The organism is Mycobacterium sp. 852014-52144_SCH5372336, assembly GCF_001665615.1.
GTDB classification, from domain to species: domain Bacteria; phylum Actinomycetota; class Actinomycetes; order Mycobacteriales; family Mycobacteriaceae; genus Mycobacterium; species Mycobacterium neumannii_A.
In genome coordinates this window covers 1-55010 of the sequence record NZ_LZSW01000065.1, presented here as the reverse complement: position 1 = coordinate 55010, position 55010 = coordinate 1, and the positions used below count along the sequence as shown (strand labels likewise).

Sequence of the window (55010 nt, the reverse complement as noted above, 5' to 3'; positions counted from 1 at the left end):
GTGTTCGCGCGACAACAGCTTCGCGGTGTCGTCGGGCGGCACCCGCACCATCAGGCCGCCCTGACCGCTGGCCGCCAACGCCATGTTGCCGCCGATCAGGAAGGCCAACCCACCGAACATGGCCTTCTCCTCGACTCCTTGTTCGCCGCTGAGCAGTTCGCGAATGCGGTGAGCCAGGTCCTCGTCGTACGCCATACGACGACCGTATCGCTCAGGGTCGTGACCTGCGATCGATCACGACCCTGAGCGCGGTCCTGCGGTCAGGCGGCCGCGGTGGCGGCGACCTCTGCGGGCTGCAGAGCCTGCGCGACGATGTCGGCGACGTCGGTCATCGGCTTGACCTCCAGCGCGTCGAGCACGTCGGCCGGGACGTCATCGAGATCGGGCTCGTTGCGTTGCGGGATGAAAACCGTTGACAGTCCGGCGCGTTGCGCGGCCAGCAACTTCTGCTTGACACCCCCGATGGGCAGCACCCGACCGTTCAACGTGACCTCGCCGGTCATCCCGACGTCCGCACGAACCTGCCGGCCGGTGGCCATCGACACCAGCGCGGTCACCATCGTCACACCCGCCGACGGACCGTCCTTCGGCACGGCGCCCGCGGGCACGTGCACGTGGATCCGGCGGTCCAGCGCCTTGGGGTCGACGCCCAGCTGCTCGGCGTGCGAGCGCACGTAGGACAGCGCGATCTGCGCGGACTCCTTCATGACCTCGCCCAGTTGCCCGGTCAGTTGCAGCCCGGGCTCACCGTCGGTCGCCCCGGCCTCGATGTAGAGCACATCGCCGCCGAGGCCGGTGACCGCCAACCCGGTGGCCACGCCCGGTACCGCCGTGCGCTCGGCCGATTCCGGCAGGAAGCGCGGACCACCCAGGAACTCAACGAGATCCGACTCGTCGACGGTGATGGTCGTGATCCCGTCGGAAGCCAGCTTCGTCGTCACCTTGCGCAGCGCTTTGGCCAACAGCCGCTCGAACTGACGCACACCCGGCTCGCGGGTGTAGTCGGCGGCGATCTTGCGCAGCGCCGCCTCGGTCACGATCACCTCGTCCTCGGTCAGCGCCGCCCGTTCGCGCTGCCGGGGCAGCAGGAAGTCGCGGGCGATGGCGACCTTGTCGTCCTCGGTGTAGCCGTCGATCTGGACCAGTTCCATGCGGTCCAGCAACGCCGAGGGAATGTTCTCGATGACGTTGGCCGTGGCCAGGAACACCACGTCCGACAGGTCCAGATCGAGGTCCAGGTAGTGGTCGCGGAACGTGTGGTTCTGCGCGGGGTCCAAGACCTCCAGCAGCGCTGCCGCGGGGTCCCCACGGAAGTCGGAGCCGACCTTGTCGATCTCGTCGAGCAGCACGACGGGGTTCATCGAACCCGCTTCACCGACGGCACGCACGATGCGGCCGGGCAGCGCGCCGACGTAGGTACGCCGGTGGCCACGGATCTCGGCCTCGTCGCGCACGCCGCCGAGGGCGACGCGAACGAACTTGCGGCCCAACGCGCGAGCCACGCTCTCACCCAGCGAGGTCTTGCCGACACCGGGTGGACCGGCCAGCACCATCACCGCACCCGAACCGCGACCGCCGACGACCTGCAGTCCGCGCTGGGCGCGGCGCGCCCGCACGGCCAGGTACTCGACGATGCGGTCCTTGACGTCCTCGAGGCCGTGGTGGTCGGCGTCCAAAATCTCCCGCGCTGCCTTGAGGTCGGTCGAGTCCTCGGTGTGGACGTTCCACGGCAGGTCGAGCACGGTGTCCAACCAGGTGCGGATCCACCCGCTTTCCGGGCTCTGATCGCTCGCGCGCTCGAGCTTGCCGACCTCACGCAGGGCGGCCTCGCGCACCTTCTCCGGCAGGTCCGCGGCCTCGATGCGGCCGCGATAGTCGTCGGAGCCGTCGGGTTCGTCCTCGCCGAGTTCCTTGCGGATGGCGTTGAGCTGCTGACGCAGCAGGAACTCCTTCTGCGTCTTCTCCATGCCCTCACGCACGTCTTCGGCGATCTTCTCGGTGACCTCGACCTCGGCCAGCTGCGCACCCGTCCACTCGATCAGCGCGCGCAACCGCTCGGCCACATCCGGCGTCTCGAGCAGCTGGCGCTTCTGGACCTGGGTCAGGTACGACGCGTAGCCCGCGGTGTCGGCCAGCGCCGACGGGTCGGAGAGCTGGTTGACGAAATCGATGATCTGCCAGGCCTCGCGCCGCTGCAGCATCGCCAGCAGCAGCTTCTTGTACTCGGCCGCGAGCTCATAGGCCGCCTCGGGCACCGGGTCTTGTTCCTCGACCACGGTCACCTCGACCCACAGCGCCGCGCCAGGTCCGGTGGCGCCGGCCCCGATGTGCGCACGGCTCTCACCCCGCACCACCGCGGCGGGTCCGCCGACCATGCGCCCGATCTGCACGATCGAGGCCAGCACCCCGTAGGAGGGGTAACGGTCCTCGAGGCGGGGAGCGATCAGCAGTTCTCCGGATTCGCTCGCGCGGGCAGCATCGACCGCGGCCCGCGCGGCCTCGTCGAGCTCGATCGGCACGACCATCCCGGGCAGCACGATCGACTCGCTCGAGAACAAGACCGGAACTGTCTTGGCTTCAGCCATCAATCCTCCAAAGTTTGAGTCTGTTGCGCTCAACCTTTAGATGGCCTGATTTGTTCCCTCACCCGTCGCGCGGTGTACGCACACCGCGAAACACCCCCGAGACGGCAGGAAGCCTGCCGTTCGGGGGAAACGGCAGGCTCCCTGTTGTGGGTGGATCTACGCGGTGCGGTTATGCACTGGCCTGTGCACCCAGCACCCGCTGGATGTCAGGCTTCATCATCTCCAGCTGTTGACCCCAGTAGCCCCAGCTGTGAGTCCCCTGTGGCGGGAAGTTGAACACACCGTTGGTGCCACCCGCGGCGACGTAGTTGTCCTTGAAGGTGACGTTGGTCCGCAAGGTGAACCCTTCGAGGAACTGTGCCGCCATCAGGTTCTGGCCGGCCGTGCCGCCATCGAGATCCGACGGCGTACCTGTGCCGCAGTAGATCCAGATGCGGGTGTTGTTGGCCACCAGCTGGTTGATGTTGACCATCGGGTCGTTGCGCTTCCACGCCGGATCCGACGACGGACCCCACATGCTCTCGGCGTTGTACCCGCCCGCGTCTTGCATCGCGAGACCGATCAGCATCGGCCACCAGCCCTCGGACGGATTGAGGAAGCCCGACAGCGAGGCGGCGTAGATGAACTTCTGCGGGTGGTAGATCGCGTACGTCAGCGCGGTGCTGCCGGCCATCGAAATACCCACCACGGCATTGCCGTTCTGGGACACGCCCCTGTTGGCTTCCAGCCACGCCGGGAGTTCCTGCGTCAGGAACGTCTCCCACTTGTAGGTGTAGTCCTGGCCGTTACCCCGCGACGGCTGGTACCAGTCGGTGTAGAAACTGGACTGCCCGCCGACCGGCATGACGACCGAGAGCCCGGACTGGTAGTACCACTCGAAGGCGGGGGTGTTGATGTCCCAGCCGTTGAAATCGTCCTGGGCACGCAGACCGTCGAGCAGATACACCGCGTGCGGTCCACCGCCCTGGAACTGGACCCGGATATTGCGGTTCATCGCGGGGGAGAACACGTCCAGATACTCGACGGGCAACCCGGGCCGCGAGAACGCACCGGCAGTGGCCGAACCCCCGGCGAAGCCGATCAGTCCGGGCAGCGCCGCCACGGCGAACGCCACCACCGCCATTCGGCGAAACAGTTTTGTACCGGTACCCCGGCACCTCTCCAAAATCTTCATAACGGCAACCAACCCACCTTTCATCGCTTCCACAAGCAATTGCCGTTTGCTGTGCGTGGGTAATGAAACACGTACTCGCACCGCGACTGTCGCCCCGACATGCGGTTGCCACATCGCGGTTGGCTAACGATTACGACTCAGCGAGGACTCACCTGCACCGAAAATCCGCTGTGACCTGTGTGATCAGAGTGACTGAGGAGAAATAGGCGGCGGACTCGCCGCGCCGGGCCGCAGCCGGTGCAGCTGGGTGACGTGCCCCGGGCCGAGCTCGCTCAGCGACGTCACTCCGAGTAGCTGCATTGTCCGTCTGACCTGCTGCGAAAGGATTTCGACGGCCCGGTCGACACCGGCTTCGCCACCGGCCATGAGCCCGTAGAGGTAGGCGCGGCCCACCAGCACGAAGCGCGCACCGAGCGCGACCGCCGCGACGACGTCGGCGCCGGACATCACCCCGGTGTCCAGCAAAATCTCGGTGGCGTCGCCGAGTTCGGCGGCGACACTCGGCAGCACATGGAAGGGCACCGGCGCCCGGTCGAGTTGGCGGCCACCGTGATTGGACAGCACGATGCCGTCCACCCCGAGTCCGACGACGGTCCTGGCGTCATCGAGTGTCTGAATTCCCTTGACCACCAGCTTGTTCGGCCATCGCTCCTTGATCCACACCAGATCGTCGAAGTTCACCTTGGGGTCGAACATGGTGTCGAGATACTCGGCGACGGTGCCCGGCCATCGGTCCAGCGACGCGAACGACAACGGTTCGGTGGTGAGCAGGTCGAACCACCACCGCGGATGGGGAACGGCGTCGAGCACCGTGCGCAACGTCAGCGCCGGCGGGATCGACATGCCGTTGCGGGTGTCGCGGTGGCGGGCCCCTGCGACCGGGACGTCGACGGTCACGAGCAGCGTGTCGTAGCCGGCGGCGGCGGCCCGTTCGACGAGCGCCATCGACCGGTCCCGGTCCTTCCACATGTACAGCTGAAACCAGTTGCGGCCGTGTGGATTAGCCTGCTTGACATCTTCGATCGAGGCGGTGCCCAGCGTCGAGAGCGCGAACGGGATGCCGGCCCGCGCGGCGGCACGGGCGCCCGCGGTCTCGCCCTCGGTGTGCATCAGCCGGGTGAAGCCGGTGGGTGCGATGCCGAAGGGTTGAGCGACGTGCCCGCCGAGCACGGTCGCGCTGGTGTCGACGCTCGACACGTCGCGAAGGATGGTGGGATGAAACTCGATGTCACGGAAAGCTTGTCGTGCACGAGCCAGTGACAGCTCCTCCTCGGCGGCGCCGTCGGTGTAGTCGAAGGCCGCCTTAGGGGTCCGTCGCTTGGCGATTCGGCGCAGGTCCTCGATCGTCAGCGCCGCGGCCAGCCTGCGCTTCGTCGCATTCAATTGCGGCTTCTTGAACTGCAGCAGCGGCGCCAGGTCCTGCGGGCGTGGGATGCGGCGGCGCGTCACGATGGCGCCCCTGCCGGCCTGCCGCTGATAGTTGTCATTGAATCGCACAGGTTAGCTTGTCAGACTGGCCGACGACATGACTAAAGACAGATCGATGTCCGGCGACCCCTTCGACCTGCAGCGCTTCCTCGACGCCCAGGAACGCGTGTACGACGCGGTTCTCGACGAACTGCGCGCCGGCCGTAAGCGCAGCCACTGGATCTGGTTCGTGTTCCCGCAATTGCGCGGGCTCGGCAGGAGCCCGACCGCGCAGCGGTACGGGATCGGCTCCCTCGCCGAGGCCCGGGCCTACCTGGCCCACGGTGTGCTGGGACCGCGCCTGCGGGAGTGCGCGGATCTGGTCGCCCGCAGTGAACAACCATCGGCCGACGGCTTGTTCGGGTGGCCGGACAACCTCAAGGTGCGCTCGTCGATGACCTTGTTCAGTCGCGCCGCCGACAACCCCGATGACCAGGCGCTCTTCGGCCGCGTACTGGCGAAGTACTACGACGGCGAACCCGACCCGCTGACCGTCGAACTGCTCAGTGCGGAGCGATGATCAGCCAGCCGTGGGGTCCGACCTCGTAGGTGGTGACGACCTCGGTCGGCGGTGCACCGGAGCCGGCGAGAACTTCACCCCGATCAAATCCGAGGTGGGGCAACGAGATCGCCAGCGGTTCCTCGGCGATGTTGAGCGCGACGATCAACGCCTCGGATCCGGCGCGGCTCTGGTAGACGTACTGGCGGTTGGTCAACAGCAACGGCGATGTACGCGCGGTGTGCAGCCACGCGTGGCGTCGGCGCAGCCCGATCAGAAACTTGTGTAAGCGGAACACGTCTGCGCCGTGTTCGTCGACATCGAGCGGGGGAGTCGCGAACTCGGGTCGCACCGCGTCGTCGCCGCCGAAACGTTCCTCTTTGATTCCCCGGTAGCCGAACTCGTCTCCAGCGTAGACGCTCGGTGTGCCACCGGTCGTCATCTGCAGAACCAAGGCGTGTTCGAGGTGGCGGATGTCGTCGAGTCGGCTGGCGATCCTGGTGACGTCGTGATTGCCGACGAAGGTCGTCGGCACGAACGTATCCAGAAACTCGTTGTGGCGCACCAGCGCCCAGTCCAGCTCATGGAAGTTACCGTCGTTGAGCGCGCTCCACGCGGCCTTCCACAGTTCGTACTGGGTCACCGAGTCGAAGCCCGACGAGCGCACTCGTTGCGCATAGTCGCCGTGGATGATCTCGGCAAGGAAGTACGCGTCGGGGAACTGTTCGCGAACACGCGGGAGCACCTCCGCCCAGAACCGGTCGTCGACCGCGTAGGCGGCGTCGAGACGCCACCCGTCGGCGCCGCGCCGCAGCCAGCGCGTCATCACGTCGACGACGTAGTCGGCCACCGCCGGGTTTCCGTGGTCCAGCGCCACGAGGTCGCCGTGTCCCTCGAACACGTCGACGCGGTCACCTCGAGTGCGCAACCACTCGGTGTGGGCGAAATCGGTTCCGACATGGTTGAATACGCCGTCGAGCAGGATACGGAGCCCACGGCGGTGTGCCTCTTCAACCACCGTGTCGAAGTCGTCGTCGCCGCCGAGTCGCGGGTCGACGTGGAAATGGTCGGTGGTGTCGTAGCCGTGGGTGCGTGAGGAGAAGATCGGCCCCAGCGCGAGTCCGGAGGCGCCGAGTTCGATCGCGTGGTCGAGCCAACCGAGGATGCGCAGTAGCCGATGCTCGTCTGGCCCCGGCGGCGGGTCGGCGGGATGCGCGCCGACAAAGCCGAGCGGGTAGACATGCCACCAGATGACGTGCTCGACCCAGCCCGGTTCGGAGACGGCCGCGGAGTGCGAGTAATCCGTCATGGCTTGAACTTCGCTTCGTAGAGGGTCTTCATCGCGTCGCTGAACTGCTCGGCGGGCCCGTCCACCTCGACATCCGGTGCGATCGTGGAGATCGGCAGCGACACCACCGGCGGCGGCGGCGCCCCCCATTCGGCCAGCCATCTTGTCAACTGCTCCGACGACGCGGCGTACACGATGCGGCCGAGCCCGACCCAGGCGTGGGCCGCCCCGCACATCGGGCAGTGCTCGCCGGAGGTGTAGACGATTGCGGCGGCCCGCTCCTGCGGTGTCAGGTTGGCCGCCGCCCAGCGCGCGATCGCGAACTCCGGATGGCGCGTGCGGTCCCCGTCCTTGACGCGGTTGCGGTCCTCGAACAGCGTGCGTCCCGCGTCGTCGACGAGTAGGGAGCCAAACGGCTCATCGCCGGCTTCCAGCGCTTCGCGCGCCAGCTCTACGCAGCGGCCGAGGCGGGCGAGATCGTCATCGCTGATGGCCACGTGTCGGAGTCTACGGATCAGTCGCAGCAGTCCGGGGGCACGTCCAGCCGACAGGCGCAGGACGCGCGGACAGCGACGTCGGTGCGCGCCGCTGCGAGGGTGAGCTGTTGACCGATGATCGCCGCCTCGGCGTCTCGGCCCAGCCGCTGCAGGCATTCGTGATAGCCGTGCAGGCTCCACACGTTGTTCGGATGCTGGCACGGCCGAGGCAGCGTGGGATCGAGTCCGAGGTCGGCGGCATAGACCGCGGCGGCCTCCTCGACGCGACCCTGTTCGAGCAGCAGGGCACCGTAGGCGTGACGGGTCGGCTGCATCCAGCCCCAGGGTTCGTCATACGGCAGCGTGTCGTCGAGTTCGATCGCCCGCCGCAGATGCGCGAAGGCGGTTTCGTAATCTGCGGCGCGGTAGGCGATCTCACCGTCAAGCATCTCGGCGGCGATCGCCAGGATGTCGATCACGGTGTTGTTGAACAGGTATCGGCTCTCGGGTATGCGGTCGTAGGCTTCGGCGAACGCCTCGCGTTCGGCGCGGGCTTGCTCCAACTTGCCCGTGGCGGCATGCGCGACGCCGCGCCCGTAGTGGATCGTCGCGACGGTGCTGCAGTACAGCTGCGCGTCCTCGGGCAGGGGTTGGGCTATCAGGTCGTCCCAGCGGCCGAACCTCACCATCACGTGGGTGCGCAACGGCACGAACGCTTCGAGCCAGTCGGCCATCGGCGGAGACTCGATCGCCAGCAGCTGGGGGCTGAGCTGGGCGGCCAGCTCATCCGCGGCGTCGAACGCGGCGCGTGAATTGCCTTCGAACATCGCCGAATACACCACGAAGTGCAGGTTGTGCGCCCGGTACAGGGAGTAGAAGTTCAGTGGCCCCTCGTGTTCGACGAACCTTCGGTCCACGTGGATGGCCGCCTGATTGGCCACCACCGAGTCCCGGTAATTGCCGCACAGCACGTCGATGTGGCTGGGCATGTGCTGCAGGTGGCCGGCGTCGGGCACCAGATCGCGCAGCAGGTCCGCGGCGGGCAGCGCATCCTGCGGGGCCGCCGACATCTCCATCGTGTGCACGTAGAGGTGCAGGATGCCGGGGTGCTTACGGCCGGTCGCGGTGGCCAACGCGTCGTCGAGGATCCGTTTGGCCGCCACCACACGCGACCCGGGCGCGGGGTCACCGGTTCTGGTGTCCCACAACGCCCATGCCGTCACGTTAACCAGTGCGTCGGCGGCCAGTGCCTGCACATCGACGTCGTCAGGGTAGGCCTGCGCCAGCGCCGCCATCGTGTCGGCATACTGTGCGCCACCGGTTTCGAGCGCCTGGGTGTCGTCGGGGTCGTCGGTGGGGAAGCGGGTCTGCAGCGCGGCGATCAGGCCACGCTCGACGGGTGCTGCGCGATGGTCGGCGGCCAGTCGCAACTCCATCCTCGCGCGTGCCAGCGACGCCGCCGCATCGACGGGATCGAAGGCGTCCCAACCTTTGTTGTAGTTCGGCCCGATCGCGTACGCGATGCCCCAGCGGGCGATCCCCAACCCCGGGTCCAGTTCGAGTGCCCGCTCGAAGCAGCGGATCGCTTCCTCATGGTTGAACGCGTAATTCCACACCATTCCGCGGTCGAACCACACCTGCGCCTGCGGCGACGGGGTGTCAATCGGCCGGTGATACGACCCGAGGTCGTAGTAGGTCTCGTCGCCGAGCGAGATGCTCATGAACGGCACGATAATTCACCCGCGCAGCTGCCGAGCATGTTCTGCGGCTCCAGCGCAGGGAGACGCGTGATTCGACAACCCGCGCTGCAACGTGTTCTAGTTCTTGGGTGCTGGAGTTCACCGACATCGGCGACGTGTCCGCAGCGGAGATCGACCGGCTGCGTGGTGTCTACGGCCCGCTCGCCGAATCCGTTCGACAGTTGATCGACGCGACGATCCGCACCGAAATGGACGCCGACACGGTCGCGGCGGTCCGCGAGAAGATCGACGGCGCGACAGCTGCTCTGCGATCACGGCAGATCGACGGGCCCTTCGGCGTGCGCTTCACCACCGGCGGCGACCGGCTGCCGTGGGGGAACCCGGTGATCGGACTGCGCAACCCGATCGCACCACCGTTGACCATCGAGCGCGCTGAGGACGGAACCGTGTACGCCGACTTCGAACTCGGCGCCGCCTACGAGGGCCCACCGGGACATGTGCACGGCGGGATCTCGGCGCTGATCCTCGACCACATCCTCGGCGAGGTCGCCGCCAATTCGATCAACCCCCGGTTCACCGGGACCATCACGCTGCGGTATCTGCGCCCGACGCGCCTCGGGCGGTTGCACGCCGAGGCGACGACCACGAGGTCCGAAGGCATCAAGTCCTATGCGACGGGCTATCTCGCCGACGACGAGGGTGTGACGGTGGAAGCTGAGGGTGTGTTCATCGAGCCGAAGTGGGCTCGCGCATAGCGGCGATCCCCGACAAGGCACGGGTGATCGCGCCGATCTCGGCGACCAGCACGCGGGCGGCCCCGTTGTCACCGGGTAGCCCCTCGGCCTTCTCGCGGACCTGCTGATGGGCCGCCGTCACGGCCGCGATGTCCACCGTCCACGGTGTCCCCGGATTCGGCGGGGCCCCTCGCAGCGCATCGACGAAATCGTCGACAGCGGCGACGAACTCAGGAGTCAACGTGGGCGGTGGCCGGTTCGGCAGGTTGGCCTCCAGCGCGGTGCACGAAATGGTGACGGCGTTCAGCGCCGTGCGGTACGACCGCAGCCACCGGCGCAGCTCGCGGGACTCCATCCGGGTCGCACCCGATGCGGCTTCGAAACCGGCGCGGGCGCGGTACGCGTGTTGCCACGCCGATGACACCGCGTCGGCCGGACGATCGAGGGGATGGACATAAGCCCTGACCACCGTTGCGGCGTAATCGATCTCGGTTTTGAGAAGCTCCCCGGCGCGGTGATGCAGCCGGGTCAGCGCGTGGTCGGGCAACGCGACGTGCGCCACGACCGCGAGCCCGCCGCCGACGACGATCGAGAACAACCGGTCCTCGAGCGTCGCACCAGAGGTGATGGCGTCGATTTCGAGGAAGAACACGACAGAAGCAGCCACGGCAGCGCTGGTCGCGATGTATCCCGTCCTGGTCGCGGCATACGTCGCGGCGAGGCCCAGCGTGGCAAGTGCGGCGGCGACCAGACCGGTGGGATGGGCCACCATCACGATCACCGACGCGACGACGACTCCCGTCGCGATGCCCGCAAGCCGGCCGATGCAGCGCGTATAGGTGTGAGCGGTCTCCGGGCGCAGCACCATGAGCACGGTCAGCGCGATCCAGTAGCCGTGCGCCACGGGAGCGAGTCGGTCCGCGCATGCGGCGAGCGCGACCGCCGAGGACAGCCGGACGGCGTGACGGAACAGCGGTGACGTCAAGCTCATGTGGGAACGGACGGAGGTCAGCGCCCCGCGCGCGGGGCTGATCAGGTCGGGCCGATACAGATCGGGAAACCGCAACTCCGCCGCTTCATGCAGTTGCTGGGAAAGCCGCTTTACCTCAGGGCTTTCCGGCTCGTCCAGTGCGGCCGCCGCGGCGTCCAGCCGGACCAGACCGTGCTCGGCGTTACGCCGCGCGACGTGGGTGTGGTCGGCGATCGCGTCGAGGACCTCGGCCGCTGCCGCCAGCACCCGGGAGACGTCGTCGCGGACGCCGACCGGGGTGCCGCGCAGCATGCGCAGCGTCGCCATGATCCGTTCGGGCAACCGGTGCCCACCTCGGTACGCCTCGGGTCGTCGGCCCGCCTGGGTGTCGATGAACGCATCGCGCAACGACGGCTTCAGCGTCGCACCGGCGGGCGTCTCCGCATCGTGGGCGAGCTGACGCGCATCCGTGGCCAACGCGCCGTATGCGTCGGCGAGCGCCTCGCGTTGAGTGCGCCATCGCTGCGGCGGCCAGAGCGCAATCAACCCCGCCTGCAGGGCACCGGCGACGATCGTCAGGACGGTCGGGACGAGGACCGACGACACCGACGGCGACAGCGGCGGCGCGATCACGAACAGCGCTCCGCCCGCGGCCGCCACCATGCCCGCGTTGTTCCCGACGGCCCACTGCAGACCGGCCCCGAAGCACCAAAGCGCCAGCACGACGATGAACACGACGTCGAACGAGGAAAGTAACGACCCGAAGAAAACGGCCGCGCCCATTTGCACGGCGACGATGAGCACTCGGGCGATCCGCCCGCCGGGACTGTCCTGCAGGGCTACGGCGCCGGCGACCGCACCCGCGCCGGCGGCCCAGACCGCGGTGGCCCCGGAGTCCCACAGCAGCGCGATCGAGGCCATCGCCAACACCCCGAGCAGGCTCCTGACCACCGCCCATGGTTCGGACATGGTCGGACGGAGGGCATCGATGACCCTGCTGCGGGTGCTCACGTACTCATTCTGACGCTTGCGCGCGGCATCGCAGGGACATCACACGCGTCAATTTATCGATGTTGCGGGGAAGTAACCGGCCACCGCCGGACAGCCCGGCACCGCGAGCTCAAACCTCATGTGCCCCAGCACAACCCCGTTCCCGGCGAGACCTGGTCGGTGTCGTCGATTCGCCTGCGACGACGCGGGTTGGGCGTTAGAGTCAGCCGACGGGGTGGGGCGACAGCATCGGAGGTGCCGGTGGCGCATACCGCTGTCGCGCGCGAATCGACGACCGATGCCGGCCCGCCGTTCCGCATCACGAGCACCCCGTCTCATGGGAACCACCGAGTTGATCCGTGCACGTCGACGGTGGCTCGGCCAGGGCAACGAAGGGAATCGTCATGAGCACCGCGGCCGAGCGAGCAGCTCAACTCGATCTGGTGGCCCGGTTGAAATCGGCCTATCCCGAACTACCGGATGCGCCGACGCCGGATCTGCTCGATCACAACCGGATCACCGCATATCTGAAACCCGTCCACGATGTCGGCGGGGAACCGGATGCGCCGATGAAGTACGAGAACAAACAGTACGAACTCTGGGAGCACATGACCTATGTCATCTGCGAAGTGCTGGCCTGGCGCGGCATCTGGCTTTCCGAGGAGCGCCGCCGCATCGGCAACGTCGATGTGGGCCGAGCCGAGTATCTGGGGCTGCCGTACTACGGCCGCTGGCTGTTGGCCGTCGCCCGCGTGCTCGTCGAGAAGCACCACATCGGCCTGACCGAGTTGAGTGAGCGGATGGCAGAGGTCAAGGCCCGCTACGAAGGTGGGCTGGCGGGCAAGAAGCTGGAAGCCATGCCGAAGTTCGAAGGCGACGGAGCAGACGTCAAGCGCAATGCCCACCACAAACACGCGGTGGGCAAAGGCGACCCGCAGGTCTATGCCGGGCAGGCCGACGAACCCAGGTTCAAAGTCGGCGATGCGGTGCTCGTGCGCGAACTACCGGTGATCTTCTACACCCGCACACCCGAATACGTGCGCGGCGCACGCGGCGAGATCGCGACCGTCGCCTACGAAAGCCCTGCGGCCGAGGACGAAACCTGGGACCGACCTGCCCAACCGGAATGGTTCTACGTCGTGCGGTTCAACATGTCGGAGTTGTGGCACGGCTACACCGGCACCGGCGACGACGTCATACAGACCGAAATCCCCGAGCACTGGCTGGAGGCCGCTTCATGACACACCACGATCACGATCACGATCGCACGGTGGCGCCGATGGTCGACGAAATCACCGACTTCGAGGTCCTCGAGATCGCGTTGCGCGAACTGTGCATCGAGAAGGGCATCTTCACCGCCGAGGAGCATCGCCGCTTCACCGAGTTCGCCGAACAGATCGGCCCGACGCCCGCGGCCGCGCTCGTCGCCAGGGCATGGCTGGATCCCGAGTTCAAGGAGCTCGCGCTGGCCGAACCCATGACCGCCAGCAAGGAGGTCGGCGTCGACTGGATGGAGCCGACCGGGTTCGGAACACCCAGTGACTTCACGGCTTTCGAGATCCTCGCCGACACACCCGACGTGCACAACGTGATCGTGTGCGCGCTGTGCTCCTGCTATCCGCGCCCGATCCTGGGCAACTCACCGGAGTGGTACCGCACGCCCAACTACCGCAGACGGATGGTGCGCTGGCCGCGTCAGGTGCTGGCGGAGTTCGGTTTGTATCTGCCCGACGAGGTGACCGTTCGCGTGCAGGATTCCAATCAGAAGCACCGCTTCATGGTGATGCCCATGCGTCCCGAGGGCACCGAGGATTGGACCGAGGAGCAACTCGCCGAAATCGTCACGCGTGACTGTCTGATCGGCGTCGCCCTGCCCAAGCCGGGCGTCACCACCAACGTCATCACCGCCACCCGTCCGGCCATCCACCCGGCCTCGGAAGCATGAGCGGCGCACCGGATCCCGGTATCGAACAGACCACGGTCGCCCCGCTCGAAGAGATCGTCGATCGCAATCAGGTCTGGTCCCGGATGGCGGCGAAGTACGGGGTGGAAAACCCTGTGCCGCCGTGGAAGACGAGCCTGGACGGGCTGTGCGACGCGCTCGACCGGGCCGCGTGCGATGCCGACATCCCCGACTTCAAGGCGCGCCGCGACGAAGAGGACGTGTTGACGGCGACGCGGTACGCCCAGTTGCCCTATCCCGAGAGCCAACTGGTGGCGCTGGCGCACTCGCTGGTCGCCCGAGGTGTTATCGACGAGAACGAGCTGAGGCAGCGACTGACCCGCATCCGCGAGCGGTTGGAAGCCTGACGGCTGAGACGCGGTAGGTTCCCGTCGTGGAGAAAGTCGTCATCACGCTGCGCCGGGCCAACGCCGACGACGCCTGGTGTGCGCGTCTGCACGACCAGGTCGTCCCGGATCTGCTGAGCCTTGGCATTCCGGGTCTGACGGTGAACGTGCGCGACGGGGCGGTCCGCGACTCGCTGATGACCCTGACCACGCTGGATCCACCGGTCGTCGGCTTCGTCAGCCTCTGGACCCAGCAGTCGTACGGCGATCAGGTCACCGCCGCCCTGGCCAGACTCCGGCAGGAGGCCGACGACGCGGCGGCTTATCTGGTCACCGAATCGGTCCCGATAACCCCGCCGGACAGCGCGCCGGGGGAGCGGACGGAGGGATTCGCCAACGTCGCCCTGCTCCGCAGGCCCGCCGACCTGGACGAGGCGACCTGGCTGACCCGCTGGCACATCGACCACACACCCGTGGCCATCGAAACCCAGTCCACGTTCGGCTATACGCAGAACGCCGTGGTGCGGGCCCTCACGCCGGGCGCACCGCCGGTCTCGGCGATCGTCGAGGAGCTGTTCCCCTCCGCCGCGCTGTCCGATCTGCACGCGTTCTTCGGCGCGGACGACGACGACGAGTTGCGCAGGCGCATGGAGCGCATGGTGGCCAGCACGTCGGCATTCGGCGCGAACCGCGACGTCGACACGGTCCCGACCAGCCGCTACGTGTACCGGACGCCATTCGCCAAGCCCTCTGCGGCGCAAGGAGAGTCATGACCACACTCGACGATGCCGTTGCGCTGGCCGCGGGCGAGAGCGGGCTGGCCGTGGTGTCGACATTGCGCGCCGACGGCACCATTCAGGCCTCACTGGTCAACGTCGGCAAGCTGACACATCCGGACACCGGGGCACCGGTGCTCGGCTTCGTCACCTACGGCAAGGTCAAGCTGGCCAACCTTCGCGCGCGCCCGCAGCTGGCGGTGACCTTCCGCCGCGGGTGGCAGTGGGCGACCGTCGAGGGCAACGCCGAGCTCGCCGGGCCGGACGATCCTCGACCGTGGCTCACCGAACCCGACAGATTGCGGCTGCTACTGCGGGAGGTGTTCCAAGCCGCGGGCGGAACCCACGACGACTGGGCGGAATACGACCGCGTGATGGCAGAGCAGCGCCGCACCGTGGTACTCGTCGCACCCACTCGGGTCTACAGCAACGGCTAACGCTTAATCTGCTGCGGTGGCTGAAACGACCCTGCGGATCGCCGACGACAACCGGATTCGCACGCTTACCCTGAACCGGCCGGACGTGCTCAACGCGTTCAACGAGGAGTTGTACCTCGCGACCGCGACCGCGCTGAGAGACGCGGCCGCCGACGACGAGGTCGCGGTCGTCCTACTGACCGGGGAGGGACGCGCGTTCAGCGCGGGCAACGACCTCAACGAGATGCAAAGGCGCATCACCGATCCCGCGTTCAACGAACAGGGCAGCCACTTCACCACGATGATCGACGCGCTCGCCGATTTCCCCAAACCGCTGATCTGTGCCATCAATGGCGTCGGCGTCGGCATCGGGGCGACGATCCTCGGCTACGCCGACTTGGTCTTCATGTCGGCCGACGCGCGACTCAAGACGCCGTTCACGAGCCTGGGTGTGGCGCCCGAGGCGGCGTCGTCGTATCTGTTGCCGCGGCTGATCGGTCGGCAGAACGCCGCATGGCTGCTGATGTCATCGGAATGGGTGGACGCGGCCGAGGCGCACCGGATGGGCCTGGCCTGGAAGGTGTGTCCACCCGAGGAGTTGTTGGCCGAGGCGCGCAGGCACGCTGAAGTCCTCGCTTCGCGGCCCATCGCCAGCCTCATGGCGGTCAAGCAGACGATGACGGCGCCGACCCGCGAGGGAATCGACGCCGCGACGGCAAGGGAGAATGAACATTTCGCGGTGTTGATGGGCGCGGCGGCGAACGCGAGTGCGCTGGCCGACTTCACCGGCAAACGCGACCAGTGACGCGAGGCTAGTGATTCACCGCTCTGGGCGCCGCATCGTCGGCTTCGCAGTGCGCCGCGATGATCGCCCGCAGGGTGCGCCGGCACCTCCCGCAGTCGCCACCGGCGCCGCAGGCCTCGGCGACCTGCTTCGACGTCCGGGCGCCGTTGGCCACGCATTCGGTTACGTCGTGGCTGGTGATTCCCATACACAGGCAGACAAACATCGCGCCCCCGTCACCCCTGCCCGTCGATGCTCATCAGGTGGGCGAACCGACCGATGAAGTGGCTCGGATACGGACCCAGTCCCGAGTTGGTCATCCACTCCGCGGCCGCGTCCGGGTGATCGATCCACTGCCGGGCGGCGGCTTCATCCTCGATCTCCTGCAGGATCATGACTTCCTGCCCGTCGTCGAGGGCACGGTAGACCCAGATCTTGCGCGCCCCGCCGCGCTTGAAGCGTTCGACGCCGTCGTGAATCTTGACCATCAGGGCCGACACGTCCTCGACCGACGACATGACGCCCACGACCACCCGGCCGACGTGATCGGCGGGCGAGGGCGGGTAGAGGTCGATCTTCTCGACCACTTCGCCACCGAAGATCGGCGGGATGTCATCGACGCCGGCGATGTCGAACCACTCGAAAACCGCCGATGACCGAAGGACGTCACGAATCGATCGCGCATTACGAATGCCAATTGTCACCAGGACGCGGTTGGGCTCCCAGATCGACTCGTATACGACGACATGATGGGCGCCGATTGATTGCAGATTATCGCGACGCTTCTTGAGCCATTTCCACATTCGCTCGACATCGGCGACGCGAAAATCACACGCCAAAATCAATGAGTGCAGATCGAACTGACCCATCGATTCTTCCCGTCTCGCTCGTGCCCTCGCCAATGGTTAGCGCAGTCTAACCTTACTTAGCCTAGGCAGTCCAGACTAGGCCCCGGATCTGCGCCTCGAGTCGCCGGAGCGGTTGAGAATCCACACAAAAACCCGCGTTGCGCAGGTTTTAAAGCGCGCTTGCGCGGCGTAACTGCACTAGCGTTGAAGGTGCACGACCGACAGCGAGTCTTGACCAGCCCTCAAGTGCCTAGGAGCGATCATGCAAGGCGATCCGGACGTCCTCAAACTGCTCAATGAGCAATTGACGAGCGAACTGACGGCCATTAACCAGTATTTCCTGCATTCGAAGATGCAGGCGAATTGGGGCTTCACCGAACTCGCCGAATACACGCGCAAAGAGTCCTTCGAAGAAATGAATCACGCGGAGGACATAACCAATCGAATTCTCCTCCTCGACGGGCTGCCCAACTATCAGCGACTGTTCTCGCTGCGGATCGGCCAGACCCTGCGTGAGCAGTTCGAGGCCGACCTCGCGATCGAGTACGAGGTGCTCGAGCGTCTTCGCCCGGGCATCATCATGTGCCGCGAAAAGGGCGACGCGATCTCGGCGACGCTGCTCGAGAAGATCCTCTCCAACGAGGAGGAGCACATCGACTACCTCGAGACCCAGCTGCAACTGATGGACAAGCTGGGCGACGAGCTCTACGCGGCCCAGTGTGTGTCGCGCCCGCCGACCGCGTTGTAGCGCACACCCGCCCACTCCCGCGCACTGCCTCCATGTGGGCCTCCACGTGGGCCTCCATGTGGCGCGAACGTGCGCGTCTGCACAGGACACACCGCGCTTTTACAGCGTTTTGTGCACTCTCGCGGCGGCAACCCTCACCCGGTGCGTAACTTTCATAGCTTTCCTAACGATATGGCTGAAGGATTCGCATCGGAAGGGAAGCAGTGACGAGCCACGCCACGACAACGGCCGCCGATCCCGCCGCCGGCGGCAGTGAGATCGGCCCGCGGCGCCGCAACGCCATCTTCGTCGCGGTGCTGCTCGGGATGCTGCTGGCCGCTCTGGACCAGACGATCGTGGCGACCGCACTGCCGACCGTGGTCGCCGACCTCGGCGGTGCGGGCCACCAGTCGTGGGTGGTGACGAGCTACCTGCTGGCGTCCACCATCGTCACGGCCGTCGTCGGCAAGCTCGGCGACCTGTTCGGCCGCAAGAACGTCTTCGGCGTCGCCGTGCTGTTCTTCTTGGCTGGTTCGGTGTTGTGCGGGATGGCCGGTTCGATGACCATGCTCGTCGCCTCCCGGGCGCTGCAGGGCGTCGGCGGTGGCGCCATCATGGTCACCGCGATGGCGTTGATCGGCGAGGTCATCCCGCTGCGCGATCGCGGTCGCTACCAGGGCGCCCTCGGCGCGGTGTTCGGTGTCACCACCGTGATCGGGCCGCTGCTCGGCGGATTCTTCACCGACCACCTCACCTGGCGGTGGGCGTTCTGGATCAACGTGCCGGTCGCGCTCGTGGTGCTCGCTGTCGCGGCGGTGGCCATCCCGCCGCTGGCCAAATCCGGGAAGGCCGTCATCGACTATGCGGGCATCGTGTTCGTCGGACTGGGCGCCTCCGGGTTGACGTTGGCCACGAGTTGGGGCGGCAGCACGTATCCGTGGTCCTCGACGCCCATCATCGCGTTGTTCGTGGGCTCGTTCGCGGCCCTGGCCGTCTTTGTGTGGGTCGAACTTCACACCGCCGAACCGATCCTGCCGATCCGGTTGTTCGCCAGCCCGGTCTTCACCGTGTGCTGCATCCTCGGGTTCATCGTCGGATTCGCCATGCTGGGCGCGTTGACGTTCCTGCCCACCTTCATGCAGTTCGTCAACGGCGTCTCGGCGACGACGTCGGGTCTGCGCACGCTGCCGATGGTCGCCGGCATGCTGATCACCTCCATCGGAAGCGGCCAGATCGTCGGGCGCACCGGCAGATACCGGATCTTCCCGATCGCTGGCACCGCGACCATGGCGGTGGCGTTCCTGTTGCTCTCCGGTATGGATGCGGCGACACCGACCTGGCAGCAGTCGCTGTATCTGTTCATCCTCGGCACCGGGATCGGACTGTGCATGCAGGTGCTCGTCCTCGTCGTGCAGAACACCTCGAGCTTCAGCGACCTCGGCGTGGCCACCTCCGGGGTCACCTTCTTCCGGACCATCGGAAGTTCGTTCGGCGCAGCGATTTTCGGCAGTTTGTTCGCCAACTTCCTCGCCGACCGGATCGGACCGGCACTGGCCACCAGCGGTGCGCCGGCGCGCGCAGCGGAGTCACCACAGCTGCTTCACACGCTGAGCCCGCAGATGGCCGCGCCGATCGTCGAGGCCTACGCCGACTCACTGGGTCGCGTGTTCCTGTTCGCGGTACCCGTGGCGATCGTCGGCTTCGTCGTCTCGCTGTTCCTCAAGGAGGTACAGCTGCGTGAGGTGGAGACGGTGTCGGCCTCGGACCTGGGCGAGGGCTTTGGGATGCCGAGCACCGAATCGCCCGAGAAGATCCTCGAAGTGGCCGTCGGCCGGTTGTTCCGGGATTCGCCGGAGATCCGGCTGCGCAGCCTGGCCCGCGAACCCGGATGCGACCTCGACGTCAGCCAGATGTGGGCGCTGCTTCAGATCTACCGGCAGAACCAGGTGTTCGGCTCGGCGACGCTGACCGACATCGCCGAACGGCTCCGGGTGCCGCACGAGATCATCGAGCCGACGTTCGACGATCTGGTGCGACGCGGCCTGGCGCTTCGCACCGACGAACGGCTCTGGCTGACGCAGAACGGGATCCGGCAGGTCGACGCCATCTCGACGGCGATCGTGGGCCGCATCGTCGAAAAGTTGGGCACCTCGCCGTCCTTCGAGGGGCGTCCGGACCGGTTCCAGGTCGAGGCCGCATTGGAGCGCATTGCGCACCGAATGCTTCTGCAGCGCGACTGGACCGACGACCGCGCCCAGCTCGTCACCACCAGGTGATCGTGCAGGTCCGAAACTAGAACGCGTTCCAATTCGACGGCGGCGAGCGTACGATGCGGCCATGAGTCGAATTGGGGATTTCGCCGACGATGACGCTGCCGCCTGGGTGACGATGTCGCCGGATATCGGCATCGCGATGGCCGGCTTCACCAATGCGGTTTACACGAAGAACCGGCTGCCGATGCGGGTTCGCGAACTGGCGCGCATGGTCATCGCTCTGGACAACGAATGCGTGGTGTGCCAGAACACCCGCGACTCCGAAGGTCTGGCGGCAGGCGTCGACGAGGACCTCTACGACCACGCCGCCGAATGGCGAACCTGGCCGGGCTACACCGCGCAGGAGCGGATCGCCGCAGAGTTCGCCGAACGGTTCGCCAGCGACCACACCGGCCTGCGCGACGACGAGGACTTCTGGCAGCGCTGCCGCGAGCAATTCTCTGACGAGTTGCTCACCGATCTGGCGCTGTCGTGTGCGATGTGGCTGGGCATGGGCCGCATGCTGCGCACACTCGACATCGGCCAAAGCTGCAAGATCACGCTGTAACTCGCGACAAGGCGCGCACAATGGCTGCGGTGAGCTCGACGACAGCCAAACCACTCGCGGCGGCGGCGATCGCCCAGCTCGAGGCCGACGGGGTTGCCACCCTCATCGGGACGATCATCAACGCCGCCGGACTCACGCTCGCCAAAACCGTGCCACTGCGCCGGATGGGCACCTTCGCCGACCCAGGGCTCGGGGCCAGCCCCGTGTGGCACGTCTTCGCCATCGACCAGAGCGGCATCGTCTTTGGTGACAAGATCGGCGTGGTGGGGGACCAGCGGATCCGGATCGACCTCGGCGCATTGCGGATCCTCGGTGACGGATTGGCCTGGGCGCCAAGCAATTTCTTCAATCAGGACGGCACCCCGGACGCCTACTGCACCCGTGGCGCCCTCGGCCGGGTCGCGGATCGGTTGTCCGAGGCGGGAATCAGCACGGTCGTGGGCCACGAGATGGAGTTCATGCTCGTCGGACCCGACGGCAACCGGTTGCCGTCGCACCTGTGGGCCCAATACGGCCTGGCCGGGGTCTTGGAGTTCGAGGGGTTCGTCCGCGACGTCACCAACGCGGCAACCGCATCGGGCGTCGCGATCGAACAGTTCCACCCCGAGTACGGCGTCAACCAGTTCGAGATCTCGCTGGCCCCCCTGCCGCCCGTTGCGGCGGCCGACGCCCTGGTGCTGATGCGGATCATCATCGGACGGGTCGCGCGGCGGTACGGGATGCGGATAAGCCTGTCCCCGGTCCCGTTCGCCGGAGAGGTCGGATCGGGTTCGCATCAGCACTTCTCGATGACGCGTGATGACGCCCCCGTGTTCTCCGACGGAGACGGTGTCAACGGTTTGACACCCGAGGGGGAGTCGGCGGTGGCAGGGTTGCTCGCCGGCCTTCCCGAGGCTCAGGGCGTGCTCGCCGGTTCGCTGTTGTCCAGCCAGCGCATGCAACCGGGCCTCTGGTCGGGGGCTTCGGTCTGCTGGGGCACCGAGAACCGCGAGGCGGCAGTGCGTTTCCTGATCGGCGGCGTCAGCAACCCGTCGGGGGCCAACGTCGAGGTCAAGGTCGTCGACCCGTCGGCCAATCCGTATCTGGCGACGGCGGCGATCCTCGGGCTCGCCCTCCACGGGATCGAACGCCAGCTGGCACTACCGCCGGAGACGACGGTCGATCCCGCAATGCTGACCGATGAGCAACGACAGTGCGCCGGCATCGTGATGATGGCCCAGAACCAGGCCGAGGCGATCGACGCACTCGAGCACTCCTCGCTGATGCGGTCCATCCTCGGCGATGCGGTCGTGGATGCCGTGGTCGCGGTGCGCCGCTACGAGCACGATAACTTCGCCGACCTCAGCGCCGAGCAGGCCGCCGAGAAGTTCCGATTAGCCTGGAGCGTCTAGGTTTCCGCGCATTGCCACGCGCCCTCAGAGCTGCGTCAGATCAGTCCGGTCGCGTCGAACACCCATGACATGTCGGCGTTGGCGAAGTCGTCCATCCACGTGGCCGGCGCGTTGTTGGCCAGCGCGCCCATGTCCCAGTAGTCCTTCCACAGCGTGATCTTGCCGTCCTCGACGCGATGCACGCTGACGAATTTCAGTACGGCCGATTCACCTGTGGCCCAGTGCCATTCCTCGGAATGCTCGTACATCACGTCCGCACCGTTGTCGACCAGCAACCCCGTGAAGTTCTCGTAGGAGGCCAACGGCTCCAAGCCGATCTTGAGCCGCTTGACGATGTCCTCCGGCCCACGCGCAGCGGCCGCCGGACCTACGGGCACGTCGAGGTAGATGCAGTCGTCGGACAGAAAGGTCTTGACCGCCTCCCAGTCGCGCGCCGACAGCGCCTTCCACATGCCCAGAACCGTATCCTCAACCGACACTGGCCAATTCCCCTTCCTGCTCGACGAGCGCGGGCGCCTTGTGCGCTGCGCGCAGGAACCGTCCGGTCCGCCGTTTGCCGACGAGATGCGTCGGCTTGCCGTCGAGGAAGACCGCGCGGCCGCCGACGAACACACCCGAGACAGTGTCGTCGTTGCGGTTGACCATGCGCGACAGCCCGCCGTAATGGTCGACGCGCTCTTCTGCGTAGCGGTCCAGCGAATCGTCGAGGTGTGCGGGGTCGACGATCACGATGTCGGCGCGGTCGCCGATACGCAGGTGCCCGGCGTCCAGGCGATACCAGTCGGCCAGCTCACCGGTGAGCCGGTGCACCGCGTGTTCGACCGTCATGAACGGCTTCCCGGCGCGTTCGGCGCTGTACACGTGGCGCAGCAACCGCAGACCCATGTTGTAGAACGCCATGTTGCGCAGGTGCGCACCGGCATCCGAGAAGCCCATCTGGATGCCGGAATCGGCGGCGAGCTTCTTGAGCACCTCGGGGCGATGGTTGGAAATCGTGGTGCGCCATCGCAGTGCCGTGCCGTGTTCGAGCACCAGGTCGAGGAAGGCGTCGACGGGATGCACACCGCCGCGCTCCTGACCGACCAGACCGAACGACTTGCCGACGATCGATGTGTCCGGGCACGCGACGATCTCGGCGTCGAAGAAGTCGCGCTGCCACACCCGGATGCCGAGCTTGCTCTCGTACTCCTTGCGGAATCGGCGCCGGTAGGCCGCATCGCGCATGAGCTCGTTGCGCTCGACCTCGTCGCGCAGATGCAGCGCCGCCGCGCCCGCGCCGAATTCCTCGAAGACCACCAGATCGATGCCGTCGGCGTAAACCTCGAAAGGGACCGGCAGATGCTGCCAACGGAAGTTGCCGCCGAGCCTGTTGACCAGCCGCGCGGCCGGACCGAGCGCGTGGATGCTGTACGGGTTCGATTTCACGTCCGCGGCCGACAACAAGCTGGTCTTGAGCGGATTGCGGATGAGGCCCAGCGACTGCGCCAGCTGTGAGCCGAGGTTGAGCGGGTTCTCGATGTCGGGGCCGGACTGCAGAACCCGGCCTGCGCGTCGCAGCAACGCCTTCAACCGACGCAGCTCGCGCGGTTTGGCGTAGGTCGACGGGAGGGTCCTCGACCGGCACACGTCACCATCGAGCTTGTCGAAAAGCAGCTGTTGCGACGACATTCCGACGAATCCGGCCTCCAGCGCCTCCGACAGCCAGCACTCCATCTGAGCTTGCTCGGCCTCGGTGGGGCGCTGGTCCTTACGCGTGGCGCGGTCGAGTCCCATGGTCGCGGCGCGCATGTCGGAGTGACCGATGAATGCCGCGATGTTGGGGCCGAGCGGCCGGGATTCCAGAGCTTGGATGTATTGCTCGCAGTTCGACCAGGTCTTGTGCTCTTCGACCGCGGCGATCACGTGGTCACGGGGGATCGCCTCGACCCGACCGAAGATGTCACCGGCGTCGCTGGCGTCGACGTGCACGGTAGACAGCGAGCAGGACCCGAGCATCACCGTGGTCACGCCGTGGCGCAGCGACTCGGCGAGGGCGGGACCGTTGAGCACTTCGACGTCGTAGTGGGTGTGGATGTCGAGCATGCCGGGCATGACCCACTTACCGGTCGCGTCGATGACTTGCGGGCAACCGGTCGCGTCGAGATCGTCTTCGCTGACCGCCACCACACGCCCCGCGCGGATACCGAGGTTGCGGATCGCCGACGGAGCGCCGGTGCCGTCGAACCAGAGGCCGTTGCGGATGATCGTGTCGTAGCTCACCCCGCCATAGAACAGCCCGGCGATTGCCATGTCAACGAAATCTGTGAACAGATTCGTGGATTTGTCTACTGTGCTCGCTGACGTGCATGTATCCGACGATGTCGCTGCCTCGTGCGAGGGTTCCGGCGGTGTCCGTATCGGGGCATACTCGCTGGGATGACCCCCCTCCAGCGGTACATCGCCGAAGAGATCGCCACCGACCACGTCGACGGTCTGCTGTCGCGGCGGGAGGCGCTGCGCCGGTTGGCGCTGCTCGGTGTCGGCACCGCGGGCGCCACCGCGTTGTTCGCCGCATGCGGCCAGAACCGGGAGCCGACGGCCGACGCCCCGGCCACGTCGAGCGGCGCCGTCATGGCCAGCGCCCCGCCGCCCGGCAGCGAGACAGAGGTGGCGACCACACCGGTCAGCTGGGCTGGGCCTCGCGGCGAATTGCAGGCCGCTTGGGCCCAGGCGCCGGACGTCCGCGGCGGCGTGCTCGTCATCCACGAGAACAAGGGGCTCAACGACTACATCCGTTCGGTGGCGGGTCGCTTCGCCGGAATCGGCTACTCAGCGCTGGCGATCGACCTGCTCTCGGCGAAGGGCGGGACATCGACGTTCGCCGATCCCGCGGAGGCGACCGCGGCGCTGGGCAAGATCCCGCCAGAGGAAGGGGTCGCGGATCTGAAATCGGGCATCGACGAACTGCAACGACGCGTTCCCGGCAAGAAGGTCGCGGCGGTCGGCTTCTGCATGGGCGGTGGTTATGTGTGGCGGTTGTTGGACTCCGGTGAGCCTCGGCTGTCGGCGGCGGTCCCGTTCTACGGGCCCACACCCGACAACCCCGACTTCTCCGGATCGAAAGACGTTGCCGTGCTGGGGATTTATGCGGCCCAGGATCAGCGGGTGAACGCCACCGAACCCGTCGCGCGGGCGGCGCTCGAAAAAGCCGGTCTGGTTTTCGAGTTGGTCACCGAACCCGACTCCAACCACGCATTCTTCAACGACACCGGCGAGCGTTACAACGCGACCGCCGCGGCCGACGCGTGGCACCGTGTGCAGGACTGGTTCACCCGATACGTCGCCTGAGCCCATTCCCGCGACCGTGCGTGCCTGCACACGACACGCCGCGGAAAATCAGCCTTTTGCGCACCGTCGCGGGCCGACGAATGTGCGCAAACCCCGCCACCGTCCGCACAGTCACCGGTAGTTCGTCTGCCCGCCACCGACTCGTCAACGCCAGCACACAGCCCACGGTCACATTCAGCGCATGCGCGTCGTGCAGATCGCCGATTTCTACGGCCCGCTCTCGGGTGTCCTGCGCACAGCGGTCGATCGCCTCGTCGCCGAGTACCGAACGCTCGTTGACCCGCGACGGTGCGCAAAGTGCGGATCTAACGCGGCGTGTCGTCAGCAGACCCGCACGCTCGCGTAACAGGGATGGTGCACGGTCGCCGAAAGGGGGCACGCGCACGTGTGGCCTTGGCCTACGATCCGGAGATGATCAGGTCGCTGATGGTCGGGGTCTTCACCGTCGCGCTGAGCTGTGCGTCGGTCACCGCGACGGCAGCCGCGGACCCGGACGAGCCGCCCTGCTCCTTCACCCTCTCCGCCCCGCACGTCGTGCACGTATCAGGAACGGACATGGTGGCGGTGACGATGTCGCCGTCGAACTGCGACGGCGGCACCCCGTATCAGTCGATCGCCTGCGTCGAACTCCAGGGCAACGCGGGGCCGGAGAACTGTGTGCAGAACAACGGGCTGTTGACAGCGCGGGCGTACTACTCGCCGTATCAACCGGGCGCGACGTACGTGGCGACGGGTCGGGGTTGCTCCACCTCGGGCAATCCGCCCGAGCCGGTCTGCGAGCCGTCCGGACCGTTGACCGCGACGCTCTAGCATCGCCCAACAACGGGAATCCTGAGCTCCGCTCCGCAACAACGCTTTTGGTTGCTCAAGCGGGTAATTCCGTCGGCCGGGGGGCCGAAATCCCTGCCAGACAGCTGCGGGCGAGCCGCCATCGACTCAGCGAGCGCTGTCCCTATGGCGGCCGCCCCTAACTGTCTGACCATCGGCCGTTTAGCCGGATGGCTGCCCGGGCACACGCAGAATTAGCGGGTTCGTCAACGAGCCGGCTCGACAGACCAGAGGAGCCGACATGGATAACAACGCCATCGTGTGGATCATCGTCGCCATCGTTCTGATCGCCGCGATCGTGGCGGTGGCGCTCCTGGCGCGCAACGCGCGCAACAAGCGCCGCCGCATGGAAGCCGATCGGCTCCGCACGGAGGTCGACGAAGAGTCGCATCATCTCCGCAAGCGCGAGACCGTCGCGCAGGAAACCGAGGCTCGCGCCCGTGCCGCACAAGCCGAAGCAGAGGCGAAAGCCGCCGAGGCGGCCCGGCTGCAGGATGCTGCCCACACGCACCGCAACGCGGTCAACACCAAGCGCGACGAACTCGATGAACAACGCGCCCGCGCCGACGCCCTGGACCCGCAGACGCGAACGTCCGACTCGGTCGCCGATCCGTCGACCACCAAAACCGATGGCGTGCGAGACGATCGAACCACGCGTGCCGAGCCGAACCGGGCCCCCGAGCAGCACCACCGCTCGTGACCGAGCAAGCCAAGACCGCATCGGCCGTCCTCTTCGATATCGACGGGACGCTGATCGACTCGAACTACCTGCACGTTCATGCCTGGTACCGGGCATTTGAGGAGGCCGGTCACCCGGTCGAGGCCTGGCGCATCCACCGCTCCATCGGGATGGATGGCACGACACTGGTCAACACGCTGGGAGCAGAGGCTGACGAGGAGACCCGTAGCCAGGCCAAGGATTTGCATTCGCGCTACTACAAGGAGTTGGCGCCGCACCTGAGGCAACTGCCGGGCGCACGCGGACTGCTCGAAGCGGTGCACAAGCTCGACATCCGGGTTGTGTTGGCGACCTCGGCACCGGAAGAGGAGCTGTCGGTGCTGCGCGAGGTGCTCGATAGCGACCACCTGGTGTACGCGGTGACTTCCTCGGAGGATGTGGACACCGCCAAACCCGAGCCCGACATCGTCGAGGTCGCTCTCGAACGCGCAGGGGTGACGGCCTCGCATGCCGTCTTCGTCGGCGACACCATCTGGGATGTTGAAGCCTGTAAACGCGCAGGTGTCGACAGCATCGCGGTGCTCAGCGGGGGAGTCTCCCGCAGTGAGCTCGAAAAGGCCGGAGCACAGCGGGTTTTCGGGCACGCGCTGGAACTCTGCCAGCATCTCGACGACACACCGATCGCCGCGCTGGCCAATATCGTCGGCGCCCGCTGAGCCGCGCCCGGCGTCAGCGGGGCAGCGCGTAGCGCAAGATCGCGGCGACGCCGTCGGCCGGATCGATGCGCTCGTCGGTGCGGATCAACGCGGCTCCGGTGTTGATCGCCGCCATCGGCAGCGCCTCGTCGGCCCGCAGGGTCTGGCTCGGGGCCTTGCCCAGCTCGGAGAGGACGTTGGCGTTCGGCGCGATCGTGGCCAGGTCATCGCCGGCCACGACGGTCGCGTCGCCGACGTCTCCGATGATCAGGGTGTCGACGGCGCCCGCCCGCAAGGCCGCCGTCACGCCGTCCAGCCCTTCGGTCGCCATGCCCTCGCCGCGCCCGAGCTCGGCGGTGAAGCGTTGTGCGGCCTCGTCGATCGCCGCCACGCGGCGACGCTGAAACTCCTGGTCGATCTCGTGCTGCAGGTCGGCGTCGTCGAACCCGCTGTGCCGCGCCCCGACGCCCACGTCGACCACCAGCGAAGCGACTCGCTCGGGTAGTTCCCCAATCAGGTCGGTGCGCGACTGAACCTCGCCGACGACGAATACGACTTCGGGTTTGGCGTCGTCGACCAGCGTGGTCAGCTGGCTTGCGACCGCCCGGATGTTCTGTTGGCGCGCCTCATCGCTGGTCCGCTGCGGATCGCCATATCCCGGGGTGTCGGCGCCCGAAGCCTTGTGCACGGGGTAGGCATCCCCGTCGACGGTGTCCGAGACCGCGGTGCCCTCGCGGTACAGCGTGATGTCGCCGCCCTCGTAGTCCACGATCACCACGGCGTACGTCGGTCGGTCGAGGCCGTGCTCGACGACCGGGACGATGTAGGGCAGTGCCGACACCCGGACGACAGGCTCGATGGGCCGAATGAGGTGTTCGTTGACCAGGACACCGTCGGCGCTGGCCACGACCGCGCGACCACTGGGCCCGACCGGAGGAGCCGCATCCGTGATGGCCTGCTCGATGCTCTCTGTCACCGCCGGATCGGCGCCCTGCTCCTCGAGCTGCTCACGCAGCGCGCGCCACTTCAGGTCCATCTGGGCCGCCGCGTCGGCGGTGTTGTGGGAATCGTCGAAGTACACCGACGCATACGGGCCGTTCGAAGTCAGCAGGGTACGAAAGTGTTCGGGATGCATGGCCGTTGGTTACCCATGGAACGCCTGACGACACAAGTGATCGGCCAACCGGGCTGCGAACCATGTCACCGCCTGCGGCGCGACCCAGTCGTGACGAGCTCAGCGAGGCGGTGTCCAGGACACCGGCAGTCGCTTGATCCCGTGGATGAACGGCGACAGTAACCGCGCCGGTTCCTCGGTGGCGGCGATGTCGGGTATCTGCCGGTGCAGTTCCTCGAAGACGACGCTGATCTCGCGCCGGGCTAGGTTGGCGCCCAGACAGAAATGCGCTCCACCGCCGCCGAATCCGGCGTGCGGATTGGGGCTTCGTGTCACGTCGAACGTCCAGGGGTCGGCGAACTTGTCTTCGTCGCGGTTCGCCGAGCAGTACCAGAGCGTGGCCTTGTCTCCGGCAGACATCGTGACGCCGCTGAGTTCGCAGTCTTCGGTCAAGGTGCGGCGCATGTAGTTCACCGGGAACGCCCACCGGACGATCTCCTCGACGGCGGTGGGGGCAACGGTCTCGTAGTTCGCCCACCACCGCTCGCGTTCGCGCGGATAGCGGGTGAGCGCGAGCACGCCGTGGCTGATCGCGTTGCGGGTGGTCTCGTTGCCTGCCACCACCAACAGGATGAAGAACGACGCGATCTCGGCCGATGTCAGACGTTCTCCGTCGACTTCGGCCTCGACCAGCGCGGTCGTCAGATCCTCCTGGGGGTGGGCGCGCCGGTCTTCGGCGTGTGCGGTCGCGTAGGCGCCGATGTCCATCGCGACCTTGACGAACTCCTCGTAGTCCTGCGCGATGTCTTTGTCCCCGAAGCCGAGGATCACGTTGGTCCAGTGGAAGATCTGCTGATGGTCGTCCTCGGGGATGCCCATCATGTCGCAGATCACCTGCAGCGGCAGTGGTCCGGCCAACTCCGCGACGACCTCCCCGTGTCCGTCGGGATGTTCGGCGATCATCTCTTCGACGAGGCGCCGGGCGCGATCTCTGACCGAGGCCTCGGTGAGTGCGACCACCCTGGGGGTGAAGGCCCGGCTGACGATGTTGCGCAGCCGCAGGTGTCGTGGGTCGTCGGTCACGATCATGGAGCCGAAGTACTCGGACAATTCCGGGTTCGCGTCGTTGATGGTGACGCTCGGACTCGAGCTGAAGATATGCGGATGTCTGCTGGCGTACCAGACGTCGTCGAACTTGGTGATCGCCCAGTGGCCGGGACCTTCGGCCACACCGGGGGTTTCCAGCGGTGCGTGAAACGAGACCGGCGCTTCGCGGCGCAGCGTGGCGAATGCGCCGTCACGGAAGTCGTCGGGTTGCACCCAGAACTTCCAGGAACCCAGGTCGACCTCGGACAACGGCACCTCGGGCGGAGGTGTGCCGTTGACCCTGATCATGTGCGCGCCGAAGGTGGGCGGTGTCGCGGTGTCCACCCGCCCGAGGGTAGGCCGATTATTGACCGCAGAAGCCGAATCCCGAACACGTGGCCAAATGGATTATGACAACTGCCAGTTCATGTTCTTGGCGAACACGCGGGCGTCGTCGGAGATGGTGCCCAGTTCGTGACAGCGCTGGATGTAGCCCTGCACCATCACCAGGAAGTTCATCGGGTTGTAGGCGTCCTCTTCGTAGCTCCACTTCCCGTCGCCGGCGTACCTGAGAACGGTGATCACGGGGGTGCCGTGCACGCTGCCGTCGCCGGGATCCTTCATCGTGTTGACGTTGCGGTTGATCACCCAGCCCTTGTCGACGTCGATCGAGTACCACTCGACCGGATAAAAGGGCATCTCGCTGCCGGGGAACATGTTCATCGTCGAGACGATCCAGTCACGGATGGTCTCCCTGCCCGCCATGTTGCCGAGGGCATGTTCGACGTAGGTCGCGTCCTCGGTGAAGTGATCGGCATAGCTCGACCAGTCCCACGTCTTGCCGATGTCGACGACCGCGTCCTGATAGGCGTGAAACGCCTCGTCGATCTCCTCACGTGACCACTGACCCATTGCAGGCTCCTCGGCTCGCGGCGCAACTGGCATTGTTCTACCAAATGCGCCGGCCCCACCGGGGCGGATTGACCACACCGTCAAAGTCCGCATCTGCGAGCAGATCCTGTCTCACGCGGTTCGAGTACGCCTCGCCAAACCGACAGTTGGTTCCCAGAAGTCAAGCAGCACAAGGGAATCAATGCCGCAGCGACATCACGTCCGAGGCAAAGTCAATGCGTCGAACTCACATCGCGACCACGCTGGGCCGCGATAGTGTGCCCGCATGCCCCTCGGTATCGACGCCCAAGTGCTGGAGGAGATGGCACCGCTGCTTGCCGCGGTCGGCGACGTCGACCCCGCCCCTGTCGGCGATGTCGACTTACGGCGCGTCAACGGTCACCGGATGTTCGACACCGTCGCGGGCCAACGGGGGCCCGCCACCGGCGTGGAGGTCACGCGGCACTCGCTGACTACCGATGACGGGGCAACGCTGGCGCTCGGCTGGTATCAGCGGGCGGGGGAGCAGCCGGGCAGCGCCGCGCTGTACCTGCACGGCGGCGGAATGATTTTCGGCCTTGAACACGTCGGAAGCCTCTACGACCTCGCAGTGCGGGACTACGTAGCAGCCTCCGGGGTGCCGATGCTGATGGTCGACTACCGGGTCGCTCCCGAACACCCGCACCCCGTACCGGCCGAGGACTGCTATGAGGCACTGTGCTGGCTGGCCGGCAACGCTTCGACGCTCGGCATCGAACCCGACCGGGTCGCGGTCATGGGCGACAGCGCGGGCGGCGGCCTCGCCGCGGGTGTGTGCCTGCTGGCGCGCGACCGCGGCGGCCCGGCAGTCGCACAGCAGCTACTGATCTATCCGATGCTCGACGACCGCCCCGGGACACCGGATCCCGGCCTGCTGCCGTACCTGACGTGGACGTACGACGACAACGCCACCGGGTGGGGCGCACTGTTGGGTGAGGACGCCGGATCGGCCTCCGTGTCGCCGTACGCGGCACCTGCCCGAGCCACGGACCTGAGCGCACTTCCCGACACCTACATCGACGTGGGCGATCTCGACATCTTCCGGAAGGAAGACGTCGCCTATGCGACCCGACTGGCCGACGCCGGAGTGCCCACCGAACTGCATGTGTACCCGGGTTGCCCCCACGCGTTCGAGGCCCTGGCCAGAAACGCCGGCGTCTCGCAGCGGGCGATCAGCGATCGCGTCCGGCGCCTGCGCAGCCTGTAATCCGCTGGCGGACAACGTTTCCTGCTCAGCTACCCTCGGGCGCCTCGACCACCGCCTTGATGCGCTCGAGCGTCTTGCGCATGTCGCGGATGTTGCGCCTGCGCCGAAGCTGGCCTCCGAACACCGAGAACAGCTTCATCAGCAGCGAGTCGTTGAGCCGGAAAGACTCGGTGACCTCAGTACCGCCGTCGACGGGGGTGAGCCGGTAGTGCCAGTTGTTCACGGGCTTGTCTCCAATGAGCACCGCGAAGCCGAATTCCCGGTTCGGTTCGCAGGCCGTCACCTCACACGTCGTCCAGTAGACGGGCCCGATCTCGTTACGTTTGACGTGGCCCCGGAACCGGGCCCCCAGCGCGGGACCGGTGGCACCACCGAGCCACTCGGCCTCCATGACTTCGGGGGAGAATTTGCCGGTGTTTCGCACGTCGGCGATCAGGTCCCAGATCCGCTCCGCCGGCGCCGCCATCGACACCGTCACCGCTCCGTCCACCGTTTCCTCGCTCTCTGGCAAGCGTTTTCGAGAACCCTAGCGCCCCGTGCACCGACGCCGCCCCGAAAGCACGCGCAAGTACGATGTCGGCGACGTGAAAATTCGATTCGGGATCGGGCTCGGCGCCGACATCGGGCCGCAACAGCTGCCGGACATCGTCGACCAGCTGGAAGACACCGGCGTCGACTCGCTGTGGTTTTCCGAACTCGTGTACTCCGAGGCCGTCGATCCGTTCGTCGGAATGGCTTTCGCTCTGGCGCGCACCCGCAGCTTGAAGGTCGGTACGTCGGTCGCGGTGCTACCGGGACGGCACCCGGTGCTCGTCGCCAAGCAGCTGGCCTCACTCGCGGCGTTAGCGCCCAAACGGGTGCTCCCGGTCTTCGGGTTGCGGTCCGCCATCGCCGCAGAACGCGAGATCTTCGTGGTGCCCGACGGGGCGCGCGCCGCGGTGTTCGACGAGGCGCTGCGGCTGCTTCGTGCGGTGCTCGAACACGACGACGTCTCGTTCGACGGCGACTACTACACGGTCTCGTCGGCGGCGGTGGCACCCCGGCCCGTCAAGCCGCTCGACATCTGGCTGGGCGGGTCGGCCCCCGCCGCGTTCCGGCGTATCGGCCGCCTGGGCGACGGTTGGCTCGGCAGCTTCGTCACTCCCGCCGAGGCGCGTCGAGCCCGACAGGCGATCCAGCGCGCGGCCGAGGATGCCGGGCGAGAGGTCGAGCCGGACCACTTCGGCATCAACCTGGCCGTCGCCGACGGCGCAGCGTCGCCGCAGATGCTGGCGGCGATCAGCCGGCGCCGGCCCGATGTCGACCCCTCCGAGCTGATCGCCGACGGTTGGCCGCAGCTGCACCGGCAACTCGACGCCTACCTGGACGCCGGCCTGACCAAATTCGTCATCCGTCCAGCGGGGCGCATCGCGATGGCCGAATTCGTCGACCAGTTCGTCGTTGAGCTGCTCCCACGGCAGAACTGACCGTCGCCGTGCACCGCCTCATCGCGACGAGATGTCGCCGTACAGGTCGGGCCAGGGCGGGCGTCGCACCATCGCCACCCCGGCGAGCGCTGAGGTCACCAGCCCGACCAGGATTCCGGCCAGCGTGATGCGGGTCGCGTCGACCGCTGGTCGCCATACCGCATCGCCGTCCTTGATGACGAACACACCGGCCGGCCTGCTCGTCACCTTGACGTTCGGCTCACCGCCGCGCCTGGCTCGGCCGCGGACTTCAGCGACGGGGAGGACGGTGGTGCCGTCGGCTGTCTCGTAGGGCTCGCCGAAGACACGCGAGGCGTTGGGATCGAAGTCGAGGCTTTCGAGCAATTCCGGACGTAGATCCATGGCGTCATGCTTACTACCCGCAGGCGAGCGGGGCAGCGGATCTCGCGACGAGGCGCGACGCGGTGGGTTATTCCAGCGGCAGGTCGTCGTCGGGGATCGGCACCTCGATCGCCTGATCGACCAGATCAGCTTCGTTGGCGTCCCACGTGCGTTCGCGGGAGATCGCCGAGGCGTCCTGCCAGGTGTCCTGGTCGTCGGGGTACACCGGGGTGCGCTGGTCCGCCACGTCGGCTTCGGGAATGGCATCGCCGAACGCGAGGCCGTCAGGTGTGCTCATGATCGGTCTCCGTTCTCGTTGAGGGTTACCCGTATGGGGTCCAACTTTAGTGCGGACGACAGCCATGCGGCGATACACACGCTTGACCAGGGCAATGACGGCTGCATCCAGGTGCTGTGCGTAAACTGCCTGCGACGGGGGAGGCTCTCGAACCGTGCGGAGCTTCGACCTGACCCAATTCGACGCCAGGGGCTGACCGTGCCAGAAAAATCCACCGATACCGCCCAGGACCTCACACCGCATTTCGAGGATGTGCAGTCGCACTACGACTTGTCCGACGAGTTCTACCGGCTGTTCCTGGACCCGACACAGACCTACAGTTGTGCCTTTTTCGAGCGCGACGACATGACCCTCGAGGAAGCCCAGCTCGCCAAGATCGATCTTTCGCTGGGCAAGCTCGGCCTGCAACCGGGTATGACGCTGCTCGACATCGGATGCGGTTGGGGCGGGACGATCAAACGGGCGTTGGAGCGCTACGACGTCAACGTGGTGGGCCTGACGCTGAGCAAGAACCAGCAGGCCCACGTGCAGAAGGTGCTCGACGGCATCGACAGTCCCCGCAGCAAGCGGGTCCTGCTCCAGGGTTGGGAGCAGTTCCACGAACCGGTCGATCGCATCGTGTCGATCGGCGCGTTCGAGCACTTCGGCCGCGACCGCTACCCCGAGTTCTTCAAGATGGCGTACGACGCGCTGCCCGCCGACGGAGTGATGATGCTGCACACCATCGTCAAGCCCGACGATGAGGAGTTCGCGGAGCGCGGTCTGCCGCTGACCATGACCAAGCTCCGGTTCTTCAAATTCATCATGGACGAGATCTTCCCCGGCGGGGATCTGCCCCAGCCCGTCGCGGTCAAGAGGCACGCGACCCAAGCGGGATTCAAGGTGGGCCTGGTCCAGCCGTTGCGGTTGCACTACGCCCGCACGTTGGACCACTGGAGCGCCGCGCTCGAGGCCCACAAGGACGAGGCGATCGCGATTCAGTCCGAAGAGGTGTACGACCGGTACATGAAGTACCTGACCGGCTGCGCCGACCTGTTCCGCGAGGGCTACACCGACGTCTGTCAGTTCACCCTGACCAAGAGCTAACGCCGACGCAGTGCCCGCCACAGCCGCAACGGCAGCAGGCCGAGTAGTGGCGCGCGCTTCCCGAGGTCGTCGGTATCGCGTTTGTTGAACGCTTTGGCGTATCTGTGCGCGTCTTCGGCGGTGGCGTATTCCTTGGCGCCCTGCGCCTCACCACACCGCTCGCACTTCCACCGCATGATGCGGCCATCAGCGCGGAACGTCGGATTGTGCCCGAATATGCTGCAGCCCAAAGTCATTGCTGTGATGTTTCCGGTGGCATACCGACCTTGCCACGGGGATGTCGGGCGATTCGGTTCTCCGCCAACGCCGCCCGCATCGCCTTGCGGAACTCGCCGGGTCCCCAATACCGCGCACCGACCGCCCTGTGCAGTTCACGCACGGACATCGGTTCGTGCTCGCTCACCGCGCGCGCGATGGTTTCGATCTCGTGGTCGAGCGCCGACTCGGGCACACCGGGCGTCGGCGGCTCACGCCATGCCCCATACCAGCCCGCCGCCGGGCCGGGCCGGTAGCGCCGCGCCTGGCTGGCTGCCCGCTCACGTTCGGTGCGCTCGGCGATGCGCGCCTGGCGGGCCGCGCGTTCCTCGTCACGCTCCGAAGGCGCTTCGGACCTCTCCTCGTCTTCGTCGGCGGTCGTCAGCGGCATGGCGAGGTCTTCGAGTTTCTGACCTTCGGCCTTCACACCGAATATCAGCTCGACGACGCCCCCGACGGCCATCACCGCCGCCCCGATCAGGAAGCTGACCGCGACGAGCCCGCGATCGCCGGATTCGATCAGTTGGCCGAACAGTAGCGGTCCGGTGATACCGCCGATGGCCGTGCCGACCGCGTAGAAGAACGCGATCGCCAAAGCCCGCGTCTCCATGGGGAAAATCTCACTGACGGTGAGATATGCGGCGCTGGCTCCCGATGAGGCGAGGAAGAAGCACACACCGAGCACGGTCATGAAGACCCACACCCCGCCCGTCTGAGACACGAACAGCACGGTCAGCGCCACAGCCACGCTCGCCGAACCCAGATATGCGAACGCGATCATCGGTTTTCGGCCGATCGTGTCGAAGAACCGGCCGAGCAGGATCGGGCCGGCGAAGTTGCTCAACGCCCAGAGCGCGTAAAAGATCGGGACGGTGCCCGACGCAACATCGTAGAAACCACTCAGCAGGGTGCCCAGGTTGAACGTGAACGCGTTGTAGAGGAACGCCTGCCCGATGAACAGCGCGAGGCCGAGCACGGCCCGGCGGGGATACTTCGTGAAGGCCACGTGGGCAATCTCCCGGAAGGGAATCGCCTTGCGCTGACGCACGGTCAGCGTGCCCTCGGGTTCCTCGAGGGTCTGCCCAGTCTCGCGTTCGACCTCGCGCTCGATCTCGCCGACGATGCGTTCGGCTTCGTCCTCGCGACCGTGAATGAACAACCACCGCGGGCTTTCCGGGACGTTTCGCCGCACGACGAGAATCACGAGGCCAAAGACGGCGCCGATACCGAACGCGATGCGCCAACCGATGTCGGCCGGGAAGATCGCGGTGTTCAACAGCACCAGTGCGCCTGCCGCACCGCCGGCGGCGCCCAGCCAGTAGGAACCGTTGATGATCAGGTCGACGCGGCCACGGACACGCGCGGGGATCAACTCGTCGATTGCGGAGTTGATCGCGGCGTATTCACCGCCGATACCCGCGCCGGTGAAGAACCGCGCTATGTAGAAGTACCACGGCGCGAACGCGAAAGCCGTTGCCACCGTGGCGGCGAGGTAGACCGCGAGGGTGAGCAGGAACAGCTTCTTGCGGCCGAGCCGGTCGGTGAGCTGCCCGAAGAACAGCGCACCCAGGCATGCGCCGGTGATGTAAATCGCGGCGGCGATACCGATTTCACCTGCGGTCAACTCGATCCCGCTGCCGCTCTCGGTCAACCGAGAGGCGACGTTGCCGACCATGGTGACCTCGAGGCCGTCGAGGATCCACACCGCACCGAGTCCGATGACGACGCGCCAGTGGAATCGCGACCACGGCAACCGATCCAACCGGCTCGGAACCTGCGTGGTGATCGTGCCGGTTTGCACCCCAGAACTCATCGGCAGCCTCCTCGACCGTGGCCCAATCGGCTAGGGAGTACCCAACTTGCCGAAAAACATCCGGAGGCGGCCGAAGTCTCCCTCAGGCGAGGAGGCTTCGCTGAAGGAGCAGCGTGTCAAGCCATCGGTCGTGCTTGAATCCGACCGCGGTGAGCCGGCCGGCCTCGAGGAACCCGCGGCCGCGGTGCAACGCAGCCGAGGCGGCCGCATCGGCGTCAACAGCCGACAGGATGCGATTCGCAGTACGGCGTCGTACCCGGGAAGCGGTGGCGATGACTGGCGACATACCGGTACACCGCGTCCTGCAACGCACGGATCCCCGGGATCCGGTACACGAGAAGCGGGATCCGGGTTCCCAACGCGGCCGCCACCGCGGCGTTCACCGCCTGTGCGCCGTCGTACACATCGCCGGACCGGTCGTGCCACCGCGCGGCGTCGAGGATCTGTGACTGGGGGATGCCCAATCGCTCGGCGACGCCCTCGCCCTGCAGCGGCGCGGTTCGCAGACCACCCGTTCGGTTCATCTTCAGGATGAAGTAGACGGCGCGGGTGCACATCCCGCAGTTGCCGTCGAAGAACAAGGTTCCAGCCATATCGCCATTGTCTCTCCGGATTCCCTGCGGTGCACACTGGTGGGGTGGAATTGGTGACGCTCGACGACATCGAACAGGCGGCCGCGCGGATCCGGGCCTTCGTGCTGCGCACACCGCTGCTTCCCGCCCCGTGGGCCGGTGACGACGATCGGCCGTTGTGGGTCAAGCCCGAGAGCCTGCAGTCGATCGGGGCTTTCAAGGTGCGGGGTGCGTTCAATGCGATCGGCCACCTCGACGAATCCGTACGCACCAGGGGAGTGGTGGCATATTCGAGCGGGAACCACGCGCAGGCGGTGGCCTACGCGGCGGCGGTGTACGCGATACCCGCCCACATCGTGATGCCGCAGGAGACACCGGATGTGAAGGTGGCGGCCACTCGAAGCCATGGGGCGACGGTGGTGTTGTGCGGTGCGGGACAACGGGAACGGGTCGCCGCCGAGGTCGTCGAGGAGACCGGCGGTGTCCTGATACCGCCGTTCGACCACCCCGACATCATCGCCGGCCAGGGCACGATCGGGCTGGAGATCGCCGAGGATCTGCCGAGCGTCGACACCGTCCTGATACCCGTCAGCGGCGGCGGCCTCGCCTCGGGGATCGGGACGGCGATCAAGGCGATGTGCCCGAATGCCAAGGCGATCGGGGTCGAACCGGAACTGGCCGCCGACACCGCCCAGAGCCTGAGCGTCGGACATCGCGTCGACTGGTCCATCGAGGACCGCAACCGCACCATCGCCGACGGGTTACGCTCGCAACCTTCCGAATTGACGTTCGCCCACCTGCAACGGGTGCTCGATGACGTCGTCACCGTGACCGAAGACGAAATTCGTTCGGCGGTACGCGAACTCGCTCAACGTGCACACCTGGTGAGCGAACCGAGCGGGGCGGTCGCGCTGGCCGCCTACCGTAAAGGGCCGAGCCCGGCGGGCCGAACGGTCGTCGTCCTCTCCGGCGGCAACATCGAACCCGCCCTGTTGCAGGAGATTCTGGCCGGCTAGGCGTGCGGGGACGCCGCGATCAATGAACCCCCTCCATATGGCGGCTGATCCACGGCGCGAGCGCGAACACCACCACACCGGCGGCTACCGCGACCGCACCGATGATCCCGAAGTAAGCGAACTCGTGCGTCGCCTTGTAGTAACCGGCCAACACACCGGACATCGCCGTGCCGATACCGACCGAGAAGAAGTACAGCGCCATCATCTGGGCCCGGAACGCCTCGGGCGCAAGCTTTGTGGTCGCCGACAATCCGATCGGTGACAGCATCAGCTCGCTGATCGCGAACACCGCCATCACACCGACGATGTACAGCGCGGGCACCGCGCGGCCGGTCGTGCCCGCCATCGGCAGAAACAGCAGGAACGCCACGCCCATTCCGATCACGCCGTACGCGAACTTGCGCGGGGTGGTCGGGGCGCGGTCGCCGAGCCTGGTCCACATCGCCGCGAACAGCGGTGACAGCGTGATGATCCACACCGGTTCGATGGAACCGATCCAGTTCGACGGCGCGGTCCATCCGAAGATAGACCAGTTCATTCGCTCGTCGGAGTACACGGCGAGCACGGTGAAGATCTGCTGGAACAGCGACCAGAACACGGCGTTCGCCACGAACAGCGGGATGAACGCGCGCACCCTGACGCGTTCGACGGTCGTGACGTTGGCGCTTCTCAGCATCACGGCGAAATAAGTCACCGACGCCGCGACCAGGATGCCAGTCGTGACATGTGACAGGTTCGCCAGCGTCACCAAGCCCGTCGCGAACACCACCCAGATGACCACCGCTCCCGCCAGCGCGATGGCCGCCAGCCGACCGATTGCGCTGCGCGGCAGGGGATTCGGTATGTGACGGCCGTGGTCGCCAAGATTTCGACGGAAGACGACGTACTGTGCCAGGCCCAAGGCCATTCCGATCGCGGCGGCGCCGAATCCGTAGTGGAAGCCGACGTGGGTCTGCAGCAACCCGGTGATGAGCGGACCGACGAAGGCGCCGAGGTTGATACCGAGATAGAACAACGTGAATCCGCCGTCGCAGCGCGGGTCACCCTTGGCGTAGAGCGTGCCGAGTAGGGACGACGCGTTGGCCTTCAGCGCCCCCGAACCGAGAGCGACGAGCACCAGCCCGACGGTCACACCCGCCAGGTCGGGGATGACGGCCAGGGCGATGTGACCGAACATCACCACGACGCCGCCGTGGAAGACGGTGCGCTCCATGCCCAGGACCCGGTCAGCGATCCAACCGCCGAGCACGGTCGACAGGTAGACCAGTCCGCCGTACGCGCCGACGATGCCGGTGGCGGTGCTCTGCGGGAGCCCGAGGCCGCCCTCGGTCACCGAGTAATAGAGGTAGTAGCCAAGGATCGTCAGCATCCCGTAGAAGGAGAACCGCTCCCACAGCTCCACTCCGAACAGGTTCGCCAAGCCGATCGGGTGACCGAGTACCGTGCGACCGCTGGGCCCGCCCTGCGCCTGCTGGACTCCTGCCATGGGTCTTCACATTGCCACGGCGACGCGTGCGCCGCGCCCGATAGCGAACAATCGACCCGGCAAAGCTGTTCGGCCTTCTTTTGCAGGAGGTTCAGCGGCACAGCACATTTCGATTCTGGCCTGTGGCAGCAGCTTTCACCGCAGCGGCCACTCCCCGGGGAGTCGGCGCTGCGCCGTGCTGTTACGGTCACCCCGGTAAGTGGACGTCCGAAGGGGTATGAGTGGACGCCGTACTCGGCTTGTCGGTGACACCGTCGGCCGTCGGTCTTGTCCTCGTCGAAGGGCAGGGAGCCGACGGCGCAACCGTCGACCGCGAAGCCATTGAGATCCTGCCGACCCGCCGGTCGTCTCCGCGACACGCTTCCGATGAGGCCGCAGCCGCGGTGCTGCGCACCGAAGCGCTTGCCGCCAGCCGCGGTCACCGGTTGCACACCATCGGTGTGACGTGGAGCGACGACGCCCAAGCCGAAGCGTCGCTGCTCCTTCGATCGCTGCGCGAATGCGGGTTCGACAACGCGGTGGCGGTGCAACTGCCTGACGCGTCGGAGGCCTTGGCGTGGGGTGTGGCCGAGTTGATCGGCAACGAGGTCACCGCGGTGTGCGTGATCGAGTACGACGCGGTCATTGCGCTGGTCGTCAACACCCGCGAGGGGGCCGTGCAGACCGCGGTCAGCCACTCGATCGACAGCGAAGAATCGTTGATCCGCTGGTTGAACACGGTGTTCACCCGGGTCGACTGGCGGCCCGAGGCGTTGGTGCTGGTGGGGTCGGGCGCGGATCTGGACGCGATCATGCCCCGGCTGGAGACCGTGTTGTCGGTGCCGGTGTTCGCGCCCGCCGAAGCCGAGTTGGCCTTGGCGCGCGGCGCTGCGCTCGCGGCGGCCGACAGCGGTCCGCCGGCGTTCGAGACCGAGCAGCCGCTCGAGCGCGCAGGCAGGCGGCCTCGACGACAGCCCGCACATACCGGGCCGCTGGCCATGCTGGCCGCGGGGACGGTCACATTCGTCGTATCGGTCTCGGCGGCGATCAGCATGCAACTGGCGCCGGGCAAGGACACCACGCCCGCCGAGCCGAACCCGGCCGCGAAATCGTCGCCCGACATCGCGGCAGCGCCCGCGCCCCGCCCGGCCGTTACGCCTGTGCCCGCGGCACCACCCGCGCCGCCGCCGGCCGCGATTCCGGTGCCGCCGGAGGAACCGCCCGTGGCCGTCGTCGACGTCCCCGCAGCGGTGGAGGATCCGCTGCCCGCCGCACCGCCACCTGAAGCGCCCGTCGCACCGGCGCCCGTCGCGCCGGCGCCGGGAGCGCCGGCGCCGGGAGCGCCGGCGCTGCCGCCGGAATCGATGGCGCCCGGTCTGGTGCCTGCCGAGCCCACTCCGGTGCCCGAGCGCCGAGGCTGGTTGCAGCGGATCAGGGACCGGTTCTCCGACGTCGGCGACAACGACCCCGCGCTCCAACAGGCACCGGCACCTCCGCCCGTCGATCCCGCGTTGGCTCCACCGCCGAGGGCGCCGCTGCCTCCGCCACCGCCCGAGGCGGTCGCCGCTGCGCCGCCCGTGGACGTCGCACCCCCGGCCCCGGAACCCGCACCGCTGCCGCCCGGGTGACTCGCCGAGGGTCTACCCGACAATCCGGGACGCCACCCGCATAACGGCTATCGCAGCGATCAGGATGGCCCGACCCGGTTGCCGAACCGCGAACCGATGGTGTGCTGGGGGCACTGAACCCGTCTTCGGCGGGGATTTGCCAGCCGCCAACCGAATCACGACCTCGTCCGAGGCCGATCCGGTATGAAACGTTCTGAGCAGCGCGTTCGATAAGCGTGGGGAGTGGGTATCCGCCCGTGCTGCGACATGCGCGCGCGAGCCCGCCTTGCGATTGCCCGGGGAACTCCACGAGACGAATTAGGATAAAAGTGTGCTGAAGCTACGAAATATGCTCGCGGTGGCGAGCCTCGCGGTGCTCGCCGTGGTCTCCGCCCCGACTAGTTCAGCGGGCATCGCAACACCGAACGCAGTAGCCAGCATTCAGCCTGCCGGCCAGACGGTCGGTGTGGCGCACCCGATCACGGTGACGTTCAAGCAGCCCATCGCCGACCGGGCGGCCGCTGAGCGCACGTTCGGTGTCTCCGCGCCGACGATGCCGCTCGGAACCCAGCAGGGAACCTTCGCCTGGCCCGATGACCGTGTGCTGCAGTGGACTCCAGAGAAGTTCTTTCCGGCACATTCCACCATCACCGTGATGGCGGGCGATGCCAAGGCCAACTTCCAGACCGGCTCGGAGGTGCTCGCGGTCGCCGACATCGACGCCCATACCTTCACCGTCAGCGTCGACGGCGAAACCATGCGTGAGATGCCCGCATCGATGGGCAAGCCGGGCTTCGCGACACCCAAGGGATCGTTCACGGTGCTCGAGAAGCAGAGCCCGGTGATCATGGATTCCCGCACCATCGGCATTCCGCTGGACGATCCCGAAGGCTACAAGCTCACCGTCTACTACGCCGTCCGCATCAACTGGGGCGGCGTGTACGTGCACTCGGCACCCTGGTCGACGGGATCGCAGGGGTACGAGAACGTGAGCCACGGCTGCATCAATCTCAGTCCGGACAACGCGGCGTGGTACTACGACATGGTGAGCATCGGCGACCCGGTCATCGTCCAGGCTTAATCGCCGGGCGCACCGACCAATTGCGCATCGGCATGCAGGTTCTTCACGGTCGGTGAGTTCTGCACCGCGGCCGGGTCGGGACAGGTGCCGAGCACCCTGTCGGCAGTTCCCGAACTGGTCACGGTGAACCAGTAGTGCTCGTTCTTGAAGTGATGATGCCGGTGGTTGCGCCAGATCGCGCGATACAGAGCGGTTTTCGGTTTGTAGTCGCTGTGGATCAGGTAGTGCGTCCACTCGTAGACCAGCCCGAGAGTTCCGATACAGACGAGGTATGTCAGCCCCATACCCAACCGCGGGAACGCCAAGAGTCCGACCGCGACCGTCAACGGCAACACCCACGTGGCCAACGACTTCCACGGGATGAAGATCAACGGAACGTCGCGCGGATCGCTGTGGTGCGCGCGGTGCTCTCGCGCCAGCAGCGGGTCGACCGTCAACGAGCCCAGCCGTTTCGGCTTCCAGTGCAGAACGAAGACGTGGATGATCCACTCGAAGAACGGAAACAACGCGAGCATCACCACCGGCACCATCGCATCGGTGAGCTGCCAGTCGCCGACAGCGATACGGGCTATCACCGCGGCGACGAGGGTGGCGCCGATCATCCAGGGGGAGGGGTGTTTCCAGAATTGGCGCAGCGCATCGGTGAGCGTGAAGTCCTTGCGTGCGCGCCGTGCGGTCGTGGTCATCGTTGATCCTTCAGATTGTCGAGAGCGTCCAGTAGCGCAGCGGTCGCCGGTTCGAGGAGGTCCTGGGCGGCCCGCCGGGCGCGCGACGGATCGTGTGCGGTGATCGCGTCGGCCAACTCGCGGTATGCGTGTGGCCTTCCGACCTCTGCGGCCATCACGGTGGCCAGGGCGGGAAGCGCGGGTTCGTAGGTGGCTCGCAGCGTGTTGTACATCAGCCGGAACGCGATCGAGTCGGCCCCGTCGACGATGTGGTCCCAGAAGGCCAGGGCATGGCGTTGCTGCGCGACGGGATCGTCCTCGGTGTCCAGATCTCGCAGTGTCTGATCGAGCGCTTCAGCCAGAGCGGGACCGCTGCGTTCGGCGGCCAGTTCGGCGACCTTGGGCCCGTTGTGCAACCGCGTCTCCAGGATGCTCCTGACGACGGACAGGTCGAGTTCGCCGGCTCGAATGAGCAGCCGCGGAAGAAGATCCAGACCCGCGTGGCGCCGAAAGTCGCGCACGGTGGTTGCGTCACCCTGCCGCACCTCGACCAGGCCTGCTGCGGTGAGTCGCTTGAGCGCCTCCCGAACGGCGGGCCGGGAGACGCCGAGGACCTCGGCCAGCCTGCGCTCGCTGGGCAGGGACTCGCCGGGTTGCATCTGCCCGCTGAGCACCTCGGACACGATCTGTTCGAACACGTCCTCGGGCACGGAGCGCCGATTAACCGGTTGCAGGGCCATGTGGCCAGCGTGCCACCGGACCGGACAGAGGTCAAGTGGTCAGACCAGTGGATCAGGCTCCCGCCAACCGCTCCTTCATCGTCTCGGCCAGGCTCAGGGTCGCCGACAACGGGCGCACCATCACGGTGAGCTCGCTGATGGCCCCATCCTCATCGGTTCGAACGAAATCGCAGCCTTCGATGTCCTTGTCGCCGACTTTCGCCTGGAACACCAGCGCGTGGTCCCGGGCGTCGGCCGCTCCGATCTCACGGACGTAACGGAAATCCTCGAAGACCTCCATCACCGCCGCGAGGATCGTTCGCAGCGCATCGCGCCCCTCGTATGGCGTGAAGACGACGGGGCTGCGGAACACGATGTCGTCGCGGCACAGCGCGATGACGGCGTCGAGATCCCCGGACTCGACCGCCCGACGAAATTCATGCACGACGCAGACCCTCAGCAGTTGGCTTCGATGCGGAAGGTGGCCGTCACCGCGTTACTCGGGTTGTCGGTGAACGAACCATCCGCCGACCCGGTGATGGTGAACGTGCCGCCGTCACCCTCGACCTCGGCCTCGCCGATGTTCCCCTGCCAGAAGTTGCCGGTGAAGCCGCCGAAGTCGTGGAAGGTCACCGATTCGACGGTGACCTTGTCTCCGGTGCCGACGCTGGCCGTGAAGCCTTTGTTCTCATCGGGGGTCTCGATCGTCCACAGCCACCCGGACTGGGTGCACGACACGGCGTGCGGTCCACCTGTGCTCTCGCCGTTGATGGTTACCTTCGCGGTCGTCCCACCGAGTGCCGCGGGCGGTGTGGAGCAGCCCGCGACCCCGGCACCGAGAATGACCGCGGCCGCCGCAACGAGTCGGATGTCCATGACGCCAGACTCTATTGGTGTTTGCGGCCGCATATGCGCGGTTCGGTCGACTACCGGTCCGGCGTGTTCCGGCCCTCGGCGGCCGGGGATACCCGTGTACCCGGAAATGGGCGGGACCGACAGCGCGATGCCGATCCGGTTGGTCGCGCCGATGAACGCGGCGATCGAGATGCCCTCCAGGATCCGATAATCGCCGGTTCTCACCGCAAAGCGGCGGCGGTGGCGTCGTCAGCGGGCAGGAACGCCTCGATCGAGAGCTCGGCGGCGGTGAGGTCGAGCGCGGTGCCGAACGTCGTCACGGTGGACAGGAAGCTCAACAGGCGCCCGTCGGGTGTGGCGAGCTCGAGCGGTACCGCCACGCTGCCCAGCTCCGATGAGCCGTCGGAACCGCCGGGGTAGGAGTCGATTTCAGCCAAGAGCGACGACAGCTCATCGGAGCCGCTGACCGCGACCTCACGCCGAAGGCGCTCGATGAGGTGATGCCGCCACTGCGCGAGGTTTCTGATCCTCGGCGCCAGGCCGTCGGGATGCAAGGCGATGCGCAGTGCGTTCGGTCGTTCGAGCAGTTCTGGTGCGACACCGTCCATCAGCACGCCGGCACCCTCGTTGGCCCGCACGATCTGCCATCGGCGGTCCACCACGACACACGGAAAAGGGTTGTAGGCGAACAGGACTCGATCGATACCGGCCCGGACTGCGGCCATGTCCGGGTCATCGAGGGACCGCTCGGGGTGCACCGGCGCCAAACCTGCCGCCATCAACAGCTGGTTCTGCTCACGACGCGGCACGTCGAGCACCTCGGCCAGCCGCAGCACCATCGTCCGGCTCGGCGTGGATCGTCCGGTCTCGATGAAGCTGACGTGCCGGGGCGACACATCGGCGGCGACGGCGAGATCAAGCTGGCTGAGCCGACGGCGACCACGCCACTGCTTCAACAGCGCACCGAACGTCTGGGTCTGCACAGCCGCGGAGGTCATGGTGGCCAGTGTGGCCGCCCCCACGCGCCCGGGCCACTACCTGGTAGGTAATTGCGCCGGTTACCTCAGGAGAGCAGCGTTGTCAGTGCCATCGAACAGAAGGAGGCAATCATGGCAGCGCTACCCGCGACGACGCCCATCCCGCGGTGGCTGCGTTTCGTGCTGATCTCCGACCGCGCCGGGTCGGCGTGGTACATCGGTGCCGGCTTCTTCTTCGCGCCCGTGCTGGTGATGCTGTCGCCGTGGCCTGCCGTCACCACCGCGCTCTGGATCGCCATCGGCGTCTTCGGGTTATGGCTGGGCCTGCTCGGCATCGCGATGGCGACCGGTCTGGCCCTGGTGCTGAAGTCGAACGGCGAGATACCGGAGGAGTACTGGCGCTCGATCATCGACTACTGATACGCAGTGGGGCCCGGACGGGACAGACCGTGGGGTAAGGCATGCCCCCGATGGACAACTCACGGTCCGGTCTTGCGAACAAGACCCGGCTTGGTAGTCGATCCCGTCCGGGTGGAACCAGACACCCGTCTCTTTCAGGTGCCGAACTGACGGTATCGATGCGCTGCGACCCGGCGCGTCCGCCGATCGGACCCTTCCCCGGTGGAAAGGTGTGTCCACCGATCGGGGGACGGCGTCACGGCGCGGGCTCGCTACGGGCGCCGACCGGCGCCCGACCACTGACGGCCGTGTCCGCGCCGACGTAGTCGACTTGCCAGTGTTTGATGCCGTTGAGCCAGCCGGACCGGAGCCGTTCGGGTGGGCTCAGCGGCCGCAGGTTCGGCATCTCGTCGGCGATCGCGTTGAAGATGAGGTCGATCGTCATACGGGCCAGGTTCGCACCGATGCAGTAGTGCGCACCCGTACCGCCGAATCCCACGTGCGGGTTGGGATCTCGCAGGATGTTGAAGGTGTAGGGGTCGTCGAAGACCTCTTCGTCGAAATTGGCCGACCGGTAGAACATGACAACCCGGTCGCCCTTCTTGATCCTCACACCGGACAGCTCGGTGTCCTCGAGCGCGGTGCGCTGAAACGACGTCACTGGGGTGGCCCAGCGCACGATCTCGTCGGCGGCGGTGACGGGTCGTTCCCGCTTGAAAAGCTCCCACTGGTCGGGGAATTCGGTGAACGCCATCATGCCTTGGGTGATCGAGTTCCGCGTCGTCTCGTTGCCCGCCACCGCCAGCAGGATGACGAAGAAGCCGAACTCGTCGTCCGTGAGTTTGTGCCCCTCGACGTCGGCCTGCACGAGCTTGGTGACCAGATCCTCGCCCGGGTTCTTGCTGCGCTCCGCGGCCATCTGCATGCCGTACATGATCAGCTCTACCGAAGCGGCGGTGGGGTCGTTGCGGGTGTACTCCGGATCCTGATCGCCCACCATCTGATTCGACCAATGGAACAGCTTCATCCGATCTTCCTGCGGCACACCCATCAGCCCCGCGATCGCCTGCAGTGGAAGCTCGGCCGATACCTGCTCGACGAAGTCGCCGGAGCCCTCGGCGGCGGCCGCCTTGACGATCTTGGCCGCGCGCTCGCGAAGTTCGGCGCGCAGGGATTCGACCGCGCGCGGGGTGAACGCACGCGAGACGATTTTGCGCAGATGCGTATGGTGCGGGGCGTCCTGATTGAGCAGGACAACCTTGCCGCCCTCGAGCGATTCGGGATCGGCCTCGTCACGATAGCGGGGAAGCGCGGTCTTCTTGTTACTGGAGAAGACGTCGCTGCGTCGCGAGATCTCCTTGACGTCCTTGTGCTTGGTGACCACCCAGAAACCGTCGTCCCCGAAGGCCAGGTTTCCTTTCGTCTGTTCGTTCCACCAGATCGGCGCCACCTTCCGTAGCTCGGCGAGTTCGTCGACCGGCAGGCGTTCGGCGTAGATATCTGGATCGGTGAAATCGAATCCGGGCGGAAGGTTCGGAGTCGGCATGGCTGCATCCCTCTATGACGTCGTCTAGTGCCCTCACCGCCTTGCTACACCACGGTCAAGGGCTGGTGAGGCGGGTTCGGGAAAGTCCAACGAAAAGAGAAGTGGAACGTGTTCTCTGCGGCGCGGAAATTGACCTCTTCGTCACGACGAGCACTCCTGTAACAATTCTGCGAAACTGTTCGAACCAACAGTGACGCCGTCGAAGGACCGTGCTCCGGTCTTTCGGCGGTAACCCGGGAAGGGGGCAGCGGTGAGGATCGTCATCAACCCGAAGAAGCTTTCGCTGCTTGGCGCGGCAATCGCAGCGGCACTCATGGCCACTGCGCCGCAGACCCTCGCCGAACCTGCCGCGCCGGTTCCTCCGCCGCCGCCGCCCGCAGCGCCCAGCAGCGCACCGGTTCTGGAAGCCGCTGCGCCGGCGCCCGCCCCACAACCGGCAGCCGCCCCGGATCCCTTGGCGTTGATGCGCCCTGCGCCCGCGGCACCGCCGCCCGCGCCTGAAGAAGCCGAAGCACCGGCCACCCCGCCCGAGCCCGTCCCGCATCTCGCGAGCCCGGAGGCGCTGCCGCCGGGGACCGTGCTGGACCCGACCGGCCGAGGAAACGAGAGCCCGAACGTCAGCTACCTGAAGGACTTGTGGTACGCCGTCCAGAGGCATGAGATCAGCGGTAAGGAAGCGTTGATCATGGGTCTCGCACAGCGCGGCATGAACACGCCGATTCCGGACCAGAACCCCGGACCCTACGTTCCGGTCGCACCCGCATCGCCCGCGCCCGCGACAGCGCCCGCACCGCCCGCGCCTACTCCACCGGCACCCGCGCCATAGCGGCGGGCTCGTTCGAGAAGCGACCGGACCGTTTGGACGTGCGACGTCTCGATCGTGGCCCACACAGCCCGCACGAAGGCATTGTTGTGACGGACGAGCGTCGCGAACAGCAATCCGCCGTGCTCGCGACGCAGGACCAGTTCTGCCGGCATCCCGATCCGTGAGTGGGTCCCGACCACCACGAGATCGGCGTCGCGGGCGCGGATGTCCCACCCGAGTATCGACCCGGCCGAACCCGGCGTCCGCAGCTTGAGCCCGATCGCCGACCACGCCGACAACAGCCGGATCCTGGTGTGCAGCGGAGCGTCCTCCAAAACTGTCCGCAGCCATTCTTCGGCGCTGCGCTCGGGTGGATGCTCGGTGTCGACCTCGAACGCGTCGGCGTAGTCGATGCGCCCGAGTGCGCTCGCGGTGAGCAACGCTTCGGGTGGAGAGATCTGCCGAACACGACGATCGGAGGCGTGGCTTCTCGTCATGGTTCACTGCCTTCGTGTCGTGTCGCACCCGGCCTGCTGCGCCACAGTCGGCCGATGTCGCGCAGCATCAGCGGGTAGACGACCAGGTGACGGACGGGAGCGATCGCGCGCAAATACATCCGGCCCATCACCCCGTTGGGCCGGACCAGCACCGCCATCTGCGCGCGGTAAACACCCGTGGCGTCAACGGCCCAGCCGACGTGCAGCACCCCGTGAACGGTTCGATTGGCGATCTCCATCGCGAACTCGTCGTCGATGCGATACAGGGGCTGAAAATGGGCGTGATCAACAGCGAGTTTCGTTGCAGTTTCTCGTAATTCGGGAATGAGCCGGTCTCGCAGGGTAGGGACGCGTACCCCCGTGCTCGCCTCTGGCGTGTCGAGCGCGAACAACCTGCCCAGCGCCCACCGGGTGGCGAACAGAAAGCGCACGACGGGGGAGGTCCGCGCGGGATCGAATGTGCGCCACAGCGTCACGAGTTCGTCGAAGTCATCGCGCCGTCCCGGTGTCGGCAACGCCCAGACGTCGAGAACCTCGAAGCCCTCGGCGATTTCGTGGATCCGCCAGGGCCGAGCGACATGCTCGCTGCTGTTGAGCCGCTCAGCGCCAAACATACATCACTGTATGCTTGAATTCGTAACGCCGTCAAGGTCCGAACGAAGGGGATAGGAATGGTCGCTCAAATCCGCACACCACGGAACGGGTGGATCGACGCCGGACTCGAGGCGTTGGCAGCGGGTGGGCCGGACGCCGTTCGGGTGGATTTACTCGCCAAAGCGTTGGGCGTCACGCGTGGCGGCTTCTATTGGCACTTCACCAATCGGCAGGACTTCCTCGACGCACTGTTGGAGTCGTGGGAACGGCGGAGCACCGACGATGTGCTCGCACGTGTGGAGTCCGAGGGTGGCGACGCCAGAGCGAAGGTCCGCAAGGCGGGCCTGCTCACGTTCTCCAAAGAGCTCCTCCCGGTCGACCTGGCGGTGCGTGACTGGGCCCGCCGCGATCGCGCGGTGGCTCGGCGCCTTCGTCGTGTCGACAACCGACGGATGAAGTATCTGCGTACTCTCATCGGCACTTTCGTCGACGACGCCGCCGACGTCGAGGCCCGCGCCATGCTCGCTTTCGCACTGGCGATCGGAGGTCACTTCATCGCCGCCGACCACGGCGCACTGACCAGACGCGAAGTGGTGGAACGGGCCACGCAGCGACTTCTCACCGAGTGATTTCGGTGTCGCTTGTCGCGCTCAGCGCAGCGAACCGCACCGAAATCAGACCGAGGCGGCCTCGTTGATCTCGTCGAGCCTGCCGGTCGCCTCGAGGTACTCCTGCACCCAGCGCTCGATTACCGTCGCGGTCTTCTCGACCTTGCTGAACTGCCCGACGACCTGACCGATCGGGTTGAACGCCACGTCGACGGACTCGTTCGGGTACTTGTGGGTGGCGGCCACCGCCATCCCGGAAACCATGTACTGCAACGGCATTCCGAGCGGCTTGGGGTTGTTGGGATCCTCCCACGCCTCGGTCCACTCGTTGCGCAGCATCCGGGCGGGCTTTCCGGTGAACGACCGGCTGCGCACGGTGTCCTTGCTGGTGGCCTTGACGTACGCGGCGTGCTGAACCGGGGTGTTCTCCGACTCTTCGACCATCACCCACTGCGAACCCGTCCAGGCACCTTGCGTCCCGAGCGCCAGCGCGGCAGCGATCTGCTCGCCGCTGCCGATGCCGCCGGCGGCCAGCACGGGCAACGGTGCGACCTCCTTGACGACCTGCGGCCACAGCACGATCGAGCCGATCTCGCCGCAGTGCCCGCCGGCTTCGCCGCCCTGGGCGATGATGATGTCCACCCCGGCGTCGGCGTGTTTGCGCGCCTGCGACGGCGACCCGCACAGCGCGGCGACCTTACGGCCTTCGTCGTGGATGTGCTTGATCATGTCGGCGGGGGGAGTCCCGAGCGCATTGGCGATCAACGTGCACTTCGGATGCCGCAGCGCGACCTCCACCTGCGGGGTGGCGGTGGCCTCGGTCCAGCCGAGCAGTTGCAACGCGTCGTCGTCGCTGTGGTCGACCGGGACGCCGTGCTCGGAGAGGATCTTCTTGGCGAAGTCGATGTGCTCCTGCGGGACGAGATCGTTGAGCGTCTTCTTGAGCACCTCCGGATCCATATCGGCGGAGTCCATGCCCTCGTACTTGTTCGGGATCACGATGTCCACGCCGTACGGGTGGTCTCCGATGTTCTCGTCGATCCACTTGAGCTCGATCTCGAGCTGTTCCGGGGTGTATCCGACGGCGCCGAGCACGCCGAAACCGCCGGCCTTGCTCACGGCGACCACCACGTCGCGGCAGTGGGTGAACGCGAAGATCGGGTACTCGATGCCGAGGTCGTTACAGATCGGGGTGCGCATGCCTGCTCCTTGGTGTCACCGCTCAAATTGAAACGTGTTCTAGTTTAGTACGCGCCGAGGTCTTGCACGAAAGAGACCTCGTTGCCGTCCGGGTCGGCGACGTCGAGGACCTTCACCAGGTCGGCGATCACGACGACCTCTCCGGTCTCGACACCCAGCTTCGCCAACTCGGCGGTCTGCGCGTCGAGGTCGTCGACACCGATCCGGACCGCCGATCGCCCGGCCCGCGCGTGGTCCTCCATGAGCTGCAGCCAGGCCGTCGCAGTGATCTGCCACTCGGCGACGCCCTCGATCGGCTCGAGGTCGGGGCCGCGCCCCATGACCTCGCAGTACCAGGACCGGGCGGCCACAAAGTCGCCGGTGGCGACAACGGCGGCGATGTCGTTGAACTTCCCAGCCACGGCCCAATCCTTCGCCGAGATTCAGCGTTATGACGGGATTCGAGCGAAATCCGTCATAAACGACAGTCTCAACGCATGCAGTCAGTCGTAACCGATCAACCGCCGGAACGACACCCGCCTACGGTTGCTCGCCCCCTCGACCTGCAACACCGGCCATCCGCGTTCGGCCGCCATCGCGGCGAGCCCGGGGCGCGGGTTCACCGGCCGCGGATTGCCGAGAAGAGCCATCAACACCGAGTCCTCGTCGCCGTCGGCGTAGAAGTAGCTACGTTGCAGCTCAACATCATTGGCCTCGCAGAAACGCTGCACCGCGGTCGATTTGTTGGCTCCCCAGATGACGGGCTTGGCGATCCGGCCGGTGAGGAGGCCGGCTTCGTCGACCTCGAAGTGGTTGCACAACACGTGGTCGATCCCGGTGAACCGGGCGACGGGCTCGGCGTGGATGGTCAGCGCCGAGCTGCTGAGCACGACGGTGTGACCGCGCTGCTGGTGGGCTTGGACGATCTCGTGCATGTAGGGGAACACGCGCGCCGCCACCCGTTCGACGAAGAGCCGCTCGCCGAGCTCGTCGAGTTCGGCCAGGGACTCGCCGCGTAGATAACCGGCCGCGCGGGTGAGAAGTCGCTCGAATTGCATGCGGCCCAACCGGTATCGCAGCGACGCTTCGACCACACCGAGAACCTCGCCGATGCGCGCCTGTCTGCGACGGATGCGGTCGGCGGCGTGTGCCGTGGCCGTGAAGCCGTCGACCAGCGTGCCGTCAAGGTCGAAGAACGCTCCGACGCGGGGGCCCTGCGGGCTCGCGGCGACTTCGGCTACCGCGTCCACGCGTTCGGGTATCGCCGGCTGCAGGCTCATAACCTCGTCAGCCTACTGAGCCGAGTACAGTCCCTTGCCCGTCACGAGCGGCATGTCCAAAGTGGTCCGGATCCCCGGCGCGGCCGCCACCACGTCCGGAATCGCGTTGACGATGCGGCCGGCCGCAGCCAGGATCGCTGCGTAGTTGTGGTCGCCGTTGCGACTGGTCGGGCAGATGTCCATGACATAGGACGGTTCGCCGGTGATCTCGACGCGGTACGAACCGCCCGGCTGTGCGGGTTGGGCCCAATCCGGTCGCAGGTCGCCGCGCAACCGGGTGACGTGCTCGACGACGATCGCCGGCCGGCCTTTGACCATGCCCTCGATCAAGAAGCGCACGGCGGCTACCGTGCCCTTCTTGATCGTGCCGACCGCGACGTCGAAGTCCTCGGGGGCAGGCTCCTGTTCGACGGAGTCTTTGATCTCATCGACCTCGATGCCCAGACCCGCGGCGAGCTGCCGGATCGCGGTGCCCCAGGCAATGCTCAGCACCCCCGGCTGGTACAGCATTGGGAGGTCACCGATCTCGTTGCCGAAACCCATCACGTCGAACATGACGGTGGCGCCGTCATAGCTCGCGTAGTCGGCGATCTCCATCGTGCGGATCTGTTCGATGCTCTGACACGTCCCGGCGAGCGCGAAGGGGAGCAGGTCGGTCACGAAGCCCGGGTCGACGCCGGTCATGAAGACCGTCGAATTACCCTCTCGCGCAGCGTCTTCGATGCGCTGGATGTATTTGTCGGGGATCACCTGCCACGGGTATTGCAACACTCCGAGACCGGAGCCGACGACGTCGATGCCCGCCGCGAGGATCTTGCGAACGTCGGCCATCGCGTCGGGCAGCCGGGTGTCGCCCATCGCGCAGTAGACGACGCACTGCGGTGCGCCGGCGATGATCGCGTCGAGATCACCGACCGCGGTCACGCCGGTGGTGACGTCGAGGCCGGCCCACTCGCCGGCGTCCTTGCCCACCTTGGCCTCCGACGAGACCCAGACGCCGGTGAGATCGAACCGCGCATCGTCGATGAGTTGCTTCAGTGCGAGGCTGCCGCAGTTGCCGGTTCCGATGAGCGCCACACGAATAGCCATGGCCAGCAGTATGCGTGGTGGCCAGCAAAATTGGAACAGGTTCTAGTTCCGCGCGGGGTGCGGTAGCCTGACGCCCCATGGGACGTGTGGACGACAAGGTGGCTCTGATCAGTGGCGGAGCGCAGGGGATGGGCGCGGCCGATGCCCGTGCACTGGTTGCCGAGGGCGCCAAGGTGGTGATCGGCGACATCCTCGATGAGAAGGGTAAGGCGCTGGCCGAGGAGATCGGTGACGCGGCCCGCTATGTCCACCTCGACGTCACCCAGGCCGACCAGTGGGAGGCCGCCGTCGCCACCGCCGTCAACGAGTTCGGCAAGCTCAACGTGTTGGTCAACAACGCGGGCACCGTGGCGCTGGGCATGATCGGCCAATTCGACATGGCCAAGTGGCAGAAGGTCATCGACGTCAACCTCACCGGCACCTTTCTCGGCATGCAGCATTCGGTCGAGGCGATGAAGGCCGCGGGCGGCGGGTCGATCATCAACATCTCGTCGATCGAGGGGTTGCGCGGCGCAGTGATGGTGCACCCGTACGTCGCCTCCAAATGGGCGGTGCGCGGGCTGACGAAGTCGGCGGCGCTGGAACTCGGCCCGCACAACATCCGCGTCAACTCGGTGCACCCCGGCTTCATCCGCACCCCGATGACCAAACACTTCCCGGACAACATGCTGCGGATACCGCTGGGCCGCCCCGGTCAGCCCGAGGAGGTCGCCACGTTCGTGGTGTTCCTGGCCAGCGACGAGTCCCGATACTCGACCGGCGCCGAGTACGTCATGGACGGCGGCCTCACCAACGACGTCCCGCACAAGTAGATCTGGCGCCGCCTCCTCCCGAGGGCGCCGAACGTGGGTTACCCGCACGTCTTCCGCGCCGCGAGCGTGACATAACCCCACACTCGGCGAGGGATCTACTCGGCCAGGGGTCCAGTCGGCGAGGGGTCTACTCGGCCAGGGGTCTAGTCGGCGAGGGGTGTGTCGCCTGTCTCTTATACACATC

The 55010-nt window shown here is 66.6% G+C and carries 61 protein-coding genes (1 of these 61 running past the window's edge); 27 read left to right on the top strand and 34 right to left on the bottom strand.

All coding sequences use genetic code 11. The features are described 5' to 3' along the window. The 4 genes from A5759_RS23755 to A5759_RS23740 all read right to left on the bottom strand — a co-directional run. On the bottom strand, window positions 1-195 hold the 5' portion of the coding sequence (locus tag A5759_RS23755) for a TfoX/Sxy family protein (RefSeq protein ID WP_066843856.1). 177 nt of this gene lie to the left of the window's left edge; 195 of the gene's 372 nt are visible here — the first part of the coding sequence; the start codon lies at window positions 193-195; its stop codon lies beyond the left edge, outside the window. 65 nt (window positions 196-260) lie between these two features. Further along, on the bottom strand, window positions 261-2585 hold the full coding sequence (gene lon / locus A5759_RS23750; protein ID WP_068201700.1) for an endopeptidase La: 2325 nt from the start codon (window positions 2583-2585) through the stop codon (window positions 261-263). A gap of 169 nt (window positions 2586-2754) precedes the next feature. Beyond that, window positions 2755-3759 (bottom strand): esterase family protein, encoded by a 1005-nt coding sequence (locus A5759_RS23745; protein ID WP_064393738.1) that lies wholly within the window; start codon window positions 3757-3759, stop codon window positions 2755-2757. Window positions 3760-3942: 183 nt separating this feature from the next. Further along, the gene (locus A5759_RS23740; protein WP_156617013.1) at window positions 3943-5211 is read right to left on the bottom strand and encodes an alpha-hydroxy acid oxidase; all 1269 of its coding nucleotides are present in this window, start codon (window positions 5209-5211) and stop codon (window positions 3943-3945) included. Window positions 5212-5284: 73 nt separating this feature from the next. On the opposite strand from A5759_RS23740, the gene A5759_RS23735 reads away from it, so the two are divergent. Further along, entirely contained in the window at window positions 5285-5746 is a 462-nt protein-coding gene (locus A5759_RS23735) for a DUF1810 domain-containing protein (protein WP_068201698.1), read from the top strand. Here the strand turns inward: A5759_RS23735 and A5759_RS23730 are convergent. Genes A5759_RS23730 through A5759_RS23720 form a run of 3 tightly spaced genes read right to left on the bottom strand, consistent with a single transcriptional unit; the run spans window position 5730 to window position 9210 of the window. Beyond that, window positions 5730-7034 carry an alpha-amylase family protein gene (locus tag A5759_RS23730; protein WP_068201696.1) on the bottom strand — a complete coding sequence of 435 codons (1305 nt, stop codon included), beginning with the start codon at window positions 7032-7034 and terminating at the stop codon, window positions 5730-5732. The genes A5759_RS23735 and A5759_RS23730 overlap by 17 nt on opposite strands. Then, window positions 7031-7510, bottom strand: a complete 480-nt coding sequence (locus A5759_RS23725; protein ID WP_068201687.1) for a nucleoside deaminase — start codon at window positions 7508-7510, stop codon at window positions 7031-7033. Before A5759_RS23725 ends, A5759_RS23730 begins: the two co-directional genes overlap by 4 nt. A 17-nt stretch (window positions 7511-7527) precedes the next feature. Further along, window positions 7528-9210, bottom strand: coding sequence for a tetratricopeptide repeat protein (locus tag A5759_RS23720; RefSeq protein ID WP_068201898.1), 1683 nt, complete (start codon window positions 9208-9210; stop codon window positions 7528-7530). 107 nt (window positions 9211-9317) lie between these two features. Here A5759_RS23720 and A5759_RS23715 point away from each other — a divergent pair, with 107 nt between their 5' ends. Further along, entirely contained in the window at window positions 9318-9944 is a 627-nt protein-coding gene (locus tag A5759_RS23715) for a PaaI family thioesterase (protein WP_068201685.1), read from the top strand. Here the strand turns inward: A5759_RS23715 and A5759_RS23710 are convergent. Further along, window positions 9916-11862 (bottom strand): FUSC family protein, encoded by a 1947-nt coding sequence (locus A5759_RS23710; RefSeq protein WP_094289092.1) that lies wholly within the window; start codon window positions 11860-11862, stop codon window positions 9916-9918. The two genes, A5759_RS23715 and A5759_RS23710, sit on opposite strands and share 29 nt — an antisense overlap. A 425-nt stretch (window positions 11863-12287) precedes the next feature. Here A5759_RS23710 and A5759_RS23705 point away from each other — a divergent pair, with 425 nt between their 5' ends. Genes A5759_RS23705 through A5759_RS23680 form a run of 6 tightly spaced genes read left to right on the top strand, consistent with a single transcriptional unit; the run spans window position 12288 to window position 16169 of the window. Beyond that, the gene (locus tag A5759_RS23705; RefSeq protein ID WP_064425485.1) at window positions 12288-13124 is read left to right on the top strand and encodes an SH3-like domain-containing protein; all 837 of its coding nucleotides are present in this window, start codon (window positions 12288-12290) and stop codon (window positions 13122-13124) included. Further along, window positions 13121-13828, top strand: coding sequence for a thiocyanate hydrolase subunit gamma (scnC, locus tag A5759_RS23700; RefSeq protein WP_064425486.1), 708 nt, complete (start codon window positions 13121-13123; stop codon window positions 13826-13828). The genes A5759_RS23705 and scnC overlap by 4 nt, the downstream gene beginning before the upstream one ends. Continuing rightward, window positions 13825-14193 carry a hypothetical protein gene (locus A5759_RS23695; protein ID WP_064418614.1) on the top strand — a complete coding sequence of 123 codons (369 nt, stop codon included), beginning with the start codon at window positions 13825-13827 and terminating at the stop codon, window positions 14191-14193. The genes scnC and A5759_RS23695 overlap by 4 nt, the downstream gene beginning before the upstream one ends. 26 nt (window positions 14194-14219) lie before the next feature. Further along, complete coding sequence (locus A5759_RS23690) at window positions 14220-14945, top strand: EthD domain-containing protein (RefSeq protein WP_064418615.1); 726 nt, start codon at window positions 14220-14222, stop codon at window positions 14943-14945. Then, window positions 14942-15385 (top strand): TIGR03618 family F420-dependent PPOX class oxidoreductase, encoded by a 444-nt coding sequence (locus tag A5759_RS23685; RefSeq protein WP_064418616.1) that lies wholly within the window; start codon window positions 14942-14944, stop codon window positions 15383-15385. Before A5759_RS23690 ends, A5759_RS23685 begins: the two co-directional genes overlap by 4 nt. A 16-nt stretch (window positions 15386-15401) precedes the next feature. Next, complete coding sequence (locus tag A5759_RS23680) at window positions 15402-16169, top strand: enoyl-CoA hydratase/isomerase family protein (protein WP_068201683.1); 768 nt, start codon at window positions 15402-15404, stop codon at window positions 16167-16169. A gap of 7 nt (window positions 16170-16176) precedes the next feature. On the opposite strand, the gene A5759_RS23675 is transcribed toward A5759_RS23680, so the two are convergent. Beyond that, on the bottom strand, window positions 16177-16374 hold the full coding sequence (locus tag A5759_RS23675; RefSeq protein WP_064393752.1) for a bacterioferritin-associated ferredoxin: 198 nt from the start codon (window positions 16372-16374) through the stop codon (window positions 16177-16179). 10 nt (window positions 16375-16384) lie between these two features. Next, complete coding sequence (locus A5759_RS23670; protein ID WP_068201681.1) at window positions 16385-17017, bottom strand: fatty-acid--CoA ligase; 633 nt, start codon at window positions 17015-17017, stop codon at window positions 16385-16387. A gap of 241 nt (window positions 17018-17258) precedes the next feature. Here A5759_RS23670 and bfr point away from each other — a divergent pair, with 241 nt between their 5' ends. From bfr to A5759_RS23650, 4 genes are all read left to right on the top strand, one after another. After that, the gene (bfr, locus tag A5759_RS23665; RefSeq protein ID WP_064418619.1) at window positions 17259-17744 is read left to right on the top strand and encodes a bacterioferritin; all 486 of its coding nucleotides are present in this window, start codon (window positions 17259-17261) and stop codon (window positions 17742-17744) included. Between the two features lie 203 nt (window positions 17745-17947). After that, the gene (locus A5759_RS23660) at window positions 17948-19999 is read left to right on the top strand and encodes an MDR family MFS transporter (protein ID WP_064418620.1); all 2052 of its coding nucleotides are present in this window, start codon (window positions 17948-17950) and stop codon (window positions 19997-19999) included. Between the two features lie 61 nt (window positions 20000-20060). Next, window positions 20061-20543, top strand: a complete 483-nt coding sequence (locus A5759_RS23655) for a carboxymuconolactone decarboxylase family protein (protein ID WP_064425493.1) — start codon at window positions 20061-20063, stop codon at window positions 20541-20543. A 20-nt stretch (window positions 20544-20563) separates the two neighbouring features. Further along, on the top strand, window positions 20564-21934 hold the full coding sequence (locus A5759_RS23650; protein ID WP_082962260.1) for a glutamine synthetase family protein: 1371 nt from the start codon (window positions 20564-20566) through the stop codon (window positions 21932-21934). Window positions 21935-21969: 35 nt separating this feature from the next. Here the strand turns inward: A5759_RS23650 and A5759_RS23645 are convergent, their stop codons facing one another. After that, window positions 21970-22386: a nuclear transport factor 2 family protein gene (locus tag A5759_RS23645; RefSeq protein ID WP_174522744.1), complete on the bottom strand. Its 417-nt coding sequence runs from the start codon at window positions 22384-22386 to the stop codon at window positions 21970-21972. A gap of 16 nt (window positions 22387-22402) precedes the next feature. Continuing rightward, window positions 22403-24223, bottom strand: a complete 1821-nt coding sequence (locus A5759_RS23640; protein WP_064393759.1) for an amidohydrolase family protein — start codon at window positions 24221-24223, stop codon at window positions 22403-22405. 126 nt (window positions 24224-24349) lie between these two features. On the opposite strand from A5759_RS23640, the gene A5759_RS23635 reads away from it, so the two are divergent. The 5 genes from A5759_RS23635 (at window position 24350) to A5759_RS23620 (ending at window position 27484) form a co-directional block, all read left to right on the top strand. Then, window positions 24350-25261: a dienelactone hydrolase family protein gene (locus tag A5759_RS23635; RefSeq protein ID WP_068201680.1), complete on the top strand. Its 912-nt coding sequence runs from the start codon at window positions 24350-24352 to the stop codon at window positions 25259-25261. A 181-nt stretch (window positions 25262-25442) separates the two neighbouring features. Next, window positions 25443-25607 carry a hypothetical protein gene (locus A5759_RS26015; protein ID WP_156617011.1) on the top strand — a complete coding sequence of 55 codons (165 nt, stop codon included), beginning with the start codon at window positions 25443-25445 and terminating at the stop codon, window positions 25605-25607. 65 nt (window positions 25608-25672) lie between these two features. Next, the gene (locus A5759_RS23630) at window positions 25673-26071 is read left to right on the top strand and encodes a hypothetical protein (RefSeq protein ID WP_064394150.1); all 399 of its coding nucleotides are present in this window, start codon (window positions 25673-25675) and stop codon (window positions 26069-26071) included. Between the two features lie 259 nt (window positions 26072-26330). After that, complete coding sequence (locus A5759_RS23625; RefSeq protein ID WP_068201678.1) at window positions 26331-26789, top strand: hypothetical protein; 459 nt, start codon at window positions 26331-26333, stop codon at window positions 26787-26789. Beyond that, entirely contained in the window at window positions 26786-27484 is a 699-nt protein-coding gene (locus A5759_RS23620) for an HAD family hydrolase (RefSeq protein ID WP_068201676.1), read from the top strand. Before A5759_RS23625 ends, A5759_RS23620 begins: the two co-directional genes overlap by 4 nt. A gap of 13 nt (window positions 27485-27497) precedes the next feature. Here A5759_RS23620 and A5759_RS23615 read toward each other — a convergent pair whose 3' ends face one another. From A5759_RS23615 to A5759_RS23605, 3 genes are all read right to left on the bottom strand, one after another. Continuing rightward, window positions 27498-28598, bottom strand: coding sequence for a hypothetical protein (locus tag A5759_RS23615; protein WP_068201673.1), 1101 nt, complete (start codon window positions 28596-28598; stop codon window positions 27498-27500). A gap of 99 nt (window positions 28599-28697) precedes the next feature. Then, complete coding sequence (locus A5759_RS23610; protein WP_068201893.1) at window positions 28698-29972, bottom strand: cytochrome P450; 1275 nt, start codon at window positions 29970-29972, stop codon at window positions 28698-28700. Window positions 29973-30071: 99 nt separating this feature from the next. Further along, window positions 30072-30575, bottom strand: a complete 504-nt coding sequence (locus tag A5759_RS23605; RefSeq protein WP_068201671.1) for a nuclear transport factor 2 family protein — start codon at window positions 30573-30575, stop codon at window positions 30072-30074. A 265-nt stretch (window positions 30576-30840) separates the two neighbouring features. Here A5759_RS23605 and A5759_RS23600 point away from each other — a divergent pair, with 265 nt between their 5' ends. Beyond that, window positions 30841-31800 carry an alpha/beta hydrolase gene (locus tag A5759_RS23600; RefSeq protein WP_064418627.1) on the top strand — a complete coding sequence of 320 codons (960 nt, stop codon included), beginning with the start codon at window positions 30841-30843 and terminating at the stop codon, window positions 31798-31800. A 25-nt stretch (window positions 31801-31825) separates the two neighbouring features. On the opposite strand, the gene A5759_RS23595 is transcribed toward A5759_RS23600, so the two are convergent. Then, window positions 31826-32266 (bottom strand): SRPBCC family protein, encoded by a 441-nt coding sequence (locus A5759_RS23595; RefSeq protein ID WP_369816266.1) that lies wholly within the window; start codon window positions 32264-32266, stop codon window positions 31826-31828. A gap of 118 nt (window positions 32267-32384) precedes the next feature. Between A5759_RS23595 and A5759_RS23590 the strand changes: the two genes are divergently transcribed. Then, entirely contained in the window at window positions 32385-33266 is an 882-nt protein-coding gene (locus tag A5759_RS23590) for a TIGR03854 family LLM class F420-dependent oxidoreductase (RefSeq protein ID WP_064394152.1), read from the top strand. Between the two features lie 18 nt (window positions 33267-33284). On the opposite strand, the gene A5759_RS23585 is transcribed toward A5759_RS23590, so the two are convergent. Both A5759_RS23585 and A5759_RS23580 read right to left on the bottom strand, forming a co-directional pair. Then, window positions 33285-33629, bottom strand: a complete 345-nt coding sequence (locus A5759_RS23585; RefSeq protein WP_064393766.1) for a hypothetical protein — start codon at window positions 33627-33629, stop codon at window positions 33285-33287. Window positions 33630-33696: 67 nt separating this feature from the next. Further along, the gene (locus A5759_RS23580) at window positions 33697-33906 is read right to left on the bottom strand and encodes a hypothetical protein (RefSeq protein ID WP_064418629.1); all 210 of its coding nucleotides are present in this window, start codon (window positions 33904-33906) and stop codon (window positions 33697-33699) included. A 198-nt stretch (window positions 33907-34104) separates the two neighbouring features. Here A5759_RS23580 and A5759_RS23575 point away from each other — a divergent pair, with 198 nt between their 5' ends. Then, complete coding sequence (locus tag A5759_RS23575; RefSeq protein ID WP_064393768.1) at window positions 34105-34992, top strand: cyclopropane mycolic acid synthase family methyltransferase; 888 nt, start codon at window positions 34105-34107, stop codon at window positions 34990-34992. Here the strand turns inward: A5759_RS23575 and A5759_RS23570 are convergent. From A5759_RS23570 to A5759_RS23560, 3 genes are all read right to left on the bottom strand, one after another. After that, a complete protein-coding gene (locus A5759_RS23570; RefSeq protein WP_064418630.1) occupies window positions 34989-35228 on the bottom strand; it encodes a DUF1660 family phage protein in 240 nt (79 codons plus the stop codon). The two genes, A5759_RS23575 and A5759_RS23570, sit on opposite strands and share 4 nt — an antisense overlap. Then, window positions 35225-37060: an MFS transporter gene (locus tag A5759_RS23565; RefSeq protein WP_068201670.1), complete on the bottom strand. Its 1836-nt coding sequence runs from the start codon at window positions 37058-37060 to the stop codon at window positions 35225-35227. The genes A5759_RS23570 and A5759_RS23565 overlap by 4 nt, the downstream gene beginning before the upstream one ends. Before the next feature lie 215 nt (window positions 37061-37275). Further along, on the bottom strand, window positions 37276-37653 hold the full coding sequence (locus A5759_RS23560) for a thiol-disulfide oxidoreductase DCC family protein (protein WP_064418632.1): 378 nt from the start codon (window positions 37651-37653) through the stop codon (window positions 37276-37278). 44 nt (window positions 37654-37697) lie between these two features. On the opposite strand from A5759_RS23560, the gene A5759_RS23555 reads away from it, so the two are divergent. Further along, window positions 37698-38648, top strand: a complete 951-nt coding sequence (locus tag A5759_RS23555; protein ID WP_068201668.1) for a threonine/serine dehydratase — start codon at window positions 37698-37700, stop codon at window positions 38646-38648. A gap of 19 nt (window positions 38649-38667) precedes the next feature. Here A5759_RS23555 and A5759_RS23550 read toward each other — a convergent pair whose 3' ends face one another. Continuing rightward, window positions 38668-40134 carry a peptide MFS transporter gene (locus A5759_RS23550; protein ID WP_068201666.1) on the bottom strand — a complete coding sequence of 489 codons (1467 nt, stop codon included), beginning with the start codon at window positions 40132-40134 and terminating at the stop codon, window positions 38668-38670. Between the two features lie 221 nt (window positions 40135-40355). On the opposite strand from A5759_RS23550, the gene A5759_RS23545 reads away from it, so the two are divergent. Together A5759_RS23545 and A5759_RS23540 are read left to right on the top strand one after the other, a co-directional pair. Further along, a complete protein-coding gene (locus tag A5759_RS23545; RefSeq protein ID WP_082962259.1) occupies window positions 40356-41741 on the top strand; it encodes a hypothetical protein in 1386 nt (461 codons plus the stop codon). A 328-nt stretch (window positions 41742-42069) separates the two neighbouring features. Then, entirely contained in the window at window positions 42070-42801 is a 732-nt protein-coding gene (locus tag A5759_RS23540; protein ID WP_068201664.1) for a L,D-transpeptidase family protein, read from the top strand. On the opposite strand, the gene A5759_RS23535 is transcribed toward A5759_RS23540, so the two are convergent. From A5759_RS23535 to A5759_RS23515, 5 genes are all read right to left on the bottom strand, one after another. Further along, complete coding sequence (locus tag A5759_RS23535; protein ID WP_064393776.1) at window positions 42798-43487, bottom strand: sterol desaturase family protein; 690 nt, start codon at window positions 43485-43487, stop codon at window positions 42798-42800. The genes A5759_RS23540 and A5759_RS23535 overlap by 4 nt on opposite strands. Beyond that, on the bottom strand, window positions 43484-44206 hold the full coding sequence (locus A5759_RS23530) for a FadR/GntR family transcriptional regulator (RefSeq protein ID WP_064393777.1): 723 nt from the start codon (window positions 44204-44206) through the stop codon (window positions 43484-43486). Before A5759_RS23530 ends, A5759_RS23535 begins: the two co-directional genes overlap by 4 nt. Before the next feature lie 52 nt (window positions 44207-44258). After that, window positions 44259-44630 carry a nuclear transport factor 2 family protein gene (locus A5759_RS23525; RefSeq protein WP_064418638.1) on the bottom strand — a complete coding sequence of 124 codons (372 nt, stop codon included), beginning with the start codon at window positions 44628-44630 and terminating at the stop codon, window positions 44259-44261. 11 nt (window positions 44631-44641) lie between these two features. Further along, a complete protein-coding gene (locus tag A5759_RS23520; RefSeq protein WP_064425708.1) occupies window positions 44642-45061 on the bottom strand; it encodes a lipoprotein LpqH in 420 nt (139 codons plus the stop codon). Window positions 45062-45261: 200 nt separating this feature from the next. Continuing rightward, window positions 45262-46038 carry a helix-turn-helix transcriptional regulator gene (locus A5759_RS23515; protein WP_064427751.1) on the bottom strand — a complete coding sequence of 259 codons (777 nt, stop codon included), beginning with the start codon at window positions 46036-46038 and terminating at the stop codon, window positions 45262-45264. Between the two features lie 111 nt (window positions 46039-46149). Between A5759_RS23515 and A5759_RS23510 the strand changes: the two genes are divergently transcribed. Then, window positions 46150-46437 (top strand): hypothetical protein, encoded by a 288-nt coding sequence (locus A5759_RS23510; protein WP_064418641.1) that lies wholly within the window; start codon window positions 46150-46152, stop codon window positions 46435-46437. A 235-nt stretch (window positions 46438-46672) separates the two neighbouring features. Here A5759_RS23510 and A5759_RS23505 read toward each other — a convergent pair whose 3' ends face one another. After that, window positions 46673-47962, bottom strand: a complete 1290-nt coding sequence (locus tag A5759_RS23505) for a cytochrome P450 (RefSeq protein WP_064418642.1) — start codon at window positions 47960-47962, stop codon at window positions 46673-46675. A gap of 250 nt (window positions 47963-48212) precedes the next feature. Between A5759_RS23505 and A5759_RS25755 the strand changes: the two genes are divergently transcribed. Continuing rightward, complete coding sequence (locus A5759_RS25755) at window positions 48213-48788, top strand: hypothetical protein (protein WP_064427739.1); 576 nt, start codon at window positions 48213-48215, stop codon at window positions 48786-48788. Here A5759_RS25755 and A5759_RS23500 read toward each other — a convergent pair. Both A5759_RS23500 and A5759_RS23495 read right to left on the bottom strand, forming a co-directional pair. Further along, window positions 48704-49264: a hypothetical protein gene (locus A5759_RS23500; protein ID WP_174522745.1), complete on the bottom strand. Its 561-nt coding sequence runs from the start codon at window positions 49262-49264 to the stop codon at window positions 48704-48706. The genes A5759_RS25755 and A5759_RS23500 overlap by 85 nt on opposite strands. Next, the gene (locus tag A5759_RS23495) at window positions 49261-49878 is read right to left on the bottom strand and encodes a DUF2867 domain-containing protein (RefSeq protein ID WP_064427740.1); all 618 of its coding nucleotides are present in this window, start codon (window positions 49876-49878) and stop codon (window positions 49261-49263) included. The genes A5759_RS23500 and A5759_RS23495 overlap by 4 nt, the downstream gene beginning before the upstream one ends. Before the next feature lie 57 nt (window positions 49879-49935). Between A5759_RS23495 and A5759_RS23490 the strand changes: the two genes are divergently transcribed. Next, the gene (locus A5759_RS23490; RefSeq protein ID WP_197506189.1) at window positions 49936-50487 is read left to right on the top strand and encodes a TetR/AcrR family transcriptional regulator; all 552 of its coding nucleotides are present in this window, start codon (window positions 49936-49938) and stop codon (window positions 50485-50487) included. 45 nt (window positions 50488-50532) lie between these two features. On the opposite strand, the gene A5759_RS23485 is transcribed toward A5759_RS23490, so the two are convergent. The 4 genes from A5759_RS23485 to A5759_RS23470 all read right to left on the bottom strand — a co-directional run bounded on the left by A5759_RS23485 (window position 50533) and on the right by A5759_RS23470 (window position 54014). After that, complete coding sequence (locus A5759_RS23485; protein ID WP_068201657.1) at window positions 50533-51666, bottom strand: nitronate monooxygenase; 1134 nt, start codon at window positions 51664-51666, stop codon at window positions 50533-50535. Window positions 51667-51710: 44 nt separating this feature from the next. Beyond that, entirely contained in the window at window positions 51711-52067 is a 357-nt protein-coding gene (locus A5759_RS23480; RefSeq protein ID WP_231984730.1) for a VOC family protein, read from the bottom strand. Between the two features lie 81 nt (window positions 52068-52148). Continuing rightward, window positions 52149-52925, bottom strand: a complete 777-nt coding sequence (locus A5759_RS23475; RefSeq protein WP_068201653.1) for an HAD family phosphatase — start codon at window positions 52923-52925, stop codon at window positions 52149-52151. A gap of 12 nt (window positions 52926-52937) precedes the next feature. Next, window positions 52938-54014, bottom strand: a complete 1077-nt coding sequence (locus A5759_RS23470; protein ID WP_068201652.1) for a diacylglycerol kinase — start codon at window positions 54012-54014, stop codon at window positions 52938-52940. Between the two features lie 77 nt (window positions 54015-54091). On the opposite strand from A5759_RS23470, the gene A5759_RS23465 reads away from it, so the two are divergent. Continuing rightward, the gene (locus A5759_RS23465) at window positions 54092-54826 is read left to right on the top strand and encodes a glucose 1-dehydrogenase (RefSeq protein ID WP_068201651.1); all 735 of its coding nucleotides are present in this window, start codon (window positions 54092-54094) and stop codon (window positions 54824-54826) included. Window positions 54827-55010 lie beyond the last annotated feature (184 nt).

Excerpts from the sequence above, each read along its gene's own strand:
- A5759_RS23605 (WP_068201671.1), bottom strand. The coding sequence starts at position 30,575 with ATGGGTCAGTGGTCACGTGAGGAGATCGACGAGGCGTTTCACGCCTAT.
- A5759_RS23515 (WP_064427751.1), bottom strand. The coding sequence starts at position 46,038 with ATGACCTCCGCGGCTGTGCAGACCCAGACGTTCGGTGCGCTGTTGAAG.
- A5759_RS23710 (WP_094289092.1), bottom strand. The coding sequence starts at position 11,862 with ATGTCCGAACCATGGGCGGTGGTCAGGAGCCTGCTCGGGGTGTTGGCG.
- bfr (WP_064418619.1), top strand. The coding sequence starts at position 17,259 with ATGCAAGGCGATCCGGACGTCCTCAAACTGCTCAATGAGCAATTGACG.
- A5759_RS23720 (WP_068201898.1), bottom strand. The coding sequence starts at position 9,210 with ATGAGCATCTCGCTCGGCGACGAGACCTACTACGACCTCGGGTCGTAT.
- A5759_RS23735 (WP_068201698.1), top strand. The coding sequence starts at position 5,285 with ATGACTAAAGACAGATCGATGTCCGGCGACCCCTTCGACCTGCAGCGC.
- A5759_RS23535 (WP_064393776.1), bottom strand. The coding sequence starts at position 43,487 with ATGACCACGACCGCACGGCGCGCACGCAAGGACTTCACGCTCACCGAT.
- A5759_RS23465 (WP_068201651.1), top strand. The coding sequence starts at position 54,092 with ATGGGACGTGTGGACGACAAGGTGGCTCTGATCAGTGGCGGAGCGCAG.
- A5759_RS23470 (WP_068201652.1), bottom strand. The coding sequence starts at position 54,014 with ATGGCTATTCGTGTGGCGCTCATCGGAACCGGCAACTGCGGCAGCCTC.
- A5759_RS23510 (WP_064418641.1), top strand. The coding sequence starts at position 46,150 with ATGGCAGCGCTACCCGCGACGACGCCCATCCCGCGGTGGCTGCGTTTC.
- lon (WP_068201700.1), bottom strand. The coding sequence starts at position 2,585 with ATGGCTGAAGCCAAGACAGTTCCGGTCTTGTTCTCGAGCGAGTCGATC.
- A5759_RS23650 (WP_082962260.1), top strand. The coding sequence starts at position 20,564 with ATGGCTGCGGTGAGCTCGACGACAGCCAAACCACTCGCGGCGGCGGCG.
- A5759_RS23695 (WP_064418614.1), top strand. The coding sequence starts at position 13,825 with ATGAGCGGCGCACCGGATCCCGGTATCGAACAGACCACGGTCGCCCCG.
- A5759_RS23615 (WP_068201673.1), bottom strand. The coding sequence starts at position 28,598 with ATGCATCCCGAACACTTTCGTACCCTGCTGACTTCGAACGGCCCGTAT.
- A5759_RS23520 (WP_064425708.1), bottom strand. The coding sequence starts at position 45,061 with ATGGACATCCGACTCGTTGCGGCGGCCGCGGTCATTCTCGGTGCCGGG.
- A5759_RS23500 (WP_174522745.1), bottom strand. The coding sequence starts at position 49,264 with ATGACGAGAAGCCACGCCTCCGATCGTCGTGTTCGGCAGATCTCTCCA.
- A5759_RS23595 (WP_369816266.1), bottom strand. The coding sequence starts at position 32,266 with ATGGCGGCGCCGGCGGAGCGGATCTGGGACCTGATCGCCGACGTGCGA.
- A5759_RS23745 (WP_064393738.1), bottom strand. The coding sequence starts at position 3,759 with ATGAAGATTTTGGAGAGGTGCCGGGGTACCGGTACAAAACTGTTTCGC.
- A5759_RS23495 (WP_064427740.1), bottom strand. The coding sequence starts at position 49,878 with ATGTTTGGCGCTGAGCGGCTCAACAGCAGCGAGCATGTCGCTCGGCCC.
- A5759_RS23625 (WP_068201678.1), top strand. The coding sequence starts at position 26,331 with ATGGATAACAACGCCATCGTGTGGATCATCGTCGCCATCGTTCTGATC.
- A5759_RS23630 (WP_064394150.1), top strand. The coding sequence starts at position 25,673 with ATGATCAGGTCGCTGATGGTCGGGGTCTTCACCGTCGCGCTGAGCTGT.
- A5759_RS23505 (WP_064418642.1), bottom strand. The coding sequence starts at position 47,962 with ATGCCGACTCCGAACCTTCCGCCCGGATTCGATTTCACCGATCCAGAT.
- A5759_RS23670 (WP_068201681.1), bottom strand. The coding sequence starts at position 17,017 with ATGGGTCAGTTCGATCTGCACTCATTGATTTTGGCGTGTGATTTTCGC.
- A5759_RS23475 (WP_068201653.1), bottom strand. The coding sequence starts at position 52,925 with ATGAGCCTGCAGCCGGCGATACCCGAACGCGTGGACGCGGTAGCCGAA.
- A5759_RS23600 (WP_064418627.1), top strand. The coding sequence starts at position 30,841 with ATGCCCCTCGGTATCGACGCCCAAGTGCTGGAGGAGATGGCACCGCTG.
- A5759_RS23730 (WP_068201696.1), bottom strand. The coding sequence starts at position 7,034 with ATGACGGATTACTCGCACTCCGCGGCCGTCTCCGAACCGGGCTGGGTC.
- A5759_RS23550 (WP_068201666.1), bottom strand. The coding sequence starts at position 40,134 with ATGGCAGGAGTCCAGCAGGCGCAGGGCGGGCCCAGCGGTCGCACGGTA.
- A5759_RS23485 (WP_068201657.1), bottom strand. The coding sequence starts at position 51,666 with ATGCGCACCCCGATCTGTAACGACCTCGGCATCGAGTACCCGATCTTC.
- A5759_RS23685 (WP_064418616.1), top strand. The coding sequence starts at position 14,942 with ATGACCACACTCGACGATGCCGTTGCGCTGGCCGCGGGCGAGAGCGGG.
- A5759_RS23530 (WP_064393777.1), bottom strand. The coding sequence starts at position 44,206 with ATGGCCCTGCAACCGGTTAATCGGCGCTCCGTGCCCGAGGACGTGTTC.
- A5759_RS23645 (WP_174522744.1), bottom strand. The coding sequence starts at position 22,386 with ATGTGGAAGGCGCTGTCGGCGCGCGACTGGGAGGCGGTCAAGACCTTT.
- A5759_RS23635 (WP_068201680.1), top strand. The coding sequence starts at position 24,350 with ATGACCCCCCTCCAGCGGTACATCGCCGAAGAGATCGCCACCGACCAC.
- A5759_RS23580 (WP_064418629.1), bottom strand. The coding sequence starts at position 33,906 with ATGAGCACACCTGACGGCCTCGCGTTCGGCGATGCCATTCCCGAAGCC.
- A5759_RS23490 (WP_197506189.1), top strand. The coding sequence starts at position 49,936 with ATGGTCGCTCAAATCCGCACACCACGGAACGGGTGGATCGACGCCGGA.
- A5759_RS23675 (WP_064393752.1), bottom strand. The coding sequence starts at position 16,374 with ATGTTTGTCTGCCTGTGTATGGGAATCACCAGCCACGACGTAACCGAA.
- A5759_RS23540 (WP_068201664.1), top strand. The coding sequence starts at position 42,070 with ATGCTCGCGGTGGCGAGCCTCGCGGTGCTCGCCGTGGTCTCCGCCCCG.
- scnC (WP_064425486.1), top strand. The coding sequence starts at position 13,121 with ATGACACACCACGATCACGATCACGATCGCACGGTGGCGCCGATGGTC.
- A5759_RS23610 (WP_068201893.1), bottom strand. The coding sequence starts at position 29,972 with ATGATCAGGGTCAACGGCACACCTCCGCCCGAGGTGCCGTTGTCCGAG.
- A5759_RS23560 (WP_064418632.1), bottom strand. The coding sequence starts at position 37,653 with ATGGCTGGAACCTTGTTCTTCGACGGCAACTGCGGGATGTGCACCCGC.
- A5759_RS23705 (WP_064425485.1), top strand. The coding sequence starts at position 12,288 with ATGAGCACCGCGGCCGAGCGAGCAGCTCAACTCGATCTGGTGGCCCGG.
- A5759_RS23640 (WP_064393759.1), bottom strand. The coding sequence starts at position 24,223 with ATGGCAATCGCCGGGCTGTTCTATGGCGGGGTGAGCTACGACACGATC.
- A5759_RS26015 (WP_156617011.1), top strand. The coding sequence starts at position 25,443 with ATGCGCGTCGTGCAGATCGCCGATTTCTACGGCCCGCTCTCGGGTGTC.
- A5759_RS23570 (WP_064418630.1), bottom strand. The coding sequence starts at position 35,228 with ATGACTTTGGGCTGCAGCATATTCGGGCACAATCCGACGTTCCGCGCT.
- A5759_RS23655 (WP_064425493.1), top strand. The coding sequence starts at position 20,061 with ATGAGTCGAATTGGGGATTTCGCCGACGATGACGCTGCCGCCTGGGTG.
- A5759_RS23585 (WP_064393766.1), bottom strand. The coding sequence starts at position 33,629 with ATGGATCTACGTCCGGAATTGCTCGAAAGCCTCGACTTCGATCCCAAC.
- A5759_RS23565 (WP_068201670.1), bottom strand. The coding sequence starts at position 37,060 with ATGAGTTCTGGGGTGCAAACCGGCACGATCACCACGCAGGTTCCGAGC.